Annotated in this window: 56 protein-coding genes (2 of these 56 running past the window's edge); 28 read left to right on the top strand and 28 right to left on the bottom strand. The window is 49.4% G+C overall.

Going from position 1 to position 57,671, the window contains the following annotated elements; all coding sequences use genetic code 11:
- From SD10_RS17845 to SD10_RS17835, 3 genes are all read left to right on the top strand, one after another.
- Positions 1-55, top strand: partial view of a (2Fe-2S)-binding protein gene (locus SD10_RS17845; RefSeq protein WP_046575593.1) — the end only. The gene continues 440 nt to the left of window position 1, outside the view; 55 of the gene's 495 nt are visible here — the last part of the coding sequence; the start codon falls outside the window, past its left edge; the stop codon is at positions 53-55.
- 2 nt (positions 56-57) lie between these two features.
- On the top strand, positions 58-2,208 hold the full coding sequence (locus tag SD10_RS17840) for a xanthine dehydrogenase family protein molybdopterin-binding subunit (protein WP_046575592.1): 2,151 nt from the start codon (positions 58-60) through the stop codon (positions 2,206-2,208).
- Positions 2,209-2,286: 78 nt separating this feature from the next.
- Positions 2,287-2,583 carry an antibiotic biosynthesis monooxygenase family protein gene (locus tag SD10_RS17835; protein WP_046575590.1) on the top strand — a complete coding sequence of 99 codons (297 nt, stop codon included), beginning with the start codon at positions 2,287-2,289 and terminating at the stop codon, positions 2,581-2,583.
- Positions 2,584-2,632: 49 nt separating this feature from the next.
- Here SD10_RS17835 and SD10_RS17830 read toward each other — a convergent pair whose 3' ends face one another.
- Positions 2,633-3,007, bottom strand: a complete 375-nt coding sequence (locus SD10_RS17830) for a hypothetical protein (protein ID WP_227699004.1) — start codon at positions 3,005-3,007, stop codon at positions 2,633-2,635.
- A 303-nt stretch (positions 3,008-3,310) separates the two neighbouring features.
- Here SD10_RS17830 and SD10_RS17825 point away from each other — a divergent pair, with 303 nt between their 5' ends.
- On the top strand, positions 3,311-4,408 hold the full coding sequence (locus SD10_RS17825; protein ID WP_046575586.1) for a glycoside hydrolase family 43 protein: 1,098 nt from the start codon (positions 3,311-3,313) through the stop codon (positions 4,406-4,408).
- 92 nt (positions 4,409-4,500) lie between these two features.
- Complete coding sequence (locus tag SD10_RS17820) at positions 4,501-5,583, top strand: Gfo/Idh/MocA family protein (protein ID WP_082111632.1); 1,083 nt, start codon at positions 4,501-4,503, stop codon at positions 5,581-5,583.
- Positions 5,584-5,650: 67 nt separating this feature from the next.
- On the opposite strand, the gene SD10_RS17815 is transcribed toward SD10_RS17820, so the two are convergent.
- The 9 genes from SD10_RS17815 to SD10_RS17775 form a co-directional block, all read right to left on the bottom strand.
- A complete protein-coding gene (locus SD10_RS17815) occupies positions 5,651-7,303 on the bottom strand; it encodes a D-alanine--D-alanine ligase family protein (protein ID WP_046579722.1) in 1,653 nt (550 codons plus the stop codon).
- A 136-nt stretch (positions 7,304-7,439) separates the two neighbouring features.
- Positions 7,440-7,706, bottom strand: coding sequence for a NifU family protein (locus SD10_RS17810; RefSeq protein WP_046575584.1), 267 nt, complete (start codon positions 7,704-7,706; stop codon positions 7,440-7,442).
- Between the two features lie 41 nt (positions 7,707-7,747).
- The gene (locus tag SD10_RS17805) at positions 7,748-8,851 is read right to left on the bottom strand and encodes an Mrp/NBP35 family ATP-binding protein (RefSeq protein WP_046575582.1); all 1,104 of its coding nucleotides are present in this window, start codon (positions 8,849-8,851) and stop codon (positions 7,748-7,750) included.
- Between the two features lie 39 nt (positions 8,852-8,890).
- Positions 8,891-9,913 carry a GSCFA domain-containing protein gene (locus SD10_RS17800; RefSeq protein WP_046575580.1) on the bottom strand — a complete coding sequence of 341 codons (1,023 nt, stop codon included), beginning with the start codon at positions 9,911-9,913 and terminating at the stop codon, positions 8,891-8,893.
- Between the two features lie 73 nt (positions 9,914-9,986).
- Positions 9,987-10,652, bottom strand: coding sequence for a Uma2 family endonuclease (locus SD10_RS17795; RefSeq protein ID WP_046575578.1), 666 nt, complete (start codon positions 10,650-10,652; stop codon positions 9,987-9,989).
- A gap of 78 nt (positions 10,653-10,730) precedes the next feature.
- Positions 10,731-11,174 (bottom strand): 50S ribosomal protein L9, encoded by a 444-nt coding sequence (gene rplI / locus SD10_RS17790; protein ID WP_046575577.1) that lies wholly within the window; start codon positions 11,172-11,174, stop codon positions 10,731-10,733.
- Positions 11,175-11,269: 95 nt separating this feature from the next.
- Positions 11,270-11,521, bottom strand: a complete 252-nt coding sequence (gene rpsR / locus SD10_RS17785; RefSeq protein ID WP_018620831.1) for a 30S ribosomal protein S18 — start codon at positions 11,519-11,521, stop codon at positions 11,270-11,272.
- A 2-nt stretch (positions 11,522-11,523) separates the two neighbouring features.
- Positions 11,524-11,898 carry a 30S ribosomal protein S6 gene (gene rpsF / locus SD10_RS17780; protein WP_046575574.1) on the bottom strand — a complete coding sequence of 125 codons (375 nt, stop codon included), beginning with the start codon at positions 11,896-11,898 and terminating at the stop codon, positions 11,524-11,526.
- A gap of 159 nt (positions 11,899-12,057) precedes the next feature.
- On the bottom strand, positions 12,058-12,999 hold the full coding sequence (locus SD10_RS17775) for a hypothetical protein (protein WP_046575572.1): 942 nt from the start codon (positions 12,997-12,999) through the stop codon (positions 12,058-12,060).
- Between the two features lie 182 nt (positions 13,000-13,181).
- Between SD10_RS17775 and SD10_RS17770 the strand changes: the two genes are divergently transcribed.
- The 9 genes from SD10_RS17770 (at position 13,182) to SD10_RS17730 (ending at position 19,898) form a co-directional block, all read left to right on the top strand.
- A complete protein-coding gene (locus tag SD10_RS17770) occupies positions 13,182-13,841 on the top strand; it encodes a YggS family pyridoxal phosphate-dependent enzyme (RefSeq protein ID WP_046575570.1) in 660 nt (219 codons plus the stop codon).
- A gap of 263 nt (positions 13,842-14,104) precedes the next feature.
- Positions 14,105-14,482 (top strand): DUF423 domain-containing protein, encoded by a 378-nt coding sequence (locus SD10_RS17765; protein WP_046575568.1) that lies wholly within the window; start codon positions 14,105-14,107, stop codon positions 14,480-14,482.
- A 118-nt stretch (positions 14,483-14,600) separates the two neighbouring features.
- Entirely contained in the window at positions 14,601-16,196 is a 1,596-nt protein-coding gene (locus SD10_RS17760; RefSeq protein ID WP_046575566.1) for a peptide chain release factor 3, read from the top strand.
- A gap of 101 nt (positions 16,197-16,297) precedes the next feature.
- Positions 16,298-16,642 (top strand): hypothetical protein, encoded by a 345-nt coding sequence (locus SD10_RS17755; RefSeq protein WP_046575565.1) that lies wholly within the window; start codon positions 16,298-16,300, stop codon positions 16,640-16,642.
- A 102-nt stretch (positions 16,643-16,744) separates the two neighbouring features.
- Positions 16,745-16,966: a hypothetical protein gene (locus SD10_RS17750; RefSeq protein WP_046575563.1), complete on the top strand. Its 222-nt coding sequence runs from the start codon at positions 16,745-16,747 to the stop codon at positions 16,964-16,966.
- Between the two features lie 160 nt (positions 16,967-17,126).
- Complete coding sequence (locus tag SD10_RS17745; protein WP_046575561.1) at positions 17,127-17,999, top strand: ATP-binding cassette domain-containing protein; 873 nt, start codon at positions 17,127-17,129, stop codon at positions 17,997-17,999.
- Positions 17,996-18,832, top strand: a complete 837-nt coding sequence (locus SD10_RS17740) for a hypothetical protein (protein WP_046575560.1) — start codon at positions 17,996-17,998, stop codon at positions 18,830-18,832. Before SD10_RS17745 ends, SD10_RS17740 begins: the two co-directional genes overlap by 4 nt.
- A 2-nt stretch (positions 18,833-18,834) precedes the next feature.
- A complete protein-coding gene (locus SD10_RS17735) occupies positions 18,835-19,215 on the top strand; it encodes a GntR family transcriptional regulator (RefSeq protein WP_046575559.1) in 381 nt (126 codons plus the stop codon).
- Positions 19,212-19,898: a hypothetical protein gene (locus SD10_RS17730; RefSeq protein ID WP_046575558.1), complete on the top strand. Its 687-nt coding sequence runs from the start codon at positions 19,212-19,214 to the stop codon at positions 19,896-19,898. Before SD10_RS17735 ends, SD10_RS17730 begins: the two co-directional genes overlap by 4 nt.
- Positions 19,899-20,010: 112 nt before the next feature.
- Here the strand turns inward: SD10_RS17730 and SD10_RS17725 are convergent, their stop codons facing one another.
- The 4 genes from SD10_RS17725 to SD10_RS17710 form a co-directional block, all read right to left on the bottom strand.
- Entirely contained in the window at positions 20,011-20,289 is a 279-nt protein-coding gene (locus SD10_RS17725) for a hypothetical protein (RefSeq protein ID WP_046575556.1), read from the bottom strand.
- A gap of 44 nt (positions 20,290-20,333) precedes the next feature.
- Positions 20,334-21,383: a class A beta-lactamase gene (bla, locus tag SD10_RS17720; RefSeq protein WP_046575554.1), complete on the bottom strand. Its 1,050-nt coding sequence runs from the start codon at positions 21,381-21,383 to the stop codon at positions 20,334-20,336.
- A 28-nt stretch (positions 21,384-21,411) separates the two neighbouring features.
- The gene (locus tag SD10_RS17715) at positions 21,412-22,593 is read right to left on the bottom strand and encodes a cystathionine gamma-synthase family protein (RefSeq protein ID WP_046575552.1); all 1,182 of its coding nucleotides are present in this window, start codon (positions 22,591-22,593) and stop codon (positions 21,412-21,414) included.
- A 187-nt stretch (positions 22,594-22,780) separates the two neighbouring features.
- Positions 22,781-24,106 (bottom strand): DEAD/DEAH box helicase, encoded by a 1,326-nt coding sequence (locus SD10_RS17710; protein ID WP_046575550.1) that lies wholly within the window; start codon positions 24,104-24,106, stop codon positions 22,781-22,783.
- A 75-nt stretch (positions 24,107-24,181) separates the two neighbouring features.
- Here SD10_RS17710 and SD10_RS17705 point away from each other — a divergent pair, with 75 nt between their 5' ends.
- From SD10_RS17705 to SD10_RS17695, 3 genes are all read left to right on the top strand, one after another.
- Positions 24,182-25,519 carry a DEAD/DEAH box helicase gene (locus SD10_RS17705; protein ID WP_046575548.1) on the top strand — a complete coding sequence of 446 codons (1,338 nt, stop codon included), beginning with the start codon at positions 24,182-24,184 and terminating at the stop codon, positions 25,517-25,519.
- 117 nt (positions 25,520-25,636) lie between these two features.
- Positions 25,637-26,779, top strand: coding sequence for a DEAD/DEAH box helicase (locus tag SD10_RS17700; RefSeq protein ID WP_046575546.1), 1,143 nt, complete (start codon positions 25,637-25,639; stop codon positions 26,777-26,779).
- Positions 26,780-26,920: 141 nt separating this feature from the next.
- Entirely contained in the window at positions 26,921-28,075 is a 1,155-nt protein-coding gene (locus SD10_RS17695) for a T9SS type A sorting domain-containing protein (protein WP_148562466.1), read from the top strand.
- 301 nt (positions 28,076-28,376) lie between these two features.
- Here the strand turns inward: SD10_RS17695 and SD10_RS30505 are convergent, their stop codons facing one another.
- The gene (locus tag SD10_RS30505) at positions 28,377-28,508 is read right to left on the bottom strand and encodes a hypothetical protein (RefSeq protein WP_394330448.1); all 132 of its coding nucleotides are present in this window, start codon (positions 28,506-28,508) and stop codon (positions 28,377-28,379) included.
- Positions 28,509-28,793: 285 nt separating this feature from the next.
- Between SD10_RS30505 and SD10_RS17685 the strand changes: the two genes are divergently transcribed.
- The 3 genes from SD10_RS17685 to SD10_RS17675 all read left to right on the top strand — a co-directional run bounded on the left by SD10_RS17685 (position 28,794) and on the right by SD10_RS17675 (position 31,078).
- Positions 28,794-29,471, top strand: coding sequence for a YMGG-like glycine zipper-containing protein (locus SD10_RS17685; RefSeq protein WP_046575542.1), 678 nt, complete (start codon positions 28,794-28,796; stop codon positions 29,469-29,471).
- Positions 29,472-29,578: 107 nt separating this feature from the next.
- Positions 29,579-30,034, top strand: a complete 456-nt coding sequence (locus tag SD10_RS17680; RefSeq protein WP_046575541.1) for a YybH family protein — start codon at positions 29,579-29,581, stop codon at positions 30,032-30,034.
- 147 nt (positions 30,035-30,181) lie between these two features.
- The gene (locus tag SD10_RS17675; protein ID WP_046579720.1) at positions 30,182-31,078 is read left to right on the top strand and encodes an alpha/beta hydrolase; all 897 of its coding nucleotides are present in this window, start codon (positions 30,182-30,184) and stop codon (positions 31,076-31,078) included.
- Between the two features lie 104 nt (positions 31,079-31,182).
- On the opposite strand, the gene SD10_RS17670 is transcribed toward SD10_RS17675, so the two are convergent.
- Positions 31,183-31,950, bottom strand: a complete 768-nt coding sequence (locus tag SD10_RS17670; RefSeq protein ID WP_046575539.1) for a cupin domain-containing protein — start codon at positions 31,948-31,950, stop codon at positions 31,183-31,185.
- A 217-nt stretch (positions 31,951-32,167) separates the two neighbouring features.
- On the bottom strand, positions 32,168-33,469 hold the full coding sequence (locus tag SD10_RS28820) for a T9SS type A sorting domain-containing protein (protein WP_052731216.1): 1,302 nt from the start codon (positions 33,467-33,469) through the stop codon (positions 32,168-32,170).
- Between the two features lie 156 nt (positions 33,470-33,625).
- On the opposite strand from SD10_RS28820, the gene SD10_RS17660 reads away from it, so the two are divergent.
- The gene (locus SD10_RS17660) at positions 33,626-34,708 is read left to right on the top strand and encodes an SDR family NAD(P)-dependent oxidoreductase (protein WP_046575537.1); all 1,083 of its coding nucleotides are present in this window, start codon (positions 33,626-33,628) and stop codon (positions 34,706-34,708) included.
- A 127-nt stretch (positions 34,709-34,835) separates the two neighbouring features.
- Positions 34,836-35,120, top strand: coding sequence for a hypothetical protein (locus SD10_RS17655; protein WP_046575535.1), 285 nt, complete (start codon positions 34,836-34,838; stop codon positions 35,118-35,120).
- 100 nt (positions 35,121-35,220) lie between these two features.
- Here the strand turns inward: SD10_RS17655 and SD10_RS17650 are convergent, their stop codons facing one another.
- Positions 35,221-35,481, bottom strand: coding sequence for a DUF6582 domain-containing protein (locus SD10_RS17650; protein ID WP_227699003.1), 261 nt, complete (start codon positions 35,479-35,481; stop codon positions 35,221-35,223).
- Positions 35,482-35,559: 78 nt separating this feature from the next.
- Here SD10_RS17650 and namA point away from each other — a divergent pair, with 78 nt between their 5' ends.
- On the top strand, positions 35,560-36,630 hold the full coding sequence (namA, locus tag SD10_RS17645) for an NADPH dehydrogenase NamA (protein WP_082111631.1): 1,071 nt from the start codon (positions 35,560-35,562) through the stop codon (positions 36,628-36,630).
- A 93-nt stretch (positions 36,631-36,723) separates the two neighbouring features.
- The gene (ypfJ, locus tag SD10_RS17640; RefSeq protein ID WP_046575526.1) at positions 36,724-37,575 is read left to right on the top strand and encodes a KPN_02809 family neutral zinc metallopeptidase; all 852 of its coding nucleotides are present in this window, start codon (positions 36,724-36,726) and stop codon (positions 37,573-37,575) included.
- Between the two features lie 70 nt (positions 37,576-37,645).
- On the opposite strand, the gene SD10_RS28815 is transcribed toward ypfJ, so the two are convergent.
- From SD10_RS28815 to SD10_RS17625, 3 genes are read right to left on the bottom strand one after another with little or no spacing between them, the layout of a single operon-like run.
- Complete coding sequence (locus SD10_RS28815; RefSeq protein WP_052731215.1) at positions 37,646-38,011, bottom strand: hypothetical protein; 366 nt, start codon at positions 38,009-38,011, stop codon at positions 37,646-37,648.
- Between the two features lie 16 nt (positions 38,012-38,027).
- On the bottom strand, positions 38,028-40,751 hold the full coding sequence (locus SD10_RS17630; protein WP_227699002.1) for an ABC transporter permease: 2,724 nt from the start codon (positions 40,749-40,751) through the stop codon (positions 38,028-38,030).
- Positions 40,752-40,754: 3 nt separating this feature from the next.
- Entirely contained in the window at positions 40,755-41,081 is a 327-nt protein-coding gene (locus SD10_RS17625) for a PadR family transcriptional regulator (protein WP_046575525.1), read from the bottom strand.
- 464 nt (positions 41,082-41,545) lie between these two features.
- On the opposite strand from SD10_RS17625, the gene SD10_RS30295 reads away from it, so the two are divergent.
- Positions 41,546-42,079, top strand: a complete 534-nt coding sequence (locus SD10_RS30295; protein ID WP_046575523.1) for a collagen-like triple helix repeat-containing protein — start codon at positions 41,546-41,548, stop codon at positions 42,077-42,079.
- Between the two features lie 77 nt (positions 42,080-42,156).
- Here the strand turns inward: SD10_RS30295 and SD10_RS17615 are convergent, their stop codons facing one another.
- Positions 42,157-45,837: a PAS domain S-box protein gene (locus SD10_RS17615; protein ID WP_082111630.1), complete on the bottom strand. Its 3,681-nt coding sequence runs from the start codon at positions 45,835-45,837 to the stop codon at positions 42,157-42,159.
- Positions 45,838-46,084: 247 nt separating this feature from the next.
- Here SD10_RS17615 and SD10_RS17610 point away from each other — a divergent pair, with 247 nt between their 5' ends.
- The 3 genes from SD10_RS17610 to SD10_RS17600 all read left to right on the top strand — a co-directional run bounded on the left by SD10_RS17610 (position 46,085) and on the right by SD10_RS17600 (position 48,462).
- Positions 46,085-46,420, top strand: a complete 336-nt coding sequence (locus SD10_RS17610) for a PKD domain-containing protein (protein ID WP_046575521.1) — start codon at positions 46,085-46,087, stop codon at positions 46,418-46,420.
- A 6-nt stretch (positions 46,421-46,426) separates the two neighbouring features.
- Positions 46,427-47,542 carry a hypothetical protein gene (locus SD10_RS17605; protein WP_046575520.1) on the top strand — a complete coding sequence of 372 codons (1,116 nt, stop codon included), beginning with the start codon at positions 46,427-46,429 and terminating at the stop codon, positions 47,540-47,542.
- Between the two features lie 74 nt (positions 47,543-47,616).
- Positions 47,617-48,462 (top strand): hypothetical protein, encoded by an 846-nt coding sequence (locus SD10_RS17600; RefSeq protein ID WP_046575517.1) that lies wholly within the window; start codon positions 47,617-47,619, stop codon positions 48,460-48,462.
- A 394-nt stretch (positions 48,463-48,856) separates the two neighbouring features.
- On the opposite strand, the gene SD10_RS17595 is transcribed toward SD10_RS17600, so the two are convergent.
- From SD10_RS17595 to SD10_RS17570, 6 genes are all read right to left on the bottom strand, one after another.
- Entirely contained in the window at positions 48,857-50,272 is a 1,416-nt protein-coding gene (locus tag SD10_RS17595) for a WG repeat-containing protein (protein ID WP_046575516.1), read from the bottom strand.
- A 132-nt stretch (positions 50,273-50,404) separates the two neighbouring features.
- Positions 50,405-50,980: a retropepsin-like aspartic protease family protein gene (locus tag SD10_RS17590; protein ID WP_046575514.1), complete on the bottom strand. Its 576-nt coding sequence runs from the start codon at positions 50,978-50,980 to the stop codon at positions 50,405-50,407.
- Positions 50,973-52,340 carry a hypothetical protein gene (locus tag SD10_RS17585; protein ID WP_046575512.1) on the bottom strand — a complete coding sequence of 456 codons (1,368 nt, stop codon included), beginning with the start codon at positions 52,338-52,340 and terminating at the stop codon, positions 50,973-50,975. Before SD10_RS17585 ends, SD10_RS17590 begins: the two co-directional genes overlap by 8 nt.
- A 32-nt stretch (positions 52,341-52,372) precedes the next feature.
- Complete coding sequence (locus tag SD10_RS17580; protein ID WP_046575510.1) at positions 52,373-55,807, bottom strand: acetate and sugar kinases/Hsc70/actin family protein; 3,435 nt, start codon at positions 55,805-55,807, stop codon at positions 52,373-52,375.
- A 90-nt stretch (positions 55,808-55,897) separates the two neighbouring features.
- Positions 55,898-57,388, bottom strand: a complete 1,491-nt coding sequence (locus tag SD10_RS17575; protein WP_046575508.1) for a hypothetical protein — start codon at positions 57,386-57,388, stop codon at positions 55,898-55,900.
- Between the two features lie 138 nt (positions 57,389-57,526).
- Positions 57,527-57,671, bottom strand: the 3' portion of a protein-coding gene (locus tag SD10_RS17570) for a hypothetical protein (protein ID WP_046575506.1). The gene runs 299 nt beyond the window's last position; only the last 145 of its 444 coding nucleotides appear in the window; its start codon lies beyond the right edge, outside the window; its stop codon occupies positions 57,527-57,529.

The raw sequence follows: 57,671 nt of genomic DNA, 5'->3' as shown, positions 1-57,671 counted from the left end.
AGCCTCTATGTCAACTACTCCAGCGGGAGCAACTAAATCCTCAAAAACGAGATAGCGATGCAAATATTAGCGAATTCGAGCCGGAGAAACTTTCTGAAGATCGTGGCAACGGCTGGTGGAGGACTTGTACTAGGGTTTAACTGGGCCGACTCTGAAGCTTCAGCCACATCCGCAACCCATTTTGCCCCTGCAGCTGTTGATTTTAATAGCTATCTGTCTATTAGCCCGCAGGGAGTCGTTACCATACTATCCCCAAACCCTGAAGTAGGGCAAGGTATAAAAACCGCTTTTCCAATCATTGTAGCCGAAGAGCTAGATGCCGATTGGACGAAGGTTGTCGTTGAGCAAGCGCCACTTGACACGAAAAAATTTGAACGTCAGGTTGCTGGTGGGAGTGGCTCTATTCCCCATTCTTGGGAGCGCTTACGCAAAGCAGGGGCTACGGCCCGCCAAATGTTAGTGGAAGCAGGAGCAAAGCGGTGGAACGTTCCCACAGCGGAGTGCACAACCAGTACTGGGTTTGTGCTTCATTCATCGAGTGGCCGGAAACTGAGTTATGGAGAACTAGCCACTGAAGCGTCTCAACTGTCTGTCCCGAATAACGTGAAGTTGAAGGCTGTTAAAGACTTCAAACTTATTGGGAGTTCAATAAAGAACGTCGATAATCCTAAGATTATCACCGGAAAGCCGTTGTTTGGCCTTGATTTTTATCGCGAGGGAATGTTATTCGCTATGATTCAGCGTCCAGCATTTGGCTATAAGTTGAAGTCGCTGAACGCTGACGCGGCAAAAGCTATGTCAGGCATTGTCAATGTGGTAACGTTTGAAAATAGCGTAGCTGTAGTTGGGAAGTCGACCTGGCAAGTGAAAAAAGCCAAAGATGCGCTTAAAATCGAATGGGAGAAAGCAGATGCTTTAGAAAGCACGGCCGATCACAATCGGATATTTAAAGAATTACTGGATGGTTCAGGCGCAACGGTGCGCCGGAAAGATGGTGACGTTGATGCGGCATTCAAAAATGCCGCTAAGGTAGTCAAGGCGGAGTACCAATGCCCTTTCCTGCCGCATAACCCACTGGAACCAATGAACTTTTTCGCCCATGTCAGACCAGATGGGGCCGAATTAGTCGGACCTACCCAGACTCCCGAACTGGCTCGCAACGAAACGGCCAAATTACTTGGGATTACTCCTGATAAAGTATCTGTTCAGCTTACCCGCATGGGTGGCGGATTTGGCCGTCGGTTAAAAGCCGATTATGTTGTTGAAGCCGTCCAAGTGTCTAAGTTGGTGAATGCGCCAGTGAAAGTGATCTGGAGCCGTGAAGATGACATGACTGGCGGAAGCTATCGTCCGGCTGTTCGCTACCGGTTCGAAGCTGCTTTGGATGCCCAGGGCAATATGGTTGGGTATAAACTTAGGGGCGCTAGTATCAACGCGGGTAATTCAACAAGAGAAGATAACTTTCCGGCGGGGGCTGTCGATAATTTGCTGATCGATAGTGTAGACCATAAATCGCCGATTACAACCGGCCCTTGGCGGGCACCCATCACGAACTTCCTGGCTTTCGCGGAACAGTCGTTTATGGACGAAGTGGCTCAGGCGGCAGGTAAAGATCCCGTTCAGTTTAGATTAGAGCTACTGGATAAGGCAAAGCAAAAGCCGGCGGGAGCCATTAAGTACGACATTGATCGCATGAAGGGCGTTATTAATCTGGCTGTTGAAAAATCAGGTTGGGGTAAAAAGAAAGATGCCAACGGGAAGCCCGTAGCGCAAGGCTTTAGCGTTTACTTTTCCCACCGTTCTTACGTAGCTCAGGTAGGCGAAGTAGCTGTTGTGAAGGGAAAACCAGTCCTGCAGAAAGTATATTCAGCCGCCGATTGTGGCGTCATTATTAACCAAAGCGGATCGCAGCAGCAAGTGAGGGGTTGCATCGTCGATGGTATTGGGCATGCCATGTATGGCAATATTACATTTAAAGACGGCGTGCCTGAGCAAAAAAACTTTAATGAATACCGACTGATCCGACTTAATGAGATTCCCGAAATTGATGTCCATTTTGTCCAGAACGAAATAGATCCAACCGGTTTAGGAGAGCCCTCGCTTCCGCCAGCAGGAGGAGCCGTCGCCAATGCTATTTATAAAGCAACGGGTAAACGATTGAGGAGTCAGCCATTTGTGGAACAGGAAGAATTTAAAAGCGTTTCCTAATGGACTGGCTTACAATAAGAACCTGGTTAAATAAAACGATAAATAATTAGGTATAACCTCACCTTACTACTTTATTCTATGTATGCTCGCGTGATTCAATTTCCTCTAAAGGCCGAAAGTATTACTGAAGCCATAAACTATTTTCAGGATACGGTTGGACCAGCTCTAAAGGAACTTGATGGATTTAAGAATAGTCGTATGCTGACTAACTCAACGACCAATCAAGGGCTCATGGTAACCATATGGGCGTCGGAAGCGCAACGGCAAGCCGCCGAATCCAGCGGATTTCTGAGCGATATACTTAAGCATATGAGTAGCTATTTTGATGGACCGCCAAGCGTCGATTACTATGAAGTGAACGTTCAGGTAGCCTAAAAAAACAGGGGCCAGATGAAAGTCTGGCCCCTGTTTTTTTAGGCCTTTCTTACTGCATCGCAATGACCCGGCTTGCCTCGTTTTGGGGAGCGGTTGATAGGTTTAATTCTTTCCGTATACTGCCTTCTTTCGAGACCACTTCTAATGTATACTGACCATCACTTAACTCATCGACATTTAATTTTACGGCATATTTCGATTCTTTTTTGCCGATGTTTTGCCGGAATAAAATCTCATTGTCTTTGCTTCGGAGCAGAACAAGAACAGGCACATCAGTAGCCTTTTGAACGGCTACCCGTATTTGCTTGTCAATCGTGACATAGGCGCTGGCATCGAAAGATAATGCTTTAGGATTAGTTGGATTTGTTAACGTCGTGGCACTCAAAAGAAGAGATACGGCTAAATTGCTCATTAGTGAAAACATGGTAGTAGTTGTTTAGTATTAATTAGTTGTTTACTGTTCACACTCAATAAGCCAAACGACGTGCCAATTGTATTTATCCACTGAATATCAATGGATTAGCTGTGATTTTGTGCACTTTTTATGTCCGTAACTGGACATATGCTGTTCACTTGCGGACAAAATCAGAAGGTGATTGGATAAATGAAATATCTGGCCTTATTTTACCAATTCAGTAAAATAAGGCCAGCCTTATCTTTTCGTTTCTGTATTCGAAAGAAATTCATTCCAATAAATATGATTAATGTCAATAGGCTCAGGAATCTTATGTTTGTATGCCTCGTGTCGGGGGTAGGTCTCGGCGCTTGCCAAAGCGATAAGGCCAAACAGGAAAACGGCGAAAAAACCAGTTCAGCCAGTGATTCAGCAGACAGTACACAGGCGCTCTCTAAGCCGTTAGTGAGCCATATCTATACGGCCGATCCATCAGCTCACGTTTTTAACGGCAAAATTTATATCTATCCCTCTCACGACATTGACGCTGGTGTAAAAGAAGACGATGAGGGTGCCCACTTTGCTATGCGCGATTACCACATTCTATCAATGGATAGTATCAATGGGAGCGTTACGGATCATGGTGTAGGGCTGGATATCAAAGACATTCCCTGGGCAGGGCGCCAATTATGGGCACCCGATGCGGCTTATAAAAATGGTACTTACTACCTGTACTTTCCCGTCAAGGATAAGAAGGATGTGTTTCGCATGGGTGTCGCTACCAGTAAATCGCCAAGCGGCCCCTTTAAAGCTGAACCGACGCCAATAGAAGGTAGCTTCAGTATAGATCCGGCTGTTTTTACGGATACCGACGGCCAGTCCTACATGTATTTCGGGGGGATCTGGGGTGGTCAGTTACAACGTTGGGCTACCGGTAAGTACGCAGCCAATGGCTCTAAAACAGATTCGGGCAACGATAAAGAGCCCGCCTTATCGCCGAAAGTAGCGCGAATGAGCAAAGATATGCTGCACTTCGACGCTCCTGCGAAAGACCTGAAAATCCTGGACAAGGAAGGAAAACCACTGCTGACGGGTGATCATGACCGACGGTTTTTTGAAGGGGGCTGGATGCATAAATACAATGGTAAATATTACTTCTCTTATTCAACCGGCGACACGCATTATCTAGCCTATGCCATTGGTAATTCGCCGGAGGGGCCATTTACGTACCAGGGAGTTTTTATGACGCCCGTGAAAGGCTGGACAACCCACCACTCAATTGTGGAGTTTAAGGGCCGATGGTATATTTTTTACCACGATACCGAATTATCGGGTAAAACGCACTTACGCAATATCAAGGTCGCTGAGCTGGTACACAAGGCCGACGGAACCATTGAGCCCATTAATCCGTATCCTGCTAAGAAAATGTAAGCACATAGTCCTCAAGGTATGTGTTAAGTTTGTAGCCTGAATCGAGTACTCAACCGAATTCAGGCTACTGTTATATCTGTATCAAATTAAGTATGTCAAGCATTATTCAACCCGTACGGGTACTTGTTGTTGGCTGTGGTAACATGGGCGCATCGCACGCTATAGCGTATCAGGCAACAGACGGATTCGAAATTTGTGGTATTGTCTCGACCGGAAACAGTAAAGTCGTTCTGAATGAACGCCTGGGTGGTGGGTACACCTTATTCAGCGACTATGCAACGGCCTTAGCGGAGACCAAACCCGACGCTGTGTGTATCTCGACCTATCCGGATACTCACGAAGCTTTTGCCTTGATGGCCTTCGAGCAGGGGTGTCACGTATTCATGGAAAAACCCATTGCGGACACCGTTGAAGGGGCAAAGCGCGTAATGGCAGCGGCTCAGAAAGCAAATAAGAAACTCGTTGTCGGCTATATTTTGCGGCATCATCCGTCCTGGGCTAAATTCGTTGAGGTAGCTCAGGGATTAGGCAAACCTCTGGTGATGCGTATGAACCTCAATCAGCAGAGTCACGGCACTATGTGGACTGTTCACCGGAATCTGATGAAAAGCCTTAGCCCTATTGTCGACTGTGGTGTACATTATATCGATGTCATGTGCCAGATGACCCGCTCGAAACCAGTGCAGGTCAATGCCATTGGCGCTCGTTTGACCAATGATATTCCCGTTGGTAATTACAACTATGGCCAGTTGCAGATTCGATTTGAAGATGGTTCTGTGGGCTGGTACGAAGCGGGGTGGGGCCCCATGATGAGCGAAACGGCTTTCTTTGTAAAAGATGTAATTGGGCCAGACGGCTGCGTGTCTATCGTCGCTAAAAACGCCGGTGCTGCCGGCAAGTCGGATAACGTCGATTCACATACCAAAACTGAATCCTTACGCGTGCACCGGGCCGCGCTCGACGCAAACGATCAATTTGTTGAATCCGATACCTGGATCGATATGCAGGATGAGCCGGATCATCAGGAACTCTGTAACCGCGAACAACGGTATTTTCTGGAGTCTATTCGGGAAGATCGCGACCTGACGGATCACATGCAGGATGCCGTGAGCAGTCTTGAAATCGCCTTTGCCTGTGATGAATCCGTTCGGACGGGGCAGCCGGTTATGTTATAATTTACCCTAAAAACAGAAAGGCGTGCTAGGGATTAAGACCCTAGCACGCCTTTCTGTTTTTTAAAGACTATACGTATCGTTCGGTAATATGTCGGGCACGTTCGGCTGTCTCAATCAATAAGGGGTGACGCGGCTGACTTAAGGCTGTCTCCAACTCAGCAATTGTATCTTTAAAAAGCAAGTTGACCGGAATCTCATGCGATTCCTGTTTGCTCTTGATGTACATTAACGAGGGCAGCACTGTACCGGAAGCGGCCAGGTCATTATACTGCTGTTTCGCGGCAATGAATTCTTCATCAGTAGGGCCAAATGAAACGACCCGCTCGGGCAACGGATTGGCTTTACGGGCGGCAAGTTGTGCATCCAGCAATGCCAGCAGGTGTTTCAAATGGAACGTGTCTTTCCCCGTCCGAATGCGTTCCCGTAGCGACTGGCGAATGAGGTACGTAAGCGAATTCGATAAGTTCAACCCAATTTCAGCCATCTGTTTGAAGATCAGCGAGGAGGGTGACATGCCTGGAATAGTGTTTGGATCATGCAGGAGCACATCTCCAGCAGGAGTCAGGAACCCATCAATCCGTGAATAGACGTTGATACCCAACCGGCTGAATACCTCCGCTACCGCCAACTGAATCTTACGATTGTTTTCCAGACTTGTCTCTACGGGTATCCGCTTTTTGGTTGTATTCAGCTTATACTTCGATTCGAAATCGAAGCTTGTTACATTATAGATCTCCGTAGGAGGCAAAGCAATGGCAATCTGGTCGTCGTCCTGAATAACGCCACAGGAAAACTCCTGACCAGTAATAAATTCTTCGAACAGCACTTCGTCTTCGGCGTTCAACGAAGCTAGCGACACTGGCTGGCCCTGCCGGGCAATTGCGTCCAGCTTCGTAACGAAATCGGCCGGGTGTTTGATTACGTCGCCTGTTTGCTCAATGACAACTGGAAAACTAATGCCTGAGTCTAAACTGACCATTTTCTGAGCCAGTTCTTTTTTTTCATCAGTTGACAGGGCTGACCACTCACTTAGCCTGCTCCAGCCATCTGGTTGTACGCTCATGGTGAAGAAACATTGCTCCACAGAACGGCAAAACAAAGCCAGGTCCGCTTCACGAACGATAGCGACACCAATGGATGAACCCTGATGAGGAGCTTTGACAACAATCGGCAGGCCCAGGTGATCGACTAGAGATTGAAAAAACTGGGCTTTATCAGCCTGTTCGTAGGCATCCCGGCTAATGGTAGCCGTTTTTTTCTGTTGGCCATTCGCCAGTGCAATCAGCTCGTTTTGCAGGATCTTGTTAATACCCACTGCCGACCCAAGCAGCCCTGGCCCTGTGTAAGGCACCTTGTACCATTCTAAGAGGCCCTGAATGGCACCGTCTTCGCAGTCGGGGCCGTGCATAGCCAGAAAGGCCATGTCGAAATGGTTTCGAAACTGTTCCGGGCGTAATTCGGGTAATGTAGCATCAAGTGCATCAGGCGCCAGTGACTCATCGTATACTGAAAAGCCAGAGTTATCCTGTGGTAAGGCATCGCGCAGCGATGGTGATTGCAGAAATTCAGGAGATACAAGCCGAAACCGTCCGCGTCCATCCACAAACACCAGAACCGGCTCGAACAACCCTTTATCTAAATTAGCCAGGGCAGTACGCCCACCGGCAAACGAGACCTCCCGCTCCCGCGCTGGTCCACCGAAGAAAATGCCTATTTTCACTGAATTGAGGAATGATACGAATTGCAAAGAAACAAAAAAACGCCTGATTCGGCGTTTTGATGGCAAGAAACACAGGCGTTGCGAATGCGTTTCTTAACTAAAATTGAGTATATACGTCGCGACAGAGCCTGTTTTATTAAAACGCAGGAGTGATATTCACGGCTTCAACTTTTGTAATTTCGGGTACAGCTTTCAGAATCGCTTCTTCCAGACCACCTTTGAAGGTCATGGCTGACATAGGACAGGAACCACAGGAGCCCATCAGTTCGAGTCGAACAGTTTTGTCGTCTGTAACTTCCAATATTTTCACATTGCCGCCATCGGCTGCCAGATAGGGCCGCATACTGTCAAGAGCCCGTTCTATTTTACTTATCAGCTGGTCGTTATTGACTACCGTCTCCATTGATTGATTGATTTACGGTAAATTTATACTTTCTGCGTCGTTTATGCAACCTGAACACGCTCAGTACGGTCGAGGCTGGCGTTGCGGATCGCTACTTGCTGAGCAAGTGCCTCAGCGGTTGCCTGAAAGGCTTCTGTCGCAATGGGTTCACCGGCACTAATTGCTGGTCGGCCCTCATCGCCCGCTTCACGGATGCTCTGCACCAACGGAATCTGACCCAGCATTGGTACATCGAACTGATCAGCCAAAAGCTGCCCGCCACCCTTACCAAATATATAATACTTGTGGTCGGGCAATTCGGCCGGGGTGAAATACGACATGTTTTCGATCACACCCAGCACGGGTACGTTGATTTGAGGCTGACGGAACATAGACAACCCTTTCGTTGCGTCGGCCAAGGCCACTTTCTGGGGCGTTGTCACGATGATAGCGCCCGTAACCGGCACTGTCTGCACAAGCGTTAGGTGAATGTCACCGGTACCTGGCGGGAGGTCAATGAGCAGATAATCCAATTCGCCCCAGTCTGCGTCTGAAAAAAACTGTTGCAAAGCGCGGCCTGCCATAGTACCCCGCCAGATTACAGCCTGGCCTGGCGCAACCAATAAGCCCATCGACAACATTTTGATACCGAACTGTTGAATAGGCTCCATGCGTGTTTGACCATCTACCTGGAAAATTCGCGGCTGAATGTTCTCAGCGCCGAACATCGTTGGCATGGAAGGACCATAAATGTCCGCGTCGATGATGCCAACTTTCGCGCCGGATTTGTGCAGCGCAATCGCCAGATTCGCCGTTACTGTAGACTTTCCAACCCCGCCCTTCCCCGACGAAACGGCAATGATGTTTTTGACACCCGGTAATGTAGGTGCATTCACGCGTGTCGAAGTTACGTCCGACGTCATGTCAATCGTAACCTGAATGTCGGCACCTATGTGGGTATAAATGGCGTCTTCGCACCGCTTGCGAATAACTTCCTTGAGCGGACAGGCTGGTGTTGTCAGCACAACGGTGAAACGCACGGAACCAATGCCCAGCACAACGTCTTTCACCATGTTCAGCGAAACGATGTCGCGTTTTAAATCGGGTTCTTCAACGGTGCTCAATGCCCGTAGAACAGCTTCTGTAGATAATCGGTAATCAGACATATAAATGGGAAAAAGAAGAGGGAAGAAGGAAGGGTAATCTTAGGCGAACTCTTTTTCGCCCTCCTGCCGTTCAACCGATTCTCCCTGTTTTAAACGACTTCGCACCTCTGCCAGTTCCGCTGACACGTCTGCGTGTTTAGCGATAGCTTCCAGTTGTACCATTAATTTAGTCAGAAACTGAAAATGCGCCGGGCTATCGGTTCCATAAAGCGGTCGATGCGCTAACGACTTCGTAATTTGTGACCATTCAGCCATAAAGTTACGAAGTTCGACATCAAACGCGCACTCCGTAAATTTGGCAAAAAGGTAGTCGTGAGCCTGCGCATTGGGGTGAATCATATCGGCTTCGTAAAACCGATAATCGCGGAGATCATCCATCATGAACTCATAAGCCGGGAAGTAAGACACCCAATCGTTCCAGGTGGTCAACTCGTGCGTCAGTACCCGTAATGTGGACTTACTGACACTATTGAGGGGTAATGTGTCGCGGGTGTGGCGAACCGGGCTAACCGTCAGCAATACGTTTAGTTTCGGGTTTGCTTTATGCACTGTTTTTAATAAGTGCGCCAGCTCGTCGCGTAAATGGTCGATCTGATACAGATATTTCTCGAACAGTGAGCCGGGCATTTTATGGCAGTTAGCGACTACTTTACCCGTTTTAATGTGCCGGTAGACAACGGCAGAGCCGAGCGTAATAAAGAGAAAGTCAGCCTTGCGAATAGCATCGGCGGTGTGCGTCAGGCAGGCCGTCAGCTTATCACGTAGTTCAGCCTGGCTTTTGGCCCAAAGCGATGAATGGAAATCATAATGAAACCATGCGCCATTGCGCTCAACATAGCTGTCCTCATCGGGAGAAACACCCCGCAGGGCCATCGTTACTAATTTGGCGATGGAGACCGGATTGAAGATCGTTCCGAATGGATTGATCAGCACCGGCAATTTGTAATCAGTCAACCGACGTCCCATAACGTCGGCAAAGCACGATCCAATGGTAACGATCCGGCTGTTAAGACCCATGCGGTGGGGTAGCGATTCGGGCGAAAATTCGGTATGAAACTGCATACTTTATCAACAAAAAAACGGACCGTTTAAGTCCGTTTGAAGAAAAATATTGCTAAGTACAATACTCTGATTATTAGGAGATAAGCAATGAAACCAACGTTTCGTTACTGATTGATTCATCGAATATTGCTTGTACTGGAATACGAAATCCGGCTACAGTTTTCGACTCAATCGCTTGTTGAATTCTTAGTGTATGCTCCAGTGCAAATGCTTGTACATCGTCATCTAAGGAGTACTGCTCAACAAGTTGTTTGCGGGGATCTACAATCCAGTATTCCCGGACATTGTGAGCTGCATAATCGTTGAATTTGACCCCTCTGTCAATTTTTTCTGTGCTTTTTGAAAGAACTTCAATCACGAAATCAGGGGCAGGGAATTGCATCATTTCGCCTTCAAATCCACGCGCACGATCTGTTGTCCAGAAGCAGACATCCGGCTCATAGTCATTTCGTGTGAGTGAGATCATGGCTTTTTCAGAAGCTACCCGGCCCAGTTTTTGTTTTATTACGTAGGTACTCAATAATCGATACAAATTACCAGTGGCTACCCAGTGTCGTTCTTTTGCGGGTGATTGCATAATGATCGCCCCGTTTATAAACTCCGCTTTGTGATCTTCATTTATCCACTCATAAAAATCTTGCCGTTGCCGGGCTTCGTCACGTAAAGCGATTTCAGCCTGTTGCATCAGGATTTTTATATTTGGAGCTTCTAAAAGTTGTTCAAGATCAAGAGCAGCCATATTTCAGTTATTTAACTCAAATATAACAAAAAACCGACCTGCCGCGAGACAGGTCGGTTTGTCAAAAAATAGCCCAGCCTATTCAGCCGAAACTACTTCGAATTTCACTTTGTGCTTCACATCCTTATGCAGGTCAAGCGAAGCTTCGTAGGTACCAAGAACTTTAACATCTTCAACCGTAATTTTCTTCCGGTCGATGTCAAAGCCTTTCTCACGCAGCGCTTCGGCTACCTGGGTGTTGGTCACCCGGCCAAAAATCTTGCCGCTGTCACCTGCTTTCGCTGGAATGGTCAACGTCATATCACCGATACCATCTGCAATGGTTTGAGCTTCGGTTTTGATTTTTTCGGCTTTGTGAGCCGCCTGACGAATATTTTCAGCAACGATCTTCTTATTAGAATCGGTTGCCATCATGGCAAATCCCTGAGGAATCAGGTAATTGCGACCGTAACCGGGCTTCACCGCAACGGTGTCGTTCTTATAGCCCAGGCCGGCAATATCGGTTTTTAAAATGATATCCATTTTTTGAAAAAGGTTTCGGTTTACAGTATTCGGTTCACGGTTAGCTGGCGCACTAGTATGCTGGCGTCAGCTAACTGTAAATCATAAACCGTAAACTATTTTAGTGAATCGCCCACGTAAGGCAGGATGGCCAGATGACGAGCGCGTTTGACAGCCTGGGCCACTTTGCGCTGGTTTTTCAGGGTTGTTCCGGTTAACCGCCGAGGCAGGATTTTACCTTGCTCGTTCAGCAGTTTCAGCAGGAAGTTGCCGTCCTTGTAGTCGATGTATTTGATACCGGCTTTCTTGAAGCGGTCGTATTTTTTGCGATTCTCGGTTTTCGAGACGGATTCGTTTTGCAAGCTCATGATTACTTGGCCTCTCCGGCGTTTTCGGTTTGTTTTTTCTTACCCACTAAGCCATTGCGCTTACGGTCGTTGTAGGCAACAGCGTGCTTGTCGAGCGAAACCGTCAGGTGACGAATGATGCGCTCGTCACGGAGATACTCAGTGTTGAGTTTCTCGATGATCGTGCCGGGGGCCTTAAACTCGAAGAGTTGGTAGTAACCCGTGTTCTTATGCTGAATTGGATAGGCCAGCTTGCGCAGACCCATGTGGTCTTCATGGACCAGTTCCGCACCGTTATCGGTCAGCACTTTGCGAAACTTGTCAACGGCGTCCTTCATCTGAGCATCAGATAAAACGGGAGTTAAAATGAACACCGTTTCGTAGTTATTAGGAAACATTTTTTTGTAATTTGTTTGAAATGAGGGCGCAAAGGTAGGAAATAAAACGATAGTTGCAAAGCTAGATCGCTGAATAATAGTTAATGAGCCCTAAAAAGAGAGTGCCGATCTCCGCCGGAGATCGGCACCATTACTTGTTTTAAGATGCCTTGTTGCTACCTACCTGATTGTGAATTCACCATCACCGATTCGGAAGCCTTCGCAATACACTTCTACCGTGTGTTTGCCTTCTTTAAAGGGTTGACCACCGCGGCCGTAGAAGAAATCAAGCCGTTGCCGAGTATTGTCAAACGTAAACTTTTGCATGGCTGTGTAAATCATGCCCTGGTTATTGTACAGAAACTCACCAGAGCCCGTCGCCAGATCAGAAATAACGGCACCCGTAGGATCTACAACCCGGACGTAAAGCAGCTTCTCATCTTTCTTGGCTAATCCGTTGGGAGACAGTTGGATCGATATGTGAATTTTATCGGTTTTTTTAGCTTTGTACGTACCTCCATCAGTTTCTTTTCCTTTTGCATTCACGCCATTAATGGTGACGGACTCGGCATGTAAGGCGGCAGCGATGGTGACTTTTTCTGCTAACTCCTGGTTTTTGATAGTGACGGAGACAACAGAGTCACTTAGCGATTGTTTGTCAGCTTTGAGGCCGCTGTTCTCCTGGACAAGTGATTCGTTTTGCTGGGATAATACGCCGTTTTCTTCCTTCAGGCGGGCAATTTCCTGGTCTTTCTGAGCCAGAATAGTCTGATAGTTTCTTATTTTCTGGTCGTATTTTTTATGATCGAAGGAGCTTACGTTTTTCAATTCACGCTTATCAACCTCTAATTGAGCCTTTACTTTCATGAGGGAATCGACACTTCCTCCTAATCGTTGGATTTCGGCAATTTTCGTGTCAAGTTGTGCTGAAATTGAATCAAGTTTTGTTTTCGCAATAAGGACTTCTTCGGTCTTTGCAGCAATAGTGGCATCTTTGGTTTTGTTATCCTGCCGCTCCTGGTAATAGAAGTACAATAGCAGTACATTAAGAGCAGCCAGAATTAATAAGGCAGCCAATAAGTAGCTACGACTGTTATTCTGAGGTTGTGGTCTGGGTTCCATTGGGGTCATAGGTTAGACTGAAGAGTAAAGGGTGAAATCCTTACCAAAACTAAGCCAAAGAGTTGTTTATTGTCTCCATTAACTGATTTATGGCCAAAAACTACGTCTTCCAACGCAGTTATCAAACCTATATTTGCACAATATTAACAAACCGTTGGTATAAGACAACCCCGTAAGATAGTATGATTGCTGATTCAATTCGCCTGATTGAGAGTGAATTACAGAATAAAGCTAAGCTGATTGCTGTGACTAAAACGAAGCCTGTCGATTTGCTTCGCGAAGCATATGAGGCTGGTTGTCGGCGATTTGGCGAAAATAAAGTGCAGGAAATGGCCGATAAATACCCGCAGTTACCCCCCGATATCGAGTGGCACCTGATTGGGCATTTACAGAGCAATAAAGTGAAGTATATAGCGTCGTTTGTAACGATGATTCATTCGGTCGATAGCCTGAAGCTCTTGCAGGAAGTGAACAAGCAGGCCGCCAAATACAACCGGGTGATTGACTGCCTTCTTCAGATTTACATCGCCGACGAAGAAACCAAATTTGGCCTCTCGCCCGAAGAAGCTGATGCGTTGCTCATGGCACCTGAGTTAGACGCCCTGCCCCATGTGCGTATCGTGGGGTTGATGGGTCTGGCCACCAACACAGAGGATGCGTCGCAAATTCGCCGGGAGTTTCGGGGGTTAAAGTCGCTGTACGATCAACTGGGAAAAATTCAGCGGCCCATGATTCACTTTCAGGAGCTATCGATGGGAATGAGTGGTGATTACCGGATTGCTGTGGAGGAAGGTAGTACGATGGTCCGGGTTGGCAGTGCTATTTTTGGGAGCCGTGTCTGAACTAGATGGTTTCGTCGCCCCGAAGCTGCGCGGAGTCAATCAGGATGGCAGTTTAGGATTTCTACTTTACACAAGATGTGTTGTAAAAACCAGCCGTGTTTTTGTCATCCCGACCAGTCCGCCGGTGCGGCAGGAGGGATGACAAAAACACTCGAAAAAACCTAAACAGCTTCAGGCTGTCAACTAGCTGCAACCAAGTCGTATCGAGTAATTTTTAAATCAATCAAATAAATCCTGCGGGGCCGCCCGTCGGTTCAGACAAGATGAAATTCTTCATTCAATCCGGGGCCGTTCTTGGCCTGCTGGGCGTAGCCCTTGGTGCTTTTGGCGCGCATGCTTTGCGGGCTATGCTCGACGCGTCAGGGCGGGCAGCTACCTTTGAAACCGCCGTTAAATACCAGTTTTACCATGCCGTTGCGCTCATTCTGGTCGGTATACTGTTGCACCTGTTTGGGAGCAATCCTACTCTGGTGAAGTTGCTCAGCTGGTCGGGTTACTCGTTCCTGGGTGGTGTGCTCGTTTTTTCGGGCTCACTTTATGTATTGTGCTTCACGGGCATTACTTGGCTCGGCGCCATCACACCACTTGGCGGGCTGGGTATGATTGCAGGCTGGGCATTGCTGCTGTGGGCGTTTTTATAGGATGAAGAATGATGAGTTATAAATGAAGAATGTCGAAGCCCTTCCATAAGCTTATTCATCACTCATCATTTATAATTCATCATTGAATCCGTATCTTTGTACTTTGATTCTGAGAATAATGCAAACGAATATACAGGCCGAAACGGCCCGTCGACGGACGTTCGCCATCATCAGTCACCCCGATGCTGGTAAGACGACGTTGACTGAAAAACTGCTGCTCTTCGGGGGGGCTATTCAAACGGCTGGCGCTGTCAAATCCAATAAAATCAAGAAGACGGCAACGTCCGATTTTATGGAGATTGAAAAGCAACGGGGTATCTCAGTAGCTACCTCCGTGATGACGTTCGAGTATAATAATCTGAAAATTAATATCCTCGATACACCTGGACACAAAGATTTTGCGGAAGATACCTATCGGACACTTACGGCTGTCGACAGTGTTATTCTGGTGATTGACTGCGTGAAAGGCGTAGAGGAACAAACCGAACGATTGATGGAGGTTTGCCGCATGCGCGATACGCCGGTAATTATTTTCATCAATAAACTTGATCGCGAGGGCCAAAACCCATTCGATCTGCTGGACGAGCTGGAGGAAAAGCTAAGCATTCGCGTTCGGCCAATGACGTGGCCCGTTAACATGGGCTCCGATTTCAAAGGCGTCTACAGCCTGATCGAGAAAAAGTTATATTTCTTTAAAGCCAACAAAACGAAAGTTGAGGCTGACGTGCTGCCTATCGACCTGGCCGATGATTTGCTCGATACCAAAGTTGGCGTACGCGATGCGGCCCAGCTTCGGGAAGATGTCGAATTGATCGACGGAGTTTATGATAGCTTTGATCGGCAGGCGTACCTTGACGGCAAATTGGCCCCCGTGTTCTTTGGATCAGCCGTCAACAACTTTGGCGTAAAAGAACTGCTCGAAGGATTCTGCGACATATCGCCGGAGCCGATTGCCCGCCCCACCGATAAGCGGGAAGTCGAGCCCGGTGAGAAAAACTTCAGCGGCTTTGTCTTTAAAATTCACGCAAACCTCGATCCCCGCCACCGCGACCGGATCGCCTTCCTGCGGATTTGTTCGGGCGTGTTTGAGCGAAATAAATTCTATCACCATACGCGGCTGGACAAAAATGTGCGGTTTGCCAGCCCGTTCAGTTTCATGGCCGATAGCAAGAGCGTTGTGGAAGAAGGCTTCCCCGGCGACGTTGTGGGTCTTTACGACACGGGTACGTTCAAGATCGGCGATACGCTGACGGAAGGAGAAGAATTGCAGTTTCAGGGAATTCCGAGTTTTTCGCCGGAGATTTTCAAAGAACTCGTCAACCTTGATCCCATGAAGTCGAAACAACTGGATAAAGGGATTCAACAGTTGACCGATGAAGGTGTTGCCCAATTATTTACACTCGAACTGGGTAACCGGAAAATTGTCGGTACGGTAGGCGAACTTCAGTTTGAAGTCATTCAGTACCGACTGGAGAATGAATATGGCGCCAAATGTCGCTGGGTGCCGCTTAACTACACAAAAGCCTGTTGGATCACGGCTGAAAATCCGGTTAAGCTGGCTGAATTTATCCGGTTAAAAGGCAACCAGATCGCCTATGATAAAGACCAGAATCCCGTGTTTCTGGCCGAATCGGACTGGATGCTGCGCATGAATGAGCAGAATAACCCCGACGTTACCTTCCACCTCACCTCAGAGTTTAAGGTAGCCGTTTAGACCGTTCGGCTTTCTATTTATGTAGAAAAGCTGATATATCGAAAACTCATAGGCAGCGAGTGAGTTATGGTTAGTATAAACTCACGTTAACGAGACAACTAATGATTAACTCACTCGCAACCTTTGGCCTACTTCTGGCACTCGCCGGAACCGCAACTGCTCAACAGAAACAACCCAGCCGCTCGACAACGAAAAAATCGACCAGCGGTACCCTATCTTCCAGCGATGCCGCCCGTTCAAATCCATCGGCGGCCAACACCCACGACGGAACTAACGGAGCCTCGACCGGAACCGGTCTCACCAATGATCAATACCAGGCCAACGGTAGTTCGTCAAATCGCGGCACGACCAAAGTAGATGCTGAAAGTAGCGTTAGAACCGGGCCCTCAAATGTGAAGGCCAAGAAAAGAACGCCCAAGTCGTCGAACCAATCTGAGAATCAATGATTGCTGCATTAAAGTTAACTCGTTGATTTAATGGAAGTTTAATAACTTCTGGAGAAGAGGGTAGTTCTCATTGGTATATACATGGATAAACCAGATAGACCAATGAAAAAACTAATGATTGCCGCCGTTGCTGCCCTACTGATGTCAGGTGCTGCCTTTGCTCAGGATGACATGAAGAAAGATGCAAAAGCTGAGCATAAAAAAATGAAGCATGATGCTAAAATGATGAAGAAAGAGGCCAAAAGTACAGGCGATGACATGAAAGCCGACGCAGCAAAAGATATGAAGAAGGATGCCAAGATGATGAAAAAGAAAGACAGCTAGTTTTTGCGACCTTCGTTCTACGTACAGTAAAAAACCTCTCCTTGTGGGAGGTTTTTTTATGCCCAAAAATTAAATATGGTTAAACGCTTGACACACATCTACTAAACTTGCTACTATTGCAGTGTACTATTTATCTAATACACTATAATGCCATGCCTGTATGATTGAGTTTCGCGATGTGTCGTTCGGCTACCAGCGAGGTAAGCCATTGTATGAAGGGTTAAGGTTAACCCTAACGCCGGGTTCAATTTATGGATTGCTAGGGCCTAATGGCGCTGGTAAGTCAACCTTACTGCGCTTACTATCCGGCTTATTGTATCCCAAATCAGGATCAATTCATGTTGGCCCATATGTTCCGGAAAAGCGCCAGCCTGCTTTCCTGGAAGATTTATTTCTCGTGCCGGAGGAGTTTTATATGCCTCCGGTACGCATCCGGCAGTTTGTGGAATCAAACGCGCAATTTTATCCGCGCTTTGATCGGATGCAGATGGCGGGCTATATTCACGAGTTTGGCCTGACCGACAATCAGAAGCTGAACGAGTTGTCGTATGGCCAGAAAAAGAAAATACTGATTGGGTTTGGCTTGGCCACCAACACGGCCGTACTCCTGATGGATGAGCCAACCAATGGGCTAGACATTCCCTCAAAGAGCCAGTTTCGGCGAATGGTAGCCGGTGCCGTCGATGAGAACCGCACGGTCCTAATTTCAACCCACCAGGTTCGTGATCTCGAAACCCTGATCGATCCCATCGTTATTCTGGCCGAGCGCTCGCGTTCACACATGAGCGTTGCGCTCAAAGCCAGTGTTGAAGAAATTACGGCCCGGCTGTGGTTTGGCCTGGTGCCCGAACTGGACAAAAACAGGTCAATCCTATATTCTGAACGAGCTGTGGGCGGCTATGCCATCGTCGCCGAAAACCCGCTGGGCGAGTCGAGCCGGCTGGATTTGGAGCGGTTATTCAACACCGTACAGGCCGAGCCAGCGCGCATTAGTCAATTGTTTTCCTCCACCTCAGCTTTATCAAACGCATGAACCAGACCTTTTCAGTAAGCCGTTTCGGACGGTTGTTGCGAACGTACTTTACCGACAATCGGGGGCAGTTGCTGGCAAACCTTGGGTTGCTTGTTAGTGCTTTATTTGTCGCCTGTGTATTTGCGTATCAGGGTTCCCCGGCTGCCGTTGACAGGCAGCGTAATTTATTGTTCTTTTTAGTTGTCTGGCCATGCTGGTATGTGTTCACCGTACAGCAAACGGCGGTGTTGAATCAAAAAGAACGAGCGATTACTTATCTGATGCAACCAGCATCACAGGTTGAAAAAATGGCGCTGATCTGGCTTATTTCAGGGCTTGGGTTTGTGGTTGTGTATTTATCAGCTTTTGGTGTACTAGATGCCATCGGAATATCGATTGTTAATAATCGACATTGGACACCAGAGCAAGTCGCTCTGATTCGAATGCAGGGTGGCCTTCATGCACTACAATCAATTTTTAGTGAAAAAAACATGGATAGCGTCCCGACTCAGTTATGGGTATTTACGGCCCTGTTACATTCGTTCACACTATCGTTTGCCTTGTTTATTCGTCGGTATACAATGCCATTGGTGGTTATAATAGCCTTCGCCCTGCTAATCTTTGGCTTCTTGGCCAACAACTATTTTTTACAAGTATTGACCGATTCCGGCAGTATTCGGAGTAATACACCTTTTTCGGATGCTATCGCCCAGTCACCCACGGATCAGTACCACTATCGAAAAATTAGAATGACTCAGCCGATTGGTAATCAAATTAGCTACGCAGTGGGTAGTATGGTCGTGGTCTTTTTATACATCATGGCCTATTTTCGGCTTAAAGAACGGGAGGTATAACGATGGATTTTCGAGATAAACAAGCCATATACCTACAAATTGCCGAGCATGTCAGCGAGCAGGTGCTGCTGGGGCGCTGGCCAGTGGGGGAGAAGATTCCGTCGGTACGGGAGCTGGCCGCTGAACTGGAAGTGAACCCAAATACAGTCATGCGAACCTACGATTTCCTGAGTCAGAAAGGCGTCATCAGCAACAAACGGGGCATCGGCTATTTTCCGACCGACGGGGCTTCGGACCAAATCAAGCTGTACCGACGCGAACAGTTTCTGGAAAACGATTTGCCTGTTTTCTTCAAAAACCTGTACCTGCTGGGCATCGAGTTGTCGGAAATAGCGACGCGTTACGACCAGTTTATTGCAAACCACTATCAGTCAAAATCATGAAAACAAGCCATATTTTACTCGCCCTGATTACGATGGTCACCTTAACCGGAATGGTAGCGACCGATCTGTTGCTCAAGGAGCAATACGATAAAATCGACTGGCGTAATACGTATCAGGACTTTAAGAAGCAAGATTTGCCAACCGCCCGGCACTGGGTAGTTACCGGTACGCCAACCAGTGAAGTCATTGTTGAGAAAACGGTCAGTAAGCCCCAGGCATTGATAGCACCGGAGGAAGTCAAGTTTTATCGGGTCCGGCGGCAGGGCGATACCGCATTTGTGTCGTTTACGCCCGATTATAGCGGCTACCGTAGTTCCCCTCAGGATGACGCAGGCCGTGAATTGGGGATTCAACTGGTATTGAGATTGCCAGGTTTTCAGACATTGACCGTTGAAAACGCACGGCTTACGTTATCGGGTTTGTCAACCGATTCGCTAACGGTCTCGTTAGCTCAAAGTCGTTTGCGAACGCATAACGTCGCTGTTTCAGCGCAATTTAAGTTGAAGGTAACTCAAAATAGTTTTGCCATGTTGGGAAACGATCAATACAAATTGTTGCAGGCCGTAGTGGCCGATTCGAGCGGGATGCAACTTAACGACAGTCGGGTCGATGCCTTCACCAAAAACATCTCGCCAAAGGCCGGAATACAGTTAGAAGGGCAGGCTTTGAAATGGCTCAAATAAAGTAGGGTGATTACTTATTTTTAAATGAGCCATTTCAAGTAATCACGCAAGCCTTACCCACGTCGGCGTTCTGATGTGGGTAAGGCTTGCGTTTGTTTTGCATAAAGTAAGGTCAGAAATGGCGTGTCGTTGCGTTCAGATTTGGCTCCTCTTTTCCGTTTGGATAAGCACCCAGCATGAAGAAAAAACCGCCAATGAACGCAAACCAGATCAACCATTTGAGAAAGGGGAAACGGTCTGTTACGGGAGGCAGCACCATGATGCCGCAAATGAGCAACAGGATAAGTGAAGCACTTGATCCACTGGCATCCGTTATCTTACCCGTATGAACCATGATTGCCATAGCCATGATGGTATACATCATGCCTATAAACCATTGTACTTGCTTCATATGGAATGGTCTTTTGTTCTCTTAACAAAAGACCATTCCATATGTTACCGAACTGAGCTCATGACGGCTGGTGATTGGTACAAGAAGTAGTCATAAATGCTTCGGGCGGCATGCGCTATCGTTTGCTCGCGTTCGGCAAGGGGCATGGGCGAATCACCCACAAAAACAGCAATGGCAATATGACCGGCATTATCAGGCAGAGTAATAATGCCCACATCGTCTGTCGCGCTGCCATCTAACGAACCCGTTTTATGGGCAATAACTGTAGAAGGCGGCAAATAGCCTTTCAGACGGGCGGCTCCACCCCGGCAACGTTCCATAACGCCCAGTAGCAAAGCCCGACTTTCGGGTTTAAGCGCCGTTCCCCGATAGATTTGTGTCAACAAATTGACCATGGCTTCAGGAGTCGATGTGTCGCGCGGGTCGGTTTTGAGCTTGAGGGCGGCCGCTCGTTTCATTTCCGGCGTGGTCGCGCTGTCTAATTTTGCATAAAAACCGAGTGTCCATTTATCGGCTGGCGGAAGGGTAATCCCGTCGAGGTCGGCCAATAGCTGGATGATAGTACGGTCGACGGACATGCCCTGAATGCCGAGCGCTTTCACTCGATTCTGAACGGCCTGAGTGCCGCCCACCAACCGGAGTAAAATGTCCGTCGCAGAGTTGTCGCTGATCACCATCATCAATTCTAGTAGATTCTGGACGGATAACTGAACGCCGGGTTTGGCGAACAGAACATCCAATGTACCGCTCCCCGGATGCAGGTCCGACGGTTGCAGATCGACCATGGTCATCAGGGAGAGTTGGCCCTTCTCGATCATCGTAAAGAGCTGAACTGCAATAGCTACTTTGATGGTACTCGCCATTGGAAAGCGCTCCTGTAGATTCAGACTAACCTGCTTACCCGATTCGAGATGGAGCGCACAAATACCAACTTTCCCTTTTGCCAGCCCGGCAATACGCTCCAACTCCTGTTGCAGTCGTTGCGTAGCGATGTCCGGTTTCGAAGTTGTATTGGTTTGGGCAGTTGCTGACGGGTTGACGAGCAGCGAAAGCCCGATGAAGAGGAGGAAGAAAGTTGAGAGAATTGATTTCATCGATTGGTTCACGAAAGCTGAGGGAGTTTTACAAAATGGCCAATGCATTATCTAGATCAGTAATAAGATCGCTGACATTCTCAATGCCGACGGAATACCGAATCAGGCTTTCAGGTATACCAAGTTGTTTGCGCTGTTCTTCGGTTAACTCCACATGGCTGGTGGTTCTTGGTGGCCCGGCCAGTGTACTGACGGACCCCAGACTGGCGGCCAAATGCACGAACTGAAGTTTGGGCAGGAATTTCTTGACGTTATCGTAGCTGCCATGCAGCGAAAAGCTCATGATGCCGCCGAACCCCGACATCTGCGCTTTTGCAATCGCATGGCCTGGGTGCGTCTCCAGGCCGGGGTAAAAAACATCGCTTACTTTTGGGTGCGCTTTCAGGTGTCTGGCAATGGTGAGGGCAGAAGCATTTTGCCGCTCGATCCGTAGTTCCAGAGTCTTCATACCTCGGGCAATCATGTAAGCGGCATCGGCCTGTAGGCTGGCTCCGTTGATTTCCCGAAACTGAAATACTTTATCGACCAGTGCTTTAGTGCCGCATAAGACACCGCCCATGGCGTCGGAGTGACCTCCTAGAAATTTGGTCGCGCTGTGCACCACTAAATCGGCCCCCAGTGCCAGTGGATTCTGGTTGATGGGCGTGGCGAAGGTGTTATCGACAACGGTCACGGCACCTACTTTTTTGGCTGCGGCTGCTAATCGGGCTATGTCGACAACTTTCAGGGTAGGGTTGGTTGGCGTTTCCAGATAGAGCACATCGCAGCCCTTCGCAATTTCGGTTTCGAGCTGATCGAAGTCAGTGGTGTTGCAGAGTGTAACGTTTACCTGATACCGGGGAAGAAAGTCGAGGAAGAGTCGGCTGGTACCACCGTAAGTGTCGTTGAGCGACACCACCCGTTTGCCCGGTCCCAGCAGGGCAAATAAGGTATTGCTGATGGCCCCCATACCGGTGGCGAAAGACGTGGCGGCTTCGGCGTTTTCCAGGATACGGATTTTTTCCTCAAGTACGTGTACTGTGGGGTTAGTATTGCGACTGTAAATGTAGCCTTCTGCTTTCCCGGTTGCCACCTTATGCCATTCGTCCAGATCATCGTAGGAGAAGGCGACACTCTTTACAATAGGTGTTGTTACGGCACCGTCATTGTAGTGATCGGTTTCACCGGCCCATACTGAGGCTGTGCTTTTTTTGTAAGCTGAAAAATCCATTATAGGTTGTATGTAGGTTGTTGGCGCATAACTTGGTGCGCTAAGGCCAGAAATTGACAAGAAGGTAATATTACAGAAAAAGACGATCAGCCGTATCGTGAACGGGGCAATACCCACCTAATTTATAGGATTTTGTTCATATGTAAAGTGGGCTTCTCGCGAAGAAAGCGTAAAATGACGTTTTCTATTAGCGGGCAACCTCAATCTTATACTTCTTGCCTTTCATCTTTTCCTGACGGATTTTGCTCAGTAACGACTGAACTTTCTCCTGCTTTACGGCGGCAAAGGAGATAAAATCCTGCACGTCGATACGCCCCAGATCGCCTTTCTCCAAACCACCTTTCTGGGCAAAGAAGCCAACAATATCGACTTTATTCAGCTTGTTTTTCTTACCGCCACTAATGTACAGGGTCACAAAATCGGGGGGCTCGGGCAGGTTGGTTTTGGCTGAAAGATGAAGTTCGTCGAGCGAGTCAGCCGCCAGATAAGCCGGTGGCGCTTCGTCGCGGGACAGAATGACATAGGCTGTTCCGGTGGCCTGCATGCGGGCTGTTCGGCCATTGCGGTGCGTAAACTCGTGTTCCTGCAAAGGCAGGTGATAGTGAATGACATGCTTCATTTCGGGAATGTCCAGCCCACGGGCGGCTAAATCCGTCGTGACCAGATACCGGGTACTCCCATTCCGAAATTGAATCAGCGCCCGTTCCCGGTCGGCCTGCTCCATACCACCATGATATACGAGCGAGTGAATACCTCGTTCGGCCAGCAGCTCGCTGGTGCGTTCGGATGCATCCCGGTGATTGCAGAAAATCAGGGCGGACTCCGAATTCAGCGAACAAAGCAGCGAAAACAGGGTGTCAATCTTATCCTTTGACTCCGAATAAACTAGTTTGGTTGTCAATCCGGCAGGATCGTCCGTTTCAGCCGCAAACGTTAGCCGGGCGGGAGAGTTGAGCCGGATGAACTCAGGAATGCTGATGCCCGAGGTAGCCGAGACGAGCACGCGTTTGCGCAGGTTTCGCAATCCGTGGACAATGAAATCCATCTCGTCGTGGAAGCCCAGCGCCAGCGATTTGTCGAACTCGTCCAGCACCAGTGTATGAATACCATCCAGCGAAAAGCTACGACGGGTAATGTGATCGGCAATGCGGCCAGGTGTACCAATCAGCACGGCGGGTGGATTGCTCAGATTTTTGATTTCGGTTTCTACTGGATGCCCGCCGTAGCACACATTTACTTTATAGCCTGTCGACATTTTTTTCCAGACCTGTTCAATCTGCATTGCCAGCTCGCGCGAAGGGGCCAGAATCAGGCATTGCACCTTCGTCTGGTCGGGTTTAAGCAGGTCGAGGAGGGGCAGGAGGAACCCCACCGTTTTTCCAGATCCGGTAGGCGCAATTAGAAACGTATCATTGTCCTGCCGGATCGCTTTTTGGGCGGCTTTCTGCATGGGGTTCAGTGCTGAAATGCCGAGGTTTGTCAGAATTTGTGCTTGCTGCTGAGGGCTTATCATCCCGTAAAAGTAGCGCAAAATGCGGGGGCTACTAAACTTAGCCGTACCTTCGTAGTCTATTTGACCGGAAAGGCTATGACATTTGACGAACTGAATTTAAATAAACCTCTGCTGAATGCATTGAATGATCTGGGCTATACAACCCCGACGACTATTCAGCAGAAGGTATTCTCGGTCGTCATGTCCGGTCAGGATGTGTGTGGTATTGCGCAAACGGGAACCGGTAAAACATTTGCCTACCTGCTGCCCGCCCTCCGGCAGTTTCAGTTTTCCAAAGACCGGCTCCCCCAACTGCTCATCATTGTGCCCACGCGGGAACTGGTCGTTCAGGTCGTCGACGCCATTAAAAAGCTCACGCCCTACATGAACTTGACCGTTGTGGGTGTGTATGGCGGGGTAAACATGAAAGCACAGACAGTGGAGGTTCAGCAAGGACTGGACGTCCTGGTGGCAACTCCCGGCCGACTGGCTGATTTGATGCTGAACGGGATACTGAAAACCAAAGCCATCAAGAAACTGGTCATCGATGAATTCGATGAAATGCTGAATCTGGGCTTTCGGACGCAGTTGAAAGTGATTCTGGACTTGTTACCGCCCAAGCGGCAGAACCTGCTGTTTTCGGCTACACTTACGGACGATGTCGATCAATTGGTGAATGAGTATTTCAACCGGCCGGTTCGGGTAGAAGCTGCGCCTACGGGTACTCCGCTGGATAATATCGACCAGTCGGCTTACCTGGTTCCCAATTTCTATACGAAGATCAACCTGCTCACGAATCTGTTGAACCGCAATGCGGTGATGACGAAAGTGCTGGTTTTTGTGGCTACCAAGCAACTGGCCGATCAGTTGTATGAGCAGTTGGAATCGGGCTTTCCGGATCAGGTAGGCGTTATTCACTCCAACAAAGCGCAGAATTACCGCTTCGAGACGGTCAATAAATTTAAAGCCGGGGCCTGTCGCATTCTGGTTGCTACCGACATTATTGCCCGAGGTATCGATGTGGCCGACGTTTCGCACGTGATCAACTTCGACCTGCCCGACGTGCCCGAAAACTACATTCACCGGATTGGGCGAACGGGGCGTGCTGACCGAACGGGCATTGCGATTTCGTTCATCACCGAGAGTGCTAAAGAACAGCAGGCGGCTATCGAGCAACTAATGAATCGGCCGATCCCTATGCTGCCCCTGCCCGAAAACCTGGTTATCTCGGACGAACTGACGGCTGACGAAAAGCCCAAGGTGCACATGAAAACCATCGAGGTCAAACCACCCCGGCGCGAAGATGTGGGTCCGGCTTTTCACGAGAAGATCGACAAGAATAAAAAGGTCAACGTCCGGCGCGATATTGCCGCCGAGAAAATGCTGAAATATGGTCGGCCCATCAAGCGGAGCGGCAAAAAAAAACGGGATTAGGCAAAATTAAGCCAAATTTCTAATCCATAGCTTTGGTTGTAGGTACATGCCTATTTCCCACGGTCCGTGTCCTCACGGACCGCACATCCATTAGCCGGTCTATTACGTCAATTACTCATGCCATTTTCATCGCTTGGTTTGTCGAAACCGCTTCTGAAAGCAATCTCCGCTCAGAGCTATACAAAGCCTTATCCCATTCAGTTGGCTGCCATACCGCCCATTTTGGAGGGTAAGGATATATTGGGCATTGCCAAGACCGGCTCGGGTAAAACGGCGAGTTTTGTATTGCCGATCCTGGAACTGTTTCAGCGGAAAAGCGTTGCCCGGAACCGATTTGTCAAAGCCCTGGTGCTTGTGCCCACCCGTGAATTAGCCGTTCAGGTTGCGGAGGTTTTCCATGTCTTTGGTGAAACATTGCCCCGACTGGTAAAAACGGTAGCCGTTTATGGTGGCGTATCCATTAACCCCCAGATGATCGCTTTGCGGGATGCCGAAATCGTTGTCGCCACGCCCGGCCGCCTGCTGGACCTAATGGCATCCAACGCGCTGCAACTGACAGAGGTCGACACACTCGTGCTGGACGAAGCCGATAAAATGCTGGACCTTGGGTTTGAGGAGGAGATGGAGCGCATTTTTGACCGTTTACCCCGTCGTCGGCAGACCATTCTGTTTTCCGCAACGTTAGGTGATGCAATTCAGGATATTAACGCGGCTTTGCTGCGGAATCCGGTAAAAATTGAGATTGTCGAAGAAGAGCAGAATCTTGACCTGATCAGGCAGATCGCTTACCGGGTTTCCCCAGAACGCAAAGGCCCACTCCTTCGCTACCTGATTAAATCGGGGCAGATGAAGCAGGTGTTAGTGTTTGTATCGTCTACCCGAACGGCCGATAATGTCGTCGTCAAGCTGAATAAAAACGGTATCCAGGCAGCCGCCATTCACAGCGGAAAAACGCAGGGTGCCCGAACGGATGCCTTAACGAAGTTTAAAGCGGGAAGGCTGACCGTTCTGGTTGCTACTGACTTGATTGCCAGAGGGATCGATATTCAACTGTTGCCGCATGTAATCAATTTTGAATTGCCCCGATCCCCTAAAGATTACATTCACCGGATTGGCCGAACCGGCCGGGCTGAAGCACAGGGAGAAGCTATTTCATTAATTTGCCCGGATGATGAACACCACTTTAAAATTATCCAGAAAAAAATGGGAAAACGGGTGGAGATATTCGATACCGAAGAACTGGATTTGATGGGGTATTAGTAGAATATATTTAGTATGGTCTAAGAAAAGGCACAAGTAGGGTAATTGTCCAATCGAAATGCGATTCATCTTTTGATTGCTACGCTAAGTTTCATATTATTACACCTAATCGTAAATTATGTTACTTAATTTGGTGCGGATATGAGATTACTTTACAGATTCTGGCTTCTATCAGGTATGTTTCTGGTTGGGCCCGTTAAAAGCTTTGGTCAAGTTATTTACAGCAATACATTTACGGGTGCCAGTGCATGCCCAACACAAGGTAATACGCCCGTCGTATCAGCCAATGCAACGGGTACACCGTTTACCCGAAGTACAGTAACCTGTACTGCTTTTACAGGGGTGTTTAATTCCGCAACACTCAATAATACCGCCAGCATTAATAACTCCTCCTACATCGAATTTTCTGTAACCGCTAATGCGAATGCCAAACTTAATGTTACCTCGTTGAGCTTTGTCCGTGATGCCAGTAACAGCGCGCCCAATCAGTTGGAAGTCCGGTATAGTACAGATGGATTTGCTACATCGACCAGTTGGGGCGCGGCCCCAATTACCCCGACAACAGGTGCATCGACAATATGGGATTTTGCTGATTTCTCGGTGCCCGGTGGTACAACCCTTACCTTTCGCTTTTACCCGTACGGTACACAGCGTGCAGATCTGGGCGCTGGTACGGCTTCGGGTACAACGGGAACATTTAGCGTTGATAATGTGACGTTAAATGGCACTTCGCCCTTACCCGTTAACCTTGTTTCGTTTGTGGGAAAAGCCAGCAAAAACGGCGTTGTGTTGACTTGGGTTACCGCCTGGGAAGAAGAAAACCAGGGGTTTGAGGTGCAAAAAAGTATGGATGCCAAAAGCTTCGAAGGGGCTGGTTTTGTCGATGGAAAGAATAGTTCGAAAACACAGTCTGTTTACGAGTTCACTGACCAAAATGTGTTGCCGGGCCTAACATACTATTACCGGTTGAAGCAAAAAGATTTAAATGGAGAGACGAGTACGTCTAAACTAGTAGGCGTACGCGCGTGGGCCGATGAACAGGAGGCAGGAATCGTCATCTATCCCAACCCAAGCCAAGGTATGTTTACCGTTTCTGGAAACGATTTAGATAAGGCTGGCATCCATCTTTATGCGCCCTCCGGTGCTGAAATACCCATCCAGATAGCCGAAACGGAGAATCGTCAAAAATTAGACATTCAGGTAAAGACTTTTTTGCCGCCGGGTATCTATTTTCTAACTAATAACGCCCCTGATGGAATGGGAATAAAGCGATTAAAAGTCCTGTTTTCTAAGTGAAGTTTTACTGATACAAAGGATTTCTATCCAATAGAATGCGAGTTAAGGATCAAGGCCTTAGCTCGCATTCTATTGGATAGAAATGTATATTAAAAATTGGCTTCGTCGGCGCTGGGGCCGTAACTGCCTGGAATTGGACTATTCAGCAAACGCAGGTCAACACCTAATTGGGCCTGGTGATGGACAATTTGGGAAAAGTGTTGTTAATAACTCGGGGTGAATAGGGGTTGGTGGCAAAACCAAGCCTACTGGTTATCAAGGCCAGTGTGACCCAGGAAGGTAGCTCGGCAATGTGCGTGGATCATTGCCGAATGGTCATGCTTTTCGGATGTGGCTGCCAGCCATATTTATCATTTGGCACCCTTTCGAGCATTTTCCGAGTTGTCTGCGCTTCCTGTTGCATCTCTTTTACCAGCAGTTGAATCTGTGACATGGCCAATTGGTTTTGGTTGATGATACAAAGTAAAGGCCAGGCACTGAGAGCCCTGTGTCAGTAGTATTTCATAAATTTTTGTGGTTTGGTCAGAGAACCGAAAAGGCGCTTACATCGTATGTATGGAGGATTTTTCAACTAAAATCTGAGGCAGGGCGCTGACTAAAGTTACCTGATAAATTAAACTTAATATGTGCAGATTGGTCTGAGAACAAACAATAGCCTAACAAGCTAAGTTGATTGCAAGATGTATATACGTACATTTCTCACCAAAAAAATGACGCTATGAAAACGAATCGAAATATGGCCCTGCTGATACTAGTGACGAGTATACTTGGCCAATCCGTACATGCACAATCATGGTCCCCACAAACGAAAGGAGCTGTTATCGGGGCCGGTACCGGTGCTGCCGTGGGCGCTATTATTAATAAACGTAATCGGGCCGTTGGCGGTGTAATAGGGGGCGTAATCGGTGGCGCGGGCGGATATGCCATTGGTAAACAGGGTAAAAAACGCTGGAGTCCTCAAGCCAAGGGTACGGCCATTGGCGCGGGTGTTGGGGGCGCGGCAGGCGCTATCATCAACAAACGGAACCGGGTAGTCGGTGGTGTTATTGGCGGTGTGGCTGGTGGCGCGGCTGGGTATGCCATTGGTAAGATTAAAGACAACAAGAATAAAGAGGCCGCTCGGATTGCCGCAGCCAACAGAGCTGAAGCCGAACGGAATGCTGCCGCTAGAGCAGCCGGGCAGGCAAGAGCAGCTGACAGCAAGCCAGCTGTTGCCGCATCGTCCTCTGGGGCAACAACCGTTAACGAACCGAGTGTTGTACAGCCCGTAGCAATGCTGGCCGCTCACCCAAATATGCCAGCCGCTACGATCAGCGCGGGCTATCTGGAAAATGAAACCTACGGCGATCCATCTGCTCCGTATGGCACGTCTGAATATAGACGTAAAAGCTGGTAATCACCAATAAATAAGTTGTTTTCTACCGATTGCCGGGCAACGTTTCTCTGGATACGCTGCCCGGCAGGTAGCCCCTTTTTCTCTCACCAACGTTATTAACTACATTTATGAAATCGTTCATTGGAATAGCACTCATCTCGGTGTTCTTTAGCGCATGCTCACCATCTGGCGAAGCCGTTAATGTTCAGGACCTTGACCGGCAGTTTATCGATGCCTGGAATAATAAAAATGCGGATAAGATAACGGCATTTCTGGCCGAGGATGTTGATTTTCTGCAGGGCAATGTTCATTACAAAGGCAAGTCGGATGTGGCAAAGCAATGGGTACAGGCCACACTGCCCACATTAGCCAATCTGAAGACCAACATTATCAGTTCAGCTACCGATACACATACGGCCTATGAGGCCGGTACATTTGCAGTCGATGTACTGACGGATGTTCCTAACCAGCCACGGGGCTTTGGCGAAGGTAATTTTATCCTTCTCTGGAAGAAAGGCGATGATGGCACCTGGAAACTGAGCTACGCGCAGTTGGAAGACTTACCGGTACAAGTTAAGAATTAACGAATATTTACTTATGTCTAACAAAAGCCTGCAGAAACGCAGGCTTTTCTAATTTTAGCGGACTTACACACGCTCTTCCTGGCTTTTTCGAACGATTGTTTAGTTAAAATCCTCTAGCTTTCGGCCTCACTGATGAGGTTTTTCAAGATGCTTCTTCTTCGACTGCTCTGGCAGATTCCAACGGGTTTAGTACTGGTCGTGGTTGTCCTGCTACTTATTAATGAGTATGCTATCGCTCGCCCCAGCCGACGTACCAAAGACATAGCCTACGTGACAATGAATGCTTCTGGTGTCGATGCCGAACGCCATTTGCTGGACGTTTACACGCCGAGAAAGGTAGCTGCTTCCACAAAACTGCCCGTGGTCGTATTTATTCACGGAGGCAACTGGAACAGCGGCAATAAAAATCTTTACGCTTTTGTTGGGCGCCGGTTGGCGAAGCAGGGCGTGGTGGCGGTCATTATCAATTATCAGCTTTCGCCCGCTGTATTGGTTCCTGCCATGGCTAATGATTGTGCCCAGGCCGTCCATTGGGTTAGCCAACACATTGCCGAGTTCGGTGGAGATCCGGGCCGTATTTTCGTAATGGGCCATTCAGCGGGTGGTGGACTGGCCGCTTTACTGGCTACTGATGATCGGCTGTTTGCCCGGCTTGGTTTAGCCACAAATCCAGTGAAAGGAGCCATTCTGGACGATGCTGCCGGGCTGGATATGTTCGATTACCTGACCAAAATGGAATATCCAAACGACCAGCAGTACCTGATTCCGTATGGGAAAGATCCAGCCGTTTGGCGCGCCGTTTCGCCTATGTATTACGTCAATGACCATACGCCCCCTATGTTGATGTATTCGGGTGAACGTACTTACCCAAGTATCACCAGCAGTTCACAGCGGTTTCATCAGTTACTTCTAAACCATCAGGTGAAGCATGAATACAAGGTGCTGCCCGGTAAAAAACACATAGCGATGGTAACCCAGTTATTCTGGCAACACAACATCATCTACCGTGAGTTACTGGACTTTGTTGATGCTAAAAAAAGGTAAGCGCTTGCTAATGAATCTACTTATTTATCTGAATTAATAAACCGTCGAAATAGAATCCTTTTTTCATTCTTGCCGGGTTTTAACCCGATGAGAAGGTAGGTTTGTTACTCAAACTGAAAAGCAAAATAAGTGCAGCTTCCCCGACTTGTGTTCTGAATCGCGTGCGGAACATTGGATTCGAGGAAGATGAGGTCGCCAACGGTGGCCGGATGTAGCTTTCCACTGATGCTCTCCTGAGCTGAACTGTCGATCATCAACAGGATTTCGGCTGCCCGGTGCGTGTGCGGTGGATGGCTCCATAAGTCCCTATTGAGCGTCGTCACATGCATTTCGAAGCGTTTTGTCATGGCCGTTGCCCGGTCGAACATCCGCCGGATACCCCCTTTGTCGTGCGGTTGAAAAACCACATCGTTCCACTCGATCCAGAATGAACCACCCGACGTCTGGCCACGCGCCTTGTCCACCGGTTCTTTGGCTGTATACCGCATCACGTAGTAGGTGGCGGGAGAATCTTCTTTGTTTTCGAACCCATGCTCATCGCCCGGCATGAAAAGCGCAATGCTTCCTGCGCCCAGCGTTTTCGATTTTCCGGCCATGGTTACCGTTAGCTTACCTTCTTTTATGATGAGCAACTCCTCATCGTCGTGTTTGTGGGCCGGATGAGGAGCCTGCTTCGGCAAAAGGGTTGTCGCGTGAATTTTGATATGGCTGAAGTCGGTCGAAGAGCCTTCGAGGATAACCCGTTGTTCAGAGGTAGATTTATTCGTTACGGGTGCCTGAGCCCATGCATACACAGCCGACTCAACGGGTTGCGAAAAGCCGAATCTGGCTGTCAGCACAAGAATAACGAAACAGGCGATGCGTAAGGTCATAAGGCTGGTTGACGTTAATCTGTTAAAGTCAAGGATTAGGAATGAATACTCCTTTCGAACCATATTGACTACCAGTAGGCCGCTGTTCTGGAATTGGCGTTACGAAAACCAGCCAGGTCATGGCCTGGTTGGCAATTGCCTGGTACTGCCTTACAGTCTGGCCAGTAGCACCAGGCAGTTTGTACCATGATGAATCAATTCAGCCTGATTCTATCTGCTATTGTTTGATTACTTTGCGCATAAAGTGCTGATCGCCAATGCGAATATTTGTAAAATAAAAACCCGTTGGAAAATTAGCGGTCGCTACTGTACGAACCAGGGTAGGCTCATTTTTTTCGCCCGAGACTGATGCGTAAAGTTTCCCTTCGGCCGAGTACAGCTCAATGGCATACGTTCCGTTTGTGAGTGTATTAAGGGTAATCGTCAATTCATCGGAAAACGGATTGGGTTTTAGGCTGGCAGCATTGTCATTATTGGCAAAGGCAATACTAACTATTTTCGAATATGTATAGGTGTTGTCTAGATCAACCTGTTTCAGGCGATAATAAAACGTTTCACTTCGGGCATCAACGTCTGTCCATTCATACCGACGGACACCAGACTGTTCTATCTGGGAGGCAATGCGGGGGCTTACGGTCTCGAAGCTAACCGCGTCGGTGCTACGCTCAACCTGGTAATAATCAAAATTTTGCTCAAGTGAACTGGTCCAGTTCAAGCGTACCCCTTCACCAAACGATTGCGCCTGAAAGGAAGTCAGACGTACGGGTAAGGCCGCAAAGCAGCCCCCACCTGCCAATGCGCTTGAGCAGTTAGGATTGACCGTAGCGCTACCGAATTTATTAGGGTTAGGAACAGCTCCTGAGAGACAAACGCTTATGTTGCTGGTATTTGTTAATACCTGATTGAAGTTGCCAACGCTGCCGCGAATAGTATAACAGCCTCTACTGGACGTAGTGGTGGAGTTGGCCTGATCATTTTTCGTAAACTGGTTCGTGTTGACGATACCATTGTTTAAGCACACACTTCCATTGCCATTAATGCCAAAATTGCCATTTGAATACAGGGTCGATCCCTGGTCAACGTATAGTGCCCCGTTTATGTCTAAGTTGTTAACAGTCAGGGTAGCGCTGTTTTCAACAATGACAGATGATGACGCGTTTATTGACGTCAAGTTTGTCAATGTAAGGCTACTTCGAATTCGAAGCGTGCCTCCCCCTACATTAAAATTTAAAGGATTTGAAGCCGAGCTACCATTGTAAATAACAGTGCCACCATTAACATTTCCACCATTAATTTGGCCAGCTCCCGATACGCAAATCACCGCCGACCCGCTCAGGTTCAGGTTACTAATGGATGTAGTTACGCAGTAAGTACCGGAACTGATATTGAGATTGCTGCCGGTAAGGTTTGAACAGCCTGCACAACTGGGTAGCGAAGGTATCGTACATTGACCAAAGACACCTAGTTGGCTAGTAAAAATAAATAAGGCAATCAGAAAGGAAGGAAATACAGGTTTCATACTTTGAGTTACGTTTAGCCCACGAATTAGTATTTTTTGTAAATATAGAGAGTTATAAAATCTATATAAATGGATATTAAATAAGATCTGCTGATTTAGCTATAACCTTCCTGCCAAATGGCTGTTATGGTAATTCAACGATAGGAAGAACAAACCATGAATGCATCAATTCAAACGAAAGCCTTGCTTTGGGGCCTTGCTGCTGTAGGCACATGGACGGCCATTAAAGCCGTACTGGCTCAGAAACGTAAAATCGATTTTCGGGATAAGACCGTATTGATTACCGGCGGATCGCGGGGACTGGGTCTTGAACTGGCCAGGCTCCTGGCGAAGGAAGGGGCTAATCTGGCGATCTGTTCCCGTGATCCCGATGAACTCGACCGGGCCGAAGAGGAACTGACGCAACTGGGAGTGGTTGTTTACACTGAGGTATGCGACGTAACGAACAAAATTCAGGTTGAACATTTCGTAGAGAACGTCCGACAGGCTCTAGGGCCGGTTGATGTGCTCATCAATAATGCAGGGACAATCATCGTGACGCCCTACGAACATGCAACGGAAGATGATTTTCGGTACGCCATGGATACCCATTTCTGGGCGACATTTTATATGACCAACGCCGTATTGCCGCACATGTTAGCACGTACTGAGCAAGAGGGCAAATCCATGCCGGGCACCTCCATGCCGGGCAAATCCATGCCGGGCCGTATTGTGAATATTACGTCGATTGGTGGCAAAGTCTCAGTGCCTCATTTGATGCCTTACTCGACCAGCAAGTTTGCACAGGTGGGCTATTCGGCAGGGCTGCGGGCAGAGTTGCAGAGAAAAGGAATTTACGTGACAACAGTCTCGCCCGGCCTGATGCGAACGGGTAGTCCACGGAATGCTATCTTCAAAGGTCAGCATGAAAAAGAATATGCGGCTTTTAAAGTGAGTGATTCAATTCCGTTTTTAACGATGGGATCGAGGGAGGCCGCCCGCGAAATCATAGAAGCCTGTCGGTATGGCGAAGCCGAGCGCGTGATTTCGCTGCCCGCTAAAATAGGGGTGGCTCTTCAGGGACTGGCTCCCAATCTGGTGGCCGAAACGATGGCTATCGTCAATTCGATACTGCCCGATCCTGGTGGAATCGGAGAAAAACGCGCCTTGGGGAAAGACAGCGAAACGGCCCTTTCAGAATCGGTATTGACTACTCTGACCGACCAGGCCGCCGACCGAAACAACGAAGTAGTAGATTAAGGTTGGATTAAAGAACCGGTTGCTTTAAACAAGACTACTCAATATTGGTTAAGTAGTAGAATCTTAGTTAGAATTACTGACTTCAAAACGATAATCACTCACTAAAAGGCTTCAAGCCACCATTGTTATGAAAAAAGTACTTATTGCATTCGCTGCACTTGCCTTGACCTTTAGCGTTGCTCAGGCCCAGGATAGCAAAATGAAAAAGAAAGCAGATGTTGTTGAAGCAAAAGCAGAAGTTGCTGGCGACAAAGCCGCTTTGAAAGCAAATAAAGCCGAACGGGAAGCCGCTAAAATGACCGGTGATAAGGACGCCCTCAAAGCAGCCCGTAAAGACCGGGTGAAAAAGGAAGGCGAACTGATGAAAGACCGCGCTAAAAAAGATGTTAAAGTCGTGAAAGAGAAGATCTAATTAGGCCTTCCCTGATGTAAAAAAAACGCCCGGCTTTTCGAAGTTGGGCGTTTTTCGTTGCAAGAAGAAACGAACGATTGTTGCTGATAGTCTGGACAGATTACTCTTCGTCAATGGTCACGTCATGCTTTTTGGCCGCTTTTCTGATGCGGTCTTTAATCACGTTCACTTCGTCGGCGTCATATTTAGCCGCGTTGTCTTTGTGATTGATGTAATTCCAGGCAGCCCGAACGTGTTCTGGCGTATCGATAGGGTACTTTTTGTTTGTGCGGTCGGCGAAGTCAACGTCGCCATATTTATGCTCGCCTTCTTTCGGATTGACGTCATCCCGCCGGTCAATTTTTGAATCAGTAGCCATCATTATTGAGGTTTTGTTGTGGTATTTCTAACGATAATCAAGAATGAATGTTTATAGTTAGTAACGTCTTTTAAAACTTGTATGTCTGCTCTGTTTAGTCCGCTTTCTATCCGTAGTATTCAACTCAAAAATCGCCTTGTCGTATCGCCCATGTGTCAATATTCCAGCGAAGACGGCTTCTCCACCGACTGGCATCTGGTGCATTTAGGCAGCCGTGCCGTTGGGGGAGCGGGGCTAATCATAACTGAGGCTGCAGCCGTATCGCCTGAAGGGCGGATTTCGCCGAATGATCTGGGTATCTGGAAAGATGAACACATTGCCGGTCTGAAACGAATTACCCAGTTTATTCAGCAGAACGGGGCTGTTGCAGGTATCCAACTGGCACATGCGGGTCGGAAGGCCAGTACCAGACGCCCGTGGGAGGGAGGCAAAGCGATTTTCCCGAACGAAGAAAATGGCTGGCAGACCGTTGCGCCCAGTGCCATTCCGTTTGTAGCTGATGCACCAGCCCCATTGGCTCTGACGGAAGATGGTCTCGAAAAAGTGCGGGCTGATTTTGTGGCCGCTACACAACGATCAATTGAGGCCGGCTTTCAGGTTATCGAACTGCACGCAGCCCACGGGTATCTGCTCCACCAGTTTTTGTCGCCGTTGAGCAATCAGCGCACCGATGCCTACGGCGGTTCATTCGAGAACCGTATCCGTTTGTTACTGGAAGTCATCGAGCGCGTCCAAACGGTCTGGCCAGCAACATTGCCGTTATTTGTTCGCATATCGGCAACGGATTGGACGGAAGGTGGCTGGACAATTGAGGATTCCGTAAAGCTGGCGGGAATTCTTAAAGAGAAAGGTGTCGATGTACTGGATGCCTCGACAGGTGGCAATGTAGCGAACGCAAAAATTCCCGTTGGCCCCGGTTACCAAGTGCCTTTCGCCAAGCGCATTAAGCAGGATACCGGTATAACAACGGCGGCTGTTGGCTTGATTACAACGGCCAGTCAGGCCGAAGAAATCCTGACAACCGGACAGGCAGATTTAATTCTGTTGGCACGGGAGTTTCTACGGGACCCCTATTTTCCACTGCATGCCACACACGATCTAGGAGATGAAACGGTGTGGCCTATACAGTACGAACGGGCTAAACCGCGGTGAATAAGTGAAGTAGATTAAACATTTTACTGCTGGAAACAGTAATCTTGCCAGCAGAAGTCAATTTGCATAATCACCATTTAACTAAAGAAAATCATGCGTTGGTTAGGAGGACGTGAAAGTGATAATGTCGAAGATCGCCGGGGAAGCGGTGGTGGCGGCTTACTTGTAGGTGGCGGCATTGGCTCGGTTGTCATTGCGGTTATCGTGATGCTGTTGGGTGGCGACCCGACCGAAGTGCTGAATCAGGCTGCGCCCAGTCAGGCAACATCACCTGCCGATCAGCAGGCTGAGGGAGAAGCCGCCAGCTTTACCCGGAAAACATTAGCCAGCACAGAAGACGTCTGGACGAAAGTATTTGCCGATCAGGGGTCGCAATATCGCAAGCCAACACTGGTTATGTTTGATCGGGCAACTACGTCGGGATGCGGTACAGCTTCTGAAGCTTCGGGCCCTTTCTATTGCCCCGCCGACCAAAAAGTATACATCGATCTCTCGTTTTACGATGAACTCCGTGATCGGTTTAAGGTTCCCGGTGACTTTGCCATGTCCTATGTGATTGCTCATGAAATTGGGCACCACGTACAGAAGCAATTAGGTATCATGGACAAAGTAGATGGGATGCGAGGCCAGCTCAGCGAACGGGAACAAAACAAACTCTCGGTTCGCCTGGAATTACAGGCCGACTTTTTTGCCGGGGTATGGGCCAATAAAGCACAGGGCAAAACGATTGAACTGGATAAGAACGATATCGAGAGTGCCTTAACGGCAGCCAACGCCATTGGCGATGACCGGATTCAGCAGGAAACGCGCGGAACGGTGGTCCCCGATGCGTTTACACATGGTACATCAGCCCAGCGCGTCTACTGGTTTTCGAAGGGATTCAAAACCGGCGATATCAACCAGGGCGATACCTTCAATAGCCGCGAAGACGCTAATTTACAATAATAGATCACTTGATTTATTCTTGGAGCCGGGCCTACTAAGGCCCGGCTTTTTTAGTGAACTCAGTCAAAAGCTACATCAACGTGGCTCTTGTCAAACCACGATGCTTAGTCTGGTAACGCACAACTAATAGCGACACACTGAAAATAATCAGGCAAAGCGGTCCAAAAATCAGCCACGGCATCTCACGGATCGGCATAAAAACACCAACTGATCTAAAAGTACGGTACTTGAGAAACTCTTTCTGAACAGGATTCATGCCTGTTACATCGAACGTTTCGCTCAGATGAATTTTGCGTCCACCCTGGTTGCCATCGAGCTGAATGGAAAGGGTTCTGTTATCGTCAGAAATCCGCGTTCGTAGATTGGAGGCTGCTGAACGCTGGGGCATGGCGGCTAAACTGATGCAGGTAAGCAGGGCAATGAGTAGGTGTTTCATCGTCAATTGAATTTAATTATTCACTTCGTAAACTCTTAACGGGATTCATCAGGGCCGCTTTGATGCTGTGAAAGCTGACCGTAGCGAGGGCAATCAAAATAGCGGCCATACCAACCAAAACGAATATCCAGGCACTTATTTCGATACGGTAGGAATAGCCATCCAGCCATTTTTGCATAAAGAACCAGGCCAGGGGCGTCGCAATAACGATAGCCAGAACGACCAGCTTCACGAAGTCCTGCGAGAGAATGAAGACAATATTCGGAATGCTGGCACCCAGTACTTTACGAACGCCAATCTCTTTGGTCCGCTGTTCAATTACCATCAGTGCAACAGCAAACAGGCCTAGGCAGGAGAGCAGAATTGCTATGCTCGACGCAAGGCTGAAAATCTTCGAGAGCTGTTCTTCCCCTTTATACCAGGCATTGGTATTTTCGTCCATAAACGACCCGATAAACTCTGATTTCGGTGCCACTTCCTTCCAAACCGCTTTCAGCTTGTCCATCGAACCCGCCAGACTTTGCGGAGCTACCCGAACAAAAACGTAGCTGATAGGCTGCGAATGGGCCAGATACATCGTAATTGGCTTCTTCTCACTCTTCGACGAATACAAATGAAAGTCTGGGACAAGGCCAATAATCTGGTATTTTACGCCCGCTGTATCCGTCTGGAAGTATTTGCCTACCGGATCTTTCTCGCCGATCATTTTGGCCATACTTTCCGTAATTACCACCCGGTCGAGTGTATCTGACGGATAAGCCGGGCTAAATTCTCGACCTGACAAGAGCTTGATATTAAGCGTTTTAAGGTAGTCGTAATCGACTTGCAGCCAGTCAGTTGAAATTTCTTTTTCCTTATAGGTGAAGCCCATGACCGATCTGGACGTACTTCTGTCTTTGCCCAGACCAAGGTTAACACCACTGCCGGTTATGGCAATAATGGTCGGGTCGCTGGCCAGCCGATTGCGCATGCGTTTGAGGACCAACTGGCCATCTTCCTGGTTGCCCACAGGAATGCTGATGACTTCCTCCTTCTGAAAGCCGAGCGGTTGCCCACGCATGTGGCGTACCTGCTGCACAGCTATGATGGTGCAGCAAATCAGCAAAGTTGATAAAGTGAACTGGGTTACAATGAGCGAATTACGCAGGAATCCCGGTCGCTTCATCGTTATCTTTCCTTTCAATACATCGACGGCGTTGAACTTCGACATCTGCAAGGCTGGATACCCACCCGCCACCAGTGTTACTAGACCAAATAAACTCAGTATGAGCACCAGTTTGTCGGGTTGCAGCATGTAGTCGAGGGTGAGTTTTCCCTGAAACGTCGTGTTGAAAGCTGGTAGAAGGAGGTAAGTAAGGACCATCCCAACCAGAAAGCCAACGAAGCAAATAAGAGCCGCTTCACCCCATATCTGCACAAATAATTGTGTTTTGAGCGCCCCAAGCGACTTGCGAACACCTACTTCTTTGGCTCGGATAAAGGACCGGGCAATACTCAGGTTAATGAAGTTGATGCACGCGATCAGGAGAATGAAAAAGCCGATCCCGGCCAGGGCGTATATTAGGGTAATTGGCTCCCCCGATTTACCACCTGTTTCTGTGTTAAAATGAATATCGGACAATTTTTGTAACCGTATGGCAAACAAATCGCCCCGTTCATCGGGTTTGGCTCCTTTCTTTTTAAGCTTCTCGATGTCGCCGGAAAAGTATTTTGTGGCAAAGGATTTTAACCGGTTTTCAACCGTTGCCCGGCTCACATTGGGGGATAACTTCACGTAAGCAGCATGCGACATGGCATCCCATTTGTCTTTATCCGACTGGTAATTACCCGCGTTGGTAATCTGAATAAAGGCATCGTACTGAATGGTTGAATTGGTTGGAAAATCCGCTAATACCCCACTGACGGTGAATTCTTTTGCGTTGCTATCCCGGCCCAGCAGCACCCGTTTGCCCATCGGATCTTCCTTGCCAAATATAGCCTTCGCCATACTCTGACTGATAACAATATTGCTCCGGTCATTGAGGGCGGTTGCCCTGTTTCCTTTGAGTAGGGGGAATGAGAATATTTTCAAAAAGTCAGGATCAGTGAACATGACATTTTTGTCGAAAAATTTCCCTTTGTATTCAACCACGTTGCTGCCGTTCATCAGTCGTGCTGCGGCTTCTATTTCGGGGTACTCGGCTTTCAGGGCCGGGGTGAAGGGTAGCGGTAATGTTCCTGAATAACTTGCCTTTTCGGGGTCATTGAAGAAGAGATTGGCTTTATAAACACGGTCACCATCCGTATGAAACGAATCGAAACTGAGCTGGAAATAGGTGGTTAGAAACAGAAAGGTGCTGATAACAAACGCGACCGACAGGCCAACTACGTTGATGGCCGCATAACCTTTGCTTTTCCAAAGGTTGCGAAAAGCGATTTTGATATAATTGCTGAGCATAGCAGGGTGAAGAAATGAGGGTTGAGGATATTCGTTGGAGCTATAGCGAGGTGTACCTGTTGATTTGGTGCTGGTTGATGAGTTCGTAAAACTGGCAACTCGTCGGCTGAGAAAGTAAGGGCGGACAAACCGGAGTACTTCCAGACTGTAGAACTGGCGGGCCTTTCGTTCGCCAACCTGGGCTACCTGATCGGCAAACTGCTCGTGCAGATCGCCCAATAGCTCTTCCCGTAACGCAGACGGGCAAACCCAGGTAAGCAGCCGATCAGCCCAGGCAGGGGGAGTAGGAGCGTGGTTGGCCATGGTTCAGATCAGCGAAGTCGTTGGAATGGAGTCCCAGAGTTGATTGCGTACGTCTCTCATTTCACGCAAGGTTTGTTTCCCAGCAGCGGTAACGGTAAAGAATCGTTTCCGACGGCCGCCCCGTTCATTGGTAGCGCCACCCAGTTCAGAGAGCAGGAACCCCTTTTCTTCCAGTCGATATAGCGCGATATGAACACCACTCAGACTGATGATGCGGCTGGTGCGCTGCTTTAGTTCACCCGCAACGGTTACGCCATAAGCCTGCCCTTCCAGTACCGCGACTGTCAGTAAAACCAGCTCTTCGAATTCCCCCAAATAGGCTCTGTTCATATCCGTCAGCTACGTTCTGATTGTATTTACTTGTTATTTGCTAAACAAATGCCCTGCCAAAGCAGAAAAAGGCTGATTTCAGCCAATTGGCTGCTATTTTCTCATTTTTAAAGTCAGTTGATTGTCCAGAATCGGACAACGGAAGTACGTTTGTGGACAGCAAATAGGGCGAAACAAGCTTGTCTCTCTTTTAGTTTGTAGCCTGTTTAACTGGCTGATAGACGATTGTATAGACGATGACGAACCCCAAAACGTCAACGGAATTGGCTTGGGTTAATTGACCCTATTTCGCTGAGCAAGTCACTGTTGCAGATGCAAGACTGAGTTAACGGTTAGGAGAGAGGTGAATTTTACGGATAGTAAGCGTATTAATACCTGATTCAGAGTGCATTTATTGACAACGAACAGGAGACTTTCGACCTTCCCCTTCACAAACCAAGGTCAAACTACTAATCACTAACTTTATGAATCGCTTACCGCTTATATTCGTCGCTACCTGCCTCTGTTTCGTTTCGTTTTGTTTTCAACAATGTCAGCCCAAAGCTGGCGACCCTGGCCCGAAGGGAGACACAGGCGCAACTGGCCCAGCCGGACCGACGGGTCCAGCGGGTCCGCAAGGGGCAACAGGCACTGCCGATGTGCAGTATTCACCCTGGATCAGTACGACATTCACAGGAGGTAGTACTTTGTATGTAGGTAATATAACTGCGACCCCCATTACACAAGCGGTGCTGGATAAGGCCGATGTTCGGGTGTACTGGAATGAAGGTGGTCGTATATTAAGCCTGCCATACGCAGAGACTTTTGGCACCACTACCTTTACGGTTCACCAACGAATTTATGTAGGTCGAATTGAACTTAGAGCCTCGTATGCGCTTACTACACAGCAGTTTAGGTACGTCATTATACCGGGTGCTGTAGCCGTTAACGGTCGTGTGGGCGCTATTGATTATAGCGATTACAAAGCGGTTCAAAAGGCGTTCAATATTCCTGACTAAGGTAAAGCGGTCCTGCCTTGTTTTTGTCATTCAGATAATAGCTAGGCGGCTATCGTCTGAATGACAAAAACGAACCGTTAGCTTTTCCAGGTTGTCAGGAATTCGTTAAACGATTCTTCCAGCGCATGAAGGGCGTCTAGCAATCCACTGGTGTCATTTACTTTTAGCTTTCCTTCGGCCGTTCGGGCAATGTCGGCCACGCGGGCTATACCAATGGTTCCTGCGCTTCCTTTTAAGGTGTGCAAATGGCTCTTCACCGTAGGAATATCGCCAAGATCGTAGGCCGCCAGGGCACCATTCACCAGATCGGTGGCCTCCGTCACGAACTCTTCCATGATGCTGTCAACCAATTCCTGACCGCCAATGTCACGAAGCTGCCCAACAATCTCTTCATCGATAATGGGTAGTTTGGGATCGACGGCAGGCTGTGTGGGTTCAGCCGGCTTAGCCGGAGTCGTGTTCTGTTTCGCCCGCTTGGTATCGGTAAGCTCCTTCACTTTAGCGATCAGGCTTTGAGCGCGAATCGGCTTGGCAATGTAATCGTCGAGGCCCTGGCTGATGAACCGCTCGCGGTCTTCGCGCATGGAATAGGCCGTCATGGCAACAATCGTTGGCAATTGATTACCAAACTGTTTACGCAGATTCCTCGTCGTTTCTACACCATCCATATCGGGCATCTGAATGTCCATGAAAATGACGTCGAAACCGGCTTCGGCTCCTTCACCGTGGGTTTTCTGCACTTCACTAATGGCGGCCGGGCCACTATCGGCCGTGATCACAACGCAGCCCGATTTTCGTAGAATTTCGCTGGCTACTTTGCGGTTCACCGCGTTGTCGTCTACCAGCAACACCTTGGGGTGATAAGCGCTAAAGAAGTTGGCAAGGGCAATTTCGGCAACTTCCGTAGTTTGTTGAGTGGGGCTAATGCTGGTTTCCTTCAGTTCGATGGTAAACCAGAACGAACTGCCCATTCCTACCGTGGAATCGACCCCAATTTCGCCTTTCATCAGCGTCGCCAGTTCTTTCGAGATAGCTAAGCCCAGGCCGGTTCCTCCAAACGATTTGCGGGAGGATGTATCCACCTGGCTAAAGGAATTAAAGAGCAGGTTGATGTTTTGCGGGGAGATGCCAATACCCGAGTCTTTCACCGCCACCCGGATTCGGTTGAATTTTCCGTGTTTGCTGAGTAGCGTCGCTTCAACTCGAATTGTGCCGTTCTCGGTGAATTTAATGGCATTCGAGGTCAGGTTCGACAGGACCTGCAGCAGCCGGGTCTGGTCGGCGATAACGAAAGTGGGTAAGTCAGGACCGAGATGGTAGGTTAGTTCATTGTTTTTAGAGTTGGCCTGTTGCCCGAATAGCGCAATCAACTTCTCGAAAATCTCCTTAAACGCCACTGGCGACTCATGGAGCACCATTTTCCCGGCCTCGATTTTAGACAAATCCAGAATATCGTTCAGAATATTCAGCAGGGTTTCCGACGACCGCTTGACGGTTTTGACATAACTGCGTTGTTCTTCGTCCAACTGCGTGTCATTCAGCAGGTCGATCATGCCGATAATTCCGTTCATCGGCGTTCGGATTTCATGGCTCATGTTGGCCAGAAACTGCTCTTTTACTTTCAATGACCGCTCTGCCTCGTTTTTCGCTTTAACCAGTTCAGCCGATTGTCGCTTTAACTCCGTAATATCGCGGGCCAAAACGGCCACGACCGAATCGCTGCCTGGCCCATCGTTGAGCATCAGCATGTTAAACATAAACTGGCGTTCGCTGCCGTCTTTACGGCGCATGCTGGCTTCAAAGTTCCGGAGGCTGCGGTTGCGGGCCAGCTTGAACATGGCATGCCGTATTTCATTGGCGTCGATGAAATACTGGGTTATATCCTGTCCCAGCACTTCGTCGGGTGTGTACCCCATCCGTTTAAAGACCGACGGACTGATCATCGTAATACGCCCTTTCCGATCGACACGCGCATAAATATCCTGCAGGTTTTCGAAAATACCCCGGAATTTCTCTTCACTCTGGCGAGTCGCGATTTCAGCTCGTTTGCGGTTGGTGATGTCGCGCGCAATGCCCGACACTTCTTCGATAACTCCCCCTGCCAGCAAAATAGGGTTCAGGTGAAATTCGAGATACGTTTCTCCCTTGGGTGTTTCGAAAAACAGCTCAAAATTCTGGGCGAACCCCCGAAACGCCTGCCGATACCGTTCTTCAAGGTTCTTCCGGTTGTCTACCCCGATCATCCGCCAACCCAGATCAGGTGCACTGGCCTGAATGGACGGCACTTCGTTCAATTGGTACTCTATCAGCCGGGCGTAGTTTTTGTTGAATGAGGTCAATTTCAACGCTTTGTTGACCGACCAGATCAGGTAGGTGCTACTATCGAAAATGGCATTCAGTCGGGCATTCTGTTTATCCAGCCGGGCTTCTGATTGCTTCCGGGCAATTGCCAGCGCCACTTGTCCAGAAATAAATTCCAGCAGTTCGAGGTCGCGGGGGCCGTAGGTTTGAGCGTCGTCGTACGATTTTACCCCGATAATGCCCGTAATCTCATCGCCAATACGAAGCGGAGCTGTCAGCATCACCTGTGGCTGAAGCTGGCCATACAGATCAACGTGTTCGCGGTCGGCGAGCTTACGAATGTCTTTTTCGTACAGAAACAAGGGCTTGTTGGCCAGAATCGTGTACTCGATCAATCCGTTACCCAGTTTCCGTTTCGTAAACCGCATATTGCCGCCAAAATATTCATCGACGTAGTACGGAAAAGACAGATAAGTTTTGCTGGCATCGTACAGGGCAATGAAGAAATTGCGGGCGTCCATAATATTGCCCAACTCTTCGTGAATCTTGTGATAGAGTTCACCGAGATTGGGCGTATTGATGGTCCAGTTAGCGATGCTGTAATAGAGCTTCTGCGATTTTTCGGCCCTGATTTTGCCCGTTGTATCGTGCAGAATGCAACGAAACGCCGTTGGGCGACCGTTATCGAAACGGCAGTTGACGCTACCCGACAGAAACAATGTCTTCCCGGATTTGTCCCGAAAAACAGTTTCTACATAGGGCAGCTTGTCGCCTTCCTGTATGCGTTTAAGCAGACCGAGGGTACTTTCGGCATAGTCGGGGTGGAGGACATCGCGCAGGTTAAGGGCCGAAATTTCTTCGGAACTGTAGCCAAGAGCTTCGCGCCAGGCCCGGTTGACGAAGATGAATTTCCCGTCGAGTGTCAGCAGTTGGATCAGGTCGGAGGTGTTATCGACCAGGTCCTGCAATTGGGCATTGGTATTGGAGAGGGCCGATGCCACCCGCCGTTTGTTCGTTACGTCTTCGCCAATGATGGTGAACGATGAAACGTGTCCATCAGTACCATTTATAATAAACGAATTGACCTGCACGCTGCGCAGAGCACCGCTCCGGGCCAGAATGGTAATTTCTTTCTGTTCAGGAAATCCCCCCTTTGTCAAGGCCTCATCAAACTCATGTTCGAGTTTGGCCCGGTCGGCGGGTAGAATAAAGACGTCGAAAAAGTTTTTGCCGATGATGTGCTCGGGTTGCCAGGCCGTAACCCGATAGGTATACGGATTAGCGTAACTAAGCGTGCCGTCGCGTTCAATGGTGAGACCAACCAGATTCAGTTGGTCAACCGTATGCCGAACATCGAAAGCGGGCAATGCATCTGTTACGGCGACATCGCTGCGTTCGTGTTGTAGCCGTTGAATCTCGGCTACTAATTCATCTTTGGTTTTAGCTGACCAGCGCATGGGTAAGTCGGTGAATTAATGTGTCGTTGGACTCTTTAAATTTACGAAAAATGTTGGCCACCGCCGAAATGAATGCAAGAAACGGATTTAGTTTTTAACGCGTTGGCTCGTTTCCCAAGTATTGTTTACTTTGCTGACAATCCTAAGACGTTCGTCTGTTGTGTTGTGGTTCTTTAGGGTAGAAAGTAACTATGTTTCGCTATTGCCACAACTCAATAAATCAATGTCCTGACTCTTTAAATTACGTATGTATAAACGGGCTATTTATCTGTTGGTATTACTGGCTACAATGGCCTGTGAACCGTTTGATTTAACAAAAAAAACATTCCTAACCTGTGCTAAACCGGCTGCCGGGATCGGGTATACCGTCGGTCGTTTAGATGTTACATTTTTTCTCGAAAATCCGCAGGGCGACATTGGCGCCGTCGGTTGGGACCCCGGCGATGGCAGTGGCAAAAGCCGCGTAGGAACGCGCGTGACCTACAACTACTCTAAGGCAGGAACCTACACCGTAACGTTGACACTGGCTAACGCGTGCGATGACAACTTTACGACTACTAAACAAATTACCGTCAGTAACTAACCCACCATGCGCCTAGTTTTTACTCTTTTATTGTGTTTTGCAATGGCCTTGTCGAGTCGGGCGCAGGAGCGCGTTCGGAATGTCCGGATTCGGGTGGCCGATTCGTCGCAGCTCGAAATCCGGTATGACCTGATTAATACCCGCTACGGCGATTCGGTTTATTTTGAAGTCCGTAGCCGGATTCGCGGTGCCCTGCGCATTTCACCGGAATTCGTTCGGGGTGATTTTGGCTTTCGCATTACGGCCGGCTCTGATCGGCGGATCATCTGGAATGCACTGGCGAATGGGTATTCGCTGAATGAAGAGATTCAGGCAAAGGTTTTTGTGAAGACCGGCATTACGCCACCACCGGGCCAACAAGCGGAACCCGAACCTGTAGTGGTTCAAAAGCCAGCCGTGACAACGCCCGCCCCCGCATCGGCTACTCCCAAACCCGCCAAAAGTGACCCCGTAGCGGTGACAGAATCACCGGCAACGTCAGCCGCACCGGTTCCGCAATACAAAAAAACAAAGCGAGGACGGCCTACCGTTGTTTTGGCGGATTCCGTATCCCGCCAACCCACGCCTGCTGCGCCCGCCCCCGCCATTGTGTCAACGCCGGTTCCGCAGGCCACGGCGCCACGGCCCGAGCCTTCTGTGCAACCAACGCCATCCAGCCCGATAATGGAACCCCTCAGTGAGCCCCGTTCGGTCAGACGACGCTATGCGGGACCTGCCTGGGCGCTGGTATCTGTTGTGGCGCCTGGGATTGGCAATATTTTCGTGCAAACACCCAAACCGAAAATTGGCTTGCGACCCTTGGTAACGGTAGGCTGTTATGGGCTGCTGATTTATGGATTTATGGAACGGCAGAAGTCGAACGATGCGTATGCAATTTATGAACAGCAGAAAAATATGACAGCTGGCGAACCCTATTATAAGACAGCGAACGACCATCATCATACCTACTTTATGGCGACGCGGGGCGCTCTTGTCGTGGCCGCGGCCGATGTTATTCTGACGTTCATCAAAGGCGTCCGCAATAGTCAGAGTCAAAAAGAAGCAAGGCGGTATCAATCGGTAACGATCAGCCCTGGTTTTCAGGCTGGCCAGCCGACGGCTTTAGTCCGGTATTCGTTTTAATTGACACTCCTTGTTTTAGCACCCAAACCCCTTCTATAAAGCCCCAGAAGCTGAATAGATCTACCAAACTAACGATGCGCTTTTATTTGATCATTGCCTTCATACCTCTCTTTTTAACGAGCAGCTTTGCTCAGTCGGCCGGGCGACGGGAAAAGTCGGCTCTGTATTCGGCTTCGAGCGAGTGGCAAAAGGTGACCCTGAAGCCAACAGCTCGTTTGCAAACCAACCAGCCCGTAAACGCACCCGTAAGCCCGGCGACGGCTGCCCCCGCCGAGCGGACGGAAACCGGCACGGTATCAACACCACTAGTACCGGCCCGCCCATCGACGTTAGCGAACAGCACCGCTGATTATCGGCCAGCGTTCGCGGGCGATTTTGCTACCAACCGAAATGGCTGGAAGGCTGGTACAAAAGGGGATTATTATTACCAGATTGGACTTGGTCGGTATAGTATCCGTAAACGGAATACAAACACCCAACAGATAGCCTTCAGCGCGGTTGAACTACCGAGGGATATTAACCTGAATAACGCCGATTTTTTCACCATCAAAGTGGATGTGCTAGCTGACTCAGGTCGTATTCCAACGGGGGGCGTGCTGTTTGGTGTTGTCGATTCGCTTAACTACAATGCCTTTACCCTGAACGAGAAAGGCGAGGTGGCGGTGGTGCGGGTATCGAACGGGAAAACGGTCAGCGATTATATGCCGGCCGATTTCTTCTCGCCGGGTGTATCGGTTGAAAAAAATCGCAATCGACTTAGCATACAACGTAAAGGAGAAGAACTCCATTTTTACGTAAACGCGCAGGAAATTCGCAGCAGCCCGTATCCATTCAAACTACTGGCTGGGAATGGGATTGGGCTGACCTCTTCAGGCTACTGGACATCCTTTCAGAAGCTCACCGTGACGCTGGGCCCATAAGAAAATAAAAAAAGTGGTAAGTCGTTACAAGTCCAGGAATCGTACGGGCGGCTCTCGGCTAGGGGTGACTTACGGTAGAGAAGCTAGTAGCCAGCACGATAAAATGAAAAACTAATTTCTAAAGACAGATTATTATGGCAAAGAGTCAGGACGCCAAGAAAAACACGAAGAAAGAACCGGCGAAAACTCCGAAAGAGAAAAAAGAAGAAAAGCGCGAGAAGAAAGCAAAGAAGGCTTAATGATCGGTGAGGATCGGGGCGTAGATGCACTATGTCCACGGTCCGTGTCCTCACGGACCGCGCGTGCCGATTCATTGATGCGGTCCGTGAGGACACGGACCGAGGAAAAGTGAACGTGAAGCGACAATGGGTTAAAGCATACTGTCGTTTCACGTTCATTTCTTCACCTGTTCCCCTGAACGGTTAATCGTCATAAGCTGTCCGTTCAGGAATACGGCGGCCGTATTGCCCCGGAAAGGGGTGACGGCCTCAAATTCTGGCTGAATCACCCATTCGTCATTTGCATTGACATAGCCCCATCGGCCGTTGCTTCGAGCCCGACGCCAGCCTCGCTCATCAGTACCCAATTCAACTTTATCGTATGGTTTATCCCCGAAGGCCTCTTCGTATTTGCCCTGACGCGCATCGGCCGGGGTAGCTGGTTTGGGCGCTGGTTCAACCGAAACTGGTTTTTCTTCCCGAGTCGGTTTACTTACAGGAGGTTCGGCTTTTTTAGCGAGCTCGGGTAGTTTTGTGGTTGGCTCGGCTGTTGGTTCAACCGTTTCACTTGTCTCGGTTTTTGGCTGTCGTTTCTCGCGCTTTACTTTTTTTTTTCGGCTTGAAGGGCGTTCATCCGAAGCGCTGGTTGTCTGCTCTGCTTTCCGGTCAATGGTTGAGCCGTCGTCGTTTTTGTTGGTACTTTTGATAAACCAGTAGATGACAGCCAGTAAGGTCAGGGCGAACAAAACGCCGTACAAGCCACTGCGATCTGGTTTGATGACTTCCACCCGCACGGTACTCAAGGGATTGTTATTCGCGTCAAATAGGGTATAATCCGTTGTTTTCGTCGGCTTTACCCACCCCCGATTTGTTGGCGACAAGCCCTCGCCCAAATCGTCAATCGTTACGGCCAGCAAATTGTCCACTTCCCAGGCCAGAGTAACCGGCTGGCCTTTGCTGACACGAGCGGGGGTAGCCGTAAATGACCGGACAACCGGCGCCGGTTCTGGTGGGGAGGGGGGCTTTAGAGGTCGCTCAATCGGTGCTACTGGCGGTGGCGACACATAAACCGGGGCCTCAATGACGGGGTTACCAGACCGGACTGGTTCGGGAGGAGTAACAGCGGGTTTCGGTAGTTCCGGCGTCCGCTCAACGAACGGGTCGACGGCTGGTTTTGCCACGGGTTCGGCAATCGGTGGGGGAGCAGGAACGGGCGACTCCACAACCGGTTGAGGCTGTTGCGCTTTCGATTCGCCCCCTAAGCGTTTTAGAACCGTTGGCACCCACTGATGCCGGACAAAATCGGGGGAAAGTTTTAAGGAACTAGCCGCATTGACGATCTGATTCAGATCCTGATCGTACAGATGAATCCGGGATGGTTGGGCTAATCGGGCAATGCGGGCCTGTATATTTTGAAACAGCAGATTATTGTTGGCCACTTCCTGGCTAATGGCAACTGCCCGTTTCTGGGCATCGGCTTCTGACAGACCAGCCTGCCGGGCATCCTCCAGATACCCGTTTGTACGCCAGGCGTCCGGGCCGTCGAGTACGATGGCTTCACGAAGTCGGTCGGTCAGTTCGGTGTCGGTCATAGGGACAGGTTGAAGAGGAGAAAGGTCATGTGTAGTATGTCATAAGCTGGGACGTGGTTCGGCTTTGTATCAGCTATTTACCACGCCCCAGCTTATGACATACTACCTTTACAACGTACAAAACACCGAATTTCAGTCGAACGTCACAACATTACGCCGATAATCCACCGAAATTTTACCGAATTGAGATAAGGCCGACTGACCCAGCAACAAGGGTGCTTTGGCATTGGCAACGACATTGGCGTTGACGTTCTCAAGGACGCGATCGCCAATCTGTACGGATTTGAGCCGAATGACTGCACCGGGAGAAACGGCTCCGCTGGCATCCTGAAACCGCGATTGGCCGACAATATCGGCATCCGTAATGGTGCCGTGCTTGACCATAAAGTCAGCTTCGGTAGCGGTTATCGAAATTAGACTGGCCCCCGTATCCAGAATAAACTTCATGGGTGTCCCATTGATCGTGACAGGTACTTTGTAAACGCCATTCGCCTTTTCCATCGCCACTTCCGTTGGGCCGCTTCCCATTTTTGTTAGCGTTGGTTTAGACGCCGGGGCGGGCGTTTCAGATGACGGTTGTTCCGTTTTGTCAGCGGTACTATGCTTGCTTCGCCGGGGTTGATGACTACCCGACCGGGAGCAGCCCGAGCAGCCCGACAGGTAAAGCACAAGACCAATGAGCAGCAGACTAATAAGAACCTTATTCATACCGGATCAGTGCTTTTGTCTTCACGCGCCAGACACCGTTTTCAAGAACGGCCTCCCCATCCCGGCGCATAACAATACGAGTATGGGTGCTCGTATAGCTGTTCTCGCTGTCGCAGGCCGGTTCGATCATGTAGTTTCGATACGTCAGAAAGCGCGCCACCCGCCCCGGTTCGGCTTCAAACCGGAACGAAGCTACCGACGGATTGCTGGCGTTGATGCTGAACCGATACGCTGACTCGGGGGAAAGCGTACCACTTTTTTGCTGACTATCGAACTGGCCCGTTGGATCGGGGGGTGGAAAGTAAACTACCTCCGACCGGGCCGGAGCGGGGGCTTCTACCGGCGTAGGGGGCACGGCAATGGGTGCTGCCGGGGGCGCTATGGGTTGCGTCAGAACAGGCATGGGGTCCGTAATCGACCCCGTCTCAATGACCGGTTCGCCCGAACGGACTCTGGGTGCCGGTGGGGGCGTAGGCTGGGCAGCCTGTTGTTTGAGTTGCTGAATTGCGACTAACGGGTTGTTGGTACCTAGTTCCGTTATAATGGCGTCGTAGGCGCTGGCTTTTTGCCGCAAATCACCTTGTGGCTGACGGGGTTCATTTGTCGGCCTGGGTTCGTTGGCGGGCTTGCTGCGCAACAAGCTGTCATTTTGGCGGCTCAGTTTACCATTCTCGTCGGTCAGTCGATCTACCTCATTTTTCAGGGCGCGATAGGCCAGTAGATAAACAGCACCGGCACCAACCACGAGTCCTGCAAGTGCACCTAGTATCATCATCCAAAGCTGTTTTCCTTCTGCCTCCTTTTTCTGGCGCTCCAACTGACTGAGCTGGAGCGCTTCCGGCGTTATACCTGTTTCGTCGTCTGCCGCTGCGTCCGACGCGGCTGGCTTGTCGGCGGTTTGGGCCGACGGCTCAGGGGCAGCGGCCGGTGGAAGCAAGCCATCTACTTTAGCGAGTATCTGCGCCTGAACGGCCGGGCTGAGGGGTTTTCCGTAGTTTTTGTCACTCTTGTACTTCGCGTAAAACTGAGCCAGTTGTTTCCGGATGGCGGTATTTGCCTCGGCGGGCGACATCGCTACGAAGGCGGCTGTATTTTTCAGCATGGCCAGTTCCTGCATTTTAGCGCCTACCTGATCCCAGCTACCTACCCCGCGAATGACTTGTTGCGGGTCGCAGCCATCGCTGCATTCCAGCAATTGCGTGTAGATTTCCTGCGCTTTCGGCTGGCTGATCCCTGCAAAAACAGCAATTGCCACATCTTTTGTCAGTGTATCAACGGCGGCCTGATTGGCATTTTGTGCCAGCGTCAGCGACGCCGACATGCACAAAGAGACAACGCCTAGGTAGGCTACTTTTGGCATACGAATAGGTTTAGTGGTGGGAAAAGCATGCACTACGCCAGGGCATTCGCCAGTTTATTGATCGCGCCAATGAGCGGATAGAAAAACAGCGTTTCTTCGATTGTCGAGCTAAGCGTATCGATCATACCGCTGTATTCGGCCGCTACTTCACTTTCTTTTCGCTGAATACCATCCATTAACGAAGTATCCAGATGCGTCCGCAATTCCTGCTGCGCCACTACCAACGACCGTGAAGACACGTTCAGGTTCCTGACGAAACTAAACTGCTGGTTGATAGCAAAGAAGAAATCGATGAATTCGTTGGTCTCTTTCAGCAGTGAATCCACAACTTCCGGCTTCCGAAGGTCAGCATAAGTTAGCGTCGGAAATTCGTCGTTGAACGTGGCCGGATACACATAATTAATGGCTTCCGTATCGACAGGCCGGCTGTTGGCAGGCTGCATCAGCGCTCCTTTGCAGGTGACTTCCTTCGGCCCTTTTCGTTCGTAGAAGAGCGTAAGTCCACTCGTATCGTATTGTTGCTCATATACTTTCTCAAAAATGGCCCGCGCTAGTTTCCCCAGCATCTGATCGTCGGTGCTGATGATCGTCAGCAGTTTCGAGCCTGTTCCACTGAACGTAATGGCGCCCGGCAAGTTAATACCCCGATGCTTCATCAGGCGGGCAATATGATACAGCAAGGCCGTATAGAACAGGACAAAGACAATTTTCATGTCCTCATCTTTGGCCAGCATTCCATTGAACGACAGCATACTCTTGGCCTTCACGTCGTTGCTCTTTTCGATGGAGAACCAGAACGCCATAATGTCTTCCGACCGATTTGTGTCCAGCATTCGCCGGTTATTATCGCTCAGGTTACCAAGGCTTTGGCTTTCTAAAAGTGTTTGGATCCGATCGGCATACTTACGGATAAACCCGTTGTGGCTGGCGGCTCCATATTCACTGAAGGCATCGCCGTAAATGGCATTTCCTGCAAACCGGAACGAAGTCAGCAACTTCGGTTCATTCCGTTCGTAGACCACCACGTCCGACGTGCCGCCACCAATATCGACATTGATCACGGGGCGGGCCGACGCGCTCAACGTTGGGTTTTGTTTGTAATAATAGAACGGTGCCACGGATTCCGACACTTCACGCAGGCGACCCGGCGCTCCGCCAATGTAGCGGTCATACAACTCCTGCCAGTCGGCGCGCAGCTGGCTCACCCGGCCGGGGGTCATACTGGCCGGGAAGAACCAGTAGACGGTCGTTTGGGTCAGATTGCCGCCTTCAGTCAGCACTTTGTTCTTAATCAGCATCAGCAATTCTTCCAGAAAAGCCTCTACCCGCCGTTCGGTCTGGTCGTTGTTTTTAGCCCACTTCAGGTTGGTGGTAATCCGGTTAGAACCTGCTGGTTGCCGCTCCACGTAGAACGGAATGTTGAAGTCGGCGAGCGCCTGCGTTTGCTGGTTGTAGCTCAGGTTCATGGGCTCGGCAATGGCCGTGCGCGTCGGGAAACTATCCGGCCGACCGGGGCCAATGGTTGGTGGCACAAACTCCAGGTCATAGAGCAGGAACAGCTCGAACAGGGCCGGATTGTACTGCGCCGGAGCAACCAGCGTGGCTACTTGCGGGGTCAACTCGGCCACATCGAAGGGCCGGGGTGATCCTCCATCAACTTTATATTCGACGTGGGTATTGGTGGTGCCGAAGTCTACCGAGAACTCAAACTGCTTGCTGCCACCGTTGTACTCCTGCCAGCGGGGAAGAACAATACCGTTCATATCTCGGCCGTCGGCGCGGATGTGCGTTTGCAGGTAATCGAACTCTTCACGCAACACATAATACACACTCGATCCATCGGTGTTCTGCTGCCGAACGGTGCGCTGGTGCTTCGACTCGGGTTTGACTTCGGCATTGGCCTGTTGCCGGAAATACGTCAGTTCGTATTGATTCTGGCTGTCAAAACCGGACTCGATCAACTGAATGCGGTAATCGGCGGGCACCGAAACTGCGCCCGAGCGCACAAATGGATAAATATTGACCGTAAACGAATTCTCGACGATGATTCCTTCATTGGTCGTCTCGTTTGGTGCATTCGACGTTCCCACGGTTGGATTGTATAGCCGCTCGAAGGTCACAAACTGATTGCCCGGCTGATTCGGGGCTGTAACCGGAATGTCGAGCGTGACGTTGATGCCGCCACCCTGCGGGGTCATCTTCAAGCGTACGCGTCCCTGCAACAAATCCTCTACATCGAAGAAATCGAAGAAATCCTTCTTAAGTGGCAGTAGAAATCCTTTGTCGGTGGCCGACGTTTGCAGATTACCATCGAAGAACCGGCCGCGGTCGGTGGGGAACGGCAACCGGATCAGGTACGGTTCCAGCAAATCGCTCACCGTGAGCCAGGGGTAGTTGCCCGGCTGGCCCGGCAAGGGCCGCTGGTTTTCGCGCCACGACTCGCGGGCGTAGTAGGGGACTGGCGTATTCGAATTCCACTGCGCCTGTGGCACATAGGTGAATTGCCGGAAAAACCGATTCTGCAACGCCATCGGGCGTGGCTGATTAGGGTTGAGTCGTGCGTATTTGTCGGATTTGATAATGAAATCGCTAACCGTATCAATGGCGCGGACATCGGATTTCTTCTTGCGCAGCGGGAAGCCCAGCACTTCAACGACATCGCCCGGACCGGTCGTCAACTCGTCAAAATCCTGATCAAATTTCTCGCGGGTCAACAAGGGCTGACCATTCTGCGATTCGATATGCTCGTAGAACATGGCCGGATTCTGCTGCTGCAGCAGCGCGCGACTGCGGTTCAAGTAGTCATCTACCTCCCGGAACCGATCCCGGAAATTGGGCATGAACAGCTTGATGGCGTACCAGAATTTCTGGTATTCAATATCGCGCTGGTGCAGCGGGCAAACCGACGCGTCGAATAGACGGTCGTTCCCCATGGATACATCGACCCAACTCAGGTCATTGCCCGAACTGAAAAACAACGTTTTGGGCGATGTGCCCCCCACCACCCGTCCCCGGTAGCTGAGGACAAACAGGCGATTGATGGCATTGAAATTATATTCAGCCGCGTCCTGATCCAGAAACAGTTTCAGGGCGTCGCCGAGTCGCTTGTGCCCCTGGCTGCTCGACTGGCGCAGCCGTTCGAGGTCGGTGCGAACATCAAAGGGCGTAATGGTGACGAATGTTTTGAGCTTGTCGTAATTGAAGAACAACTCGCCCACGTCCAGGCAGTCCGAAACGATGCGCTGGTCGTTCATGCTGCCGCTGAGGTCCGGTTTGATGGCCAGGTTCAGGAAGGCTGACCGCACCAGATCCATCCGGGCAAATGGGCTCGGAATAGACGTTGGCTGCTTCACGGTCTGACCACCCTGCGGGTCACGAATAGCCGCAATCTGATCGGTGCCAAGGGGTTTACTGACGTACCAGTGAAGACCAGGGGTAGGGTTATGTAAGCTGAATGTTGTTGGCATGTTGTTGAGGTTTACGGTTTACTGTTTTCGGTTGGCTGACGCGAGACCGCTTTGCGCAACCGAAAACAGTAAACCGAATACCGAAAACGTTTAATAATCCATCACTTTCGGCAACCGGTCGCGGACGAACTGCTCGGTGCCTTCTGAAAATAATTGTATGAACTTATCGGCTTCGCTGCCGTAGGCTTTGCCTTCCGCCGTTTTGTTGAGCGTCTGGTCCAGGTCGTCTACGATGTCAAGTTTTACATCCGACTCACCTCCGAAAATACCTTTCTTTTTTGGCTCGAAGCCCCGTACGGTATGGCCCAGGTTGGCTGCGTCGAGTAGGAAAGGCTCAAATGACCGTTTGTTTCCCCGCATCTCACTAAGCCACTGCCGGAACGACGCATCGAAGTTTTTGACGCTGGTAAAGAAGCCTGAGTTCAGGAAGGACGTTGAAATGGTTGGGTTAGCTTTGGACCATTGCACCGTGCCAGCCGCCTGCCGAAGTCGCTGACTCAGATACGTGCTGAACAACGCCATCTTCGACAGCGGCAAGCTGATGATCTGCTTCGTTGCACCGGCCAGGTTGCCCAATTGGATACTCAGCCCATCCTGCTCAATTCCGAACTCTTTGTAAACCGGGCTGACTGGCTTGCCATTGGACACGGCTAAGCTGCTGTCGTCGGTGTTCATAAAATCGACAATGGCCAGCGCCGACGCCATTTCCACAAAATGGGCTTCGTTCTTCTGGCCACCCGCGCCGGGGTCATAGGTGTAAGCCTTTGTCTGGTCGTCGCCGATGTAATACAAGGCATTGACGGAAGGATTAACACCTTTCTGGTAATAGTTCAGCGCGGCTTTGGTTTTAGCGATAAACGAAGCCGGGTCAATCAGTTTGTTCTCGTTAGTGGTCAGACTAAAGTATGGCATCACCGTAACGGCACCAATTTTAGCATTCGTCAGGAAGGCCGGATTGGGAATCTGACCAAGTGCCTGTGCGCCCCGGATGTTCTTGAGCAAAATGGGGAAACCAGCGGCACCCGTACCCCCAAAAATAGAGCTGACAATGAAGATACGGTCGTTGGCTCCGAAATTCTCGGCAAAGGCCTGAAACACATCGGAATAGCGAAACTGATTCAGTACCGTACTGCCAATGTTTGGGTTGCCTACGAAACCGATGTCCATTTTCGTTTCCAGGTTTTCTTCCGAAAACAGCAGACTGGCGAAGGCTTTGCTGGGCGCGTCCAGGCCTTCATAATTGATATAATCCCGGAATTTTTCCTGCTGAACGCCCTGCAATTCAAAGACATAGGTATCGGCGATGGTGGCATTGCCACCAATAGCCCGGTTGAGCGTTTTGATTTCGGTGCTGAAAAAGCCCGACGTTGGTTTCGTTTGCAGACCCGCCCGAATGTTACCGTATTCCCGTAGCAGATCTTTGGTGCGGAGGAGGTCATCGTTGGTGGCGTGGGGGTCCAGGATGATCGGGATCACCTCGTCGGTATTGTTCATTTTGACGCCAGACGCCAGCAAAAACGTGAGTGCTTTCAACACCCGTGAGCCAGTCCCGCCGATGGCGAACACAAATAATTTAGCCATGAATCTTTGGTTTTTGGTTTACGGTATTTGGTTTTTGGTTTACGGTTTGTGGTTGGCTGACGCGCCAGTTGATTTTGCCGGTCCCCCGGTGCGGTGAGCCAACCACAAACCGTAAACCAAAAACCAAATACCGTTCTGTTATTTTGATGGCCAGAGCATTGGCCGGTGTTTGGCGTTTTTGCTGAAGTTTTTCAGCACCATGGATATAATAAAGAAAATAATGGCCGTGAGCAGTGCCATTTCGAAGGCATAACTCAGAAAGACGCTGACGCCCTGATCGAAG

This window comes from Spirosoma radiotolerans (assembly GCF_000974425.1).
Lineage (GTDB): Bacteria > Bacteroidota > Bacteroidia > Cytophagales > Spirosomataceae > Spirosoma > Spirosoma radiotolerans.
This window is presented reverse-complemented; position numbering and strand designations above follow the sequence as displayed.

Coding starts and splice junctions, on each gene's coding strand:
- SD10_RS17800 (WP_046575580.1), bottom strand. CDS start 9,913: ATGCAGTTTCATACCGAATTTTCGCCCGAATCGCTACCCCACCGCATG.
- SD10_RS17600 (WP_046575517.1), top strand. CDS start 47,617: ATGCGCTTTTATTTGATCATTGCCTTCATACCTCTCTTTTTAACGAGC.
- SD10_RS17750 (WP_046575563.1), top strand. CDS start 16,745: ATGAAAAAACTAATGATTGCCGCCGTTGCTGCCCTACTGATGTCAGGT.
- SD10_RS17810 (WP_046575584.1), bottom strand. CDS start 7,706: ATGGAGACGGTAGTCAATAACGACCAGCTGATAAGTAAAATAGAACGG.
- SD10_RS17775 (WP_046575572.1), bottom strand. CDS start 12,999: ATGGAACCCAGACCACAACCTCAGAATAACAGTCGTAGCTACTTATTG.
- SD10_RS17630 (WP_227699002.1), bottom strand. CDS start 40,751: ATGGCCAACCACGCTCCTACTCCCCCTGCCTGGGCTGATCGGCTGCTT.
- SD10_RS17745 (WP_046575561.1), top strand. CDS start 17,127: ATGATTGAGTTTCGCGATGTGTCGTTCGGCTACCAGCGAGGTAAGCCA.
- SD10_RS17680 (WP_046575541.1), top strand. CDS start 29,579: ATGAAATCGTTCATTGGAATAGCACTCATCTCGGTGTTCTTTAGCGCA.
- SD10_RS17595 (WP_046575516.1), bottom strand. CDS start 50,272: ATGACCGACACCGAACTGACCGACCGACTTCGTGAAGCCATCGTACTC.
- SD10_RS17655 (WP_046575535.1), top strand. CDS start 34,836: ATGAAAAAAGTACTTATTGCATTCGCTGCACTTGCCTTGACCTTTAGC.
- namA (WP_082111631.1), top strand. CDS start 35,560: ATGTCTGCTCTGTTTAGTCCGCTTTCTATCCGTAGTATTCAACTCAAA.
- ypfJ (WP_046575526.1), top strand. CDS start 36,724: ATGCGTTGGTTAGGAGGACGTGAAAGTGATAATGTCGAAGATCGCCGG.
- SD10_RS17605 (WP_046575520.1), top strand. CDS start 46,427: ATGCGCCTAGTTTTTACTCTTTTATTGTGTTTTGCAATGGCCTTGTCG.
- SD10_RS17725 (WP_046575556.1), bottom strand. CDS start 20,289: ATGAAGCAAGTACAATGGTTTATAGGCATGATGTATACCATCATGGCT.
- SD10_RS17830 (WP_227699004.1), bottom strand. CDS start 3,007: ATGTTTTCACTAATGAGCAATTTAGCCGTATCTCTTCTTTTGAGTGCC.
- SD10_RS17625 (WP_046575525.1), bottom strand. CDS start 41,081: ATGAACAGAGCCTATTTGGGGGAATTCGAAGAGCTGGTTTTACTGACA.
- SD10_RS17685 (WP_046575542.1), top strand. CDS start 28,794: ATGAAAACGAATCGAAATATGGCCCTGCTGATACTAGTGACGAGTATA.
- SD10_RS17755 (WP_046575565.1), top strand. CDS start 16,298: ATGATTAACTCACTCGCAACCTTTGGCCTACTTCTGGCACTCGCCGGA.
- SD10_RS17715 (WP_046575552.1), bottom strand. CDS start 22,593: ATGGATTTTTCAGCTTACAAAAAAAGCACAGCCTCAGTATGGGCCGGT.
- SD10_RS17580 (WP_046575510.1), bottom strand. CDS start 55,807: ATGCCAACAACATTCAGCTTACATAACCCTACCCCTGGTCTTCACTGG.
- SD10_RS17615 (WP_082111630.1), bottom strand. CDS start 45,837: ATGCGCTGGTCAGCTAAAACCAAAGATGAATTAGTAGCCGAGATTCAA.
- SD10_RS28820 (WP_052731216.1), bottom strand. CDS start 33,469: ATGAAACCTGTATTTCCTTCCTTTCTGATTGCCTTATTTATTTTTACT.
- SD10_RS17835 (WP_046575590.1), top strand. CDS start 2,287: ATGTATGCTCGCGTGATTCAATTTCCTCTAAAGGCCGAAAGTATTACT.
- SD10_RS17705 (WP_046575548.1), top strand. CDS start 24,182: ATGACATTTGACGAACTGAATTTAAATAAACCTCTGCTGAATGCATTG.
- SD10_RS30295 (WP_046575523.1), top strand. CDS start 41,546: ATGAATCGCTTACCGCTTATATTCGTCGCTACCTGCCTCTGTTTCGTT.
- SD10_RS17805 (WP_046575582.1), bottom strand. CDS start 8,851: ATGTCTGATTACCGATTATCTACAGAAGCTGTTCTACGGGCATTGAGC.
- SD10_RS17840 (WP_046575592.1), top strand. CDS start 58: ATGCAAATATTAGCGAATTCGAGCCGGAGAAACTTTCTGAAGATCGTG.
- SD10_RS17740 (WP_046575560.1), top strand. CDS start 17,996: ATGAACCAGACCTTTTCAGTAAGCCGTTTCGGACGGTTGTTGCGAACG.
- SD10_RS17660 (WP_046575537.1), top strand. CDS start 33,626: ATGAATGCATCAATTCAAACGAAAGCCTTGCTTTGGGGCCTTGCTGCT.
- SD10_RS17795 (WP_046575578.1), bottom strand. CDS start 10,652: ATGGCTGCTCTTGATCTTGAACAACTTTTAGAAGCTCCAAATATAAAA.
- SD10_RS17590 (WP_046575514.1), bottom strand. CDS start 50,980: ATGAATAAGGTTCTTATTAGTCTGCTGCTCATTGGTCTTGTGCTTTAC.
- SD10_RS17675 (WP_046579720.1), top strand. CDS start 30,182: ATGCTTCTTCTTCGACTGCTCTGGCAGATTCCAACGGGTTTAGTACTG.
- SD10_RS17765 (WP_046575568.1), top strand. CDS start 14,105: ATGAAATTCTTCATTCAATCCGGGGCCGTTCTTGGCCTGCTGGGCGTA.
- SD10_RS17735 (WP_046575559.1), top strand. CDS start 18,835: ATGGATTTTCGAGATAAACAAGCCATATACCTACAAATTGCCGAGCAT.
- bla (WP_046575554.1), bottom strand. CDS start 21,383: ATGAAATCAATTCTCTCAACTTTCTTCCTCCTCTTCATCGGGCTTTCG.
- SD10_RS17710 (WP_046575550.1), bottom strand. CDS start 24,106: ATGATAAGCCCTCAGCAGCAAGCACAAATTCTGACAAACCTCGGCATT.
- SD10_RS17730 (WP_046575558.1), top strand. CDS start 19,212: ATGAAAACAAGCCATATTTTACTCGCCCTGATTACGATGGTCACCTTA.
- SD10_RS17670 (WP_046575539.1), bottom strand. CDS start 31,950: ATGACCTTACGCATCGCCTGTTTCGTTATTCTTGTGCTGACAGCCAGA.
- SD10_RS17695 (WP_148562466.1), top strand. CDS start 26,921: ATGAGATTACTTTACAGATTCTGGCTTCTATCAGGTATGTTTCTGGTT.
- rplI (WP_046575577.1), bottom strand. CDS start 11,174: ATGGATATCATTTTAAAAACCGATATTGCCGGCCTGGGCTATAAGAAC.
- SD10_RS17700 (WP_046575546.1), top strand. CDS start 25,637: ATGCCATTTTCATCGCTTGGTTTGTCGAAACCGCTTCTGAAAGCAATC.
- SD10_RS17650 (WP_227699003.1), bottom strand. CDS start 35,481: ATGATGGCTACTGATTCAAAAATTGACCGGCGGGATGACGTCAATCCG.
- rpsR (WP_018620831.1), bottom strand. CDS start 11,521: ATGAGCTTGCAAAACGAATCCGTCTCGAAAACCGAGAATCGCAAAAAA.
- SD10_RS17610 (WP_046575521.1), top strand. CDS start 46,085: ATGTATAAACGGGCTATTTATCTGTTGGTATTACTGGCTACAATGGCC.
- SD10_RS17820 (WP_082111632.1), top strand. CDS start 4,501: ATGTCAAGCATTATTCAACCCGTACGGGTACTTGTTGTTGGCTGTGGT.
- SD10_RS17575 (WP_046575508.1), bottom strand. CDS start 57,388: ATGGCTAAATTATTTGTGTTCGCCATCGGCGGGACTGGCTCACGGGTG.
- SD10_RS17825 (WP_046575586.1), top strand. CDS start 3,311: ATGTTTGTATGCCTCGTGTCGGGGGTAGGTCTCGGCGCTTGCCAAAGC.
- SD10_RS17585 (WP_046575512.1), bottom strand. CDS start 52,340: ATGCCAAAAGTAGCCTACCTAGGCGTTGTCTCTTTGTGCATGTCGGCG.
- SD10_RS17770 (WP_046575570.1), top strand. CDS start 13,182: ATGATTGCTGATTCAATTCGCCTGATTGAGAGTGAATTACAGAATAAA.
- rpsF (WP_046575574.1), bottom strand. CDS start 11,898: ATGTTTCCTAATAACTACGAAACGGTGTTCATTTTAACTCCCGTTTTA.
- SD10_RS17760 (WP_046575566.1), top strand. CDS start 14,601: ATGCAAACGAATATACAGGCCGAAACGGCCCGTCGACGGACGTTCGCC.
- SD10_RS30505 (WP_394330448.1), bottom strand. CDS start 28,508: ATGTCACAGATTCAACTGCTGGTAAAAGAGATGCAACAGGAAGCGCAG.
- SD10_RS28815 (WP_052731215.1), bottom strand. CDS start 38,011: ATGAAACACCTACTCATTGCCCTGCTTACCTGCATCAGTTTAGCCGCC.